The organism is Burkholderia sp. PU8-34 (assembly GCF_053427725.1).
Genome location: NZ_JBSAXC010000027.1, coordinates 1 through 57671, shown reverse-complemented (window position 1 = coordinate 57671; position 57671 = coordinate 1). Strand labels below are relative to the sequence as shown.

Genomic DNA, 57671 nt, shown 5'->3' with positions numbered 1-57671 from the left:
ACGACGGCGTTCATGCAATGCCTTGCTTCCGATCTATTCAAGGATTTTCCAACGCTGAGGTTTGTGATTCCGCACGGCGGCGGCGCGGTGCCTTACCACTGGGGGAGATTCCGTGGGCTCGCGCAGGAGTTGAAGAAGCCGCTACTGGAAGAGCATCTTCTGCAGAACATCTTTTTCGATACGTGTGTCTATCATCAGCCAGGCATTGACTTGCTAACCAAGGTCATTCCGGTGGAGAACGTTTTGTTCGCGTCCGAGATGATTGGAGCCGTTCGTGGAATTGATCCAGAAACTGGCTTCAATTACGACGATACGAAGCGATACATCGAATCGTCAACGATTCTTTCTGACGAAGACCGCCACAAAATCTATGAAGGCAACGCACGTCGCGTTTATCCGCGCCTTGACGCAGCCTTGAAAGCGAAAGGACTTTGAATATGAGTATGAACGAGTTGGGAATCGTCAAGCGGAACATCAATCGTGCAGATCCGGCGGCGGTCGAAAAATTGTCTCGCTTTGGTGTAGCGACCATCCACGAGGCGATGGGTAGAGTTGGCTTGATGAAGCCATACATGCGTCCAATCTACCCGGGCGCACGGCTCTGTGGCACAGCAGTGACGGTGCTGCTGCATCCCGGAGATAATTGGATGATGCATGTGGCGGCAGAGCAAGTGCGTCCAGGCGATGTTGTTGTCGCTGCATGCAGTGCCGACTGCGAAGACGGATTTTTTGGGGACTTGCTCGCGACTTCGTTTAGAGCGCGAGGAGCAGTTGGCCTTGTTATAGATGGCGGCGTGCGCGACGTGGTGGACCTAACTGCAATGGAGTTCCCTGTATTCTCGCGAGCAATCAGCGCTAAGGGCACAATCAAGGCGACTCTGGGGTCGGTGAATGTTCCCATTGTGTGCGCGGGAGCGGTGGTGAATGCCGGCGACGTTGTGATCGCAGATGCGGACGGTGTGGTGGTGGTGCCGGCATGGCTAGCACAAAAAGCGGCCGACGCCGCCGAGGCGCGCGAGAGCAATGAAGAAATGAAACGGACAAAGCTCGGTGCCGGCGTGTTGGGACTGGATTTGTACAACATGCGAGAAACGCTAGAAAAGGCGGGGCTTAGGTACGTCGATTGAGGGGGACCGAATTGGACAAGTCAGATGACCCCCTGCGATGGCACGTTGGCCTGATCGGTTATGGCGAAGTCGGACGGATCCTTGCTGAGGATTTGGCAGCACGCGGCGTTGCGCGCATCAGTACGTATGACGTGAAGGTAGGTAAGGACGATGCAAGACTACGCGAACACGCGGAGCAGTATGGTGTTCATGTAGTCGACTCTCACGAGAATCTCGCCGCGAGCGCTGACCTCATCATTTCCGCCGTCACGGCGAGCCAGACAATTTCGTCAGCCGAAGCGTGTGCTTCAGCCGTTCGACCAGCGGCTTGGTACCTGGATTTCAATTCTGCGTCGCCGGAGGCGAAAATTCGGGCTGCGAGTGCAATCACTTCCGCAGGCGGCCAATATGTAGAAGGCGCCGTAATGACGTCTGTTCCACCCTACCGGATTCGAGTACCGATTCGTTTGGGGGGCGGGGCCGCATCGCAGCTTGAGCCACATCTCACAACGTTGGGATTCGATGTAACGGTTGCATCGACAACTCTCGGTGTGGCGTCGGCCACAAAAATGTGCCGGAGCGTAATGATCAAAGGTCTTGAGGCGCTGGTGATCGAAAGCTTCACTGCGGCACGCGCATACGGAGTAGAGGATGACGTCATAAAGTCACTCACCGAAACATTTCCCGAAATCGATTGGGAAAAGCATGCAACGTATTTCTTTCAGCGAGTTATCGAACACGGCCGCCGACGAGCCGAGGAGATGCTTGAGGCGGCCGAAACGGTACGAAACACCGGCCTGACTCCATGGGCGGCTAGTGCGACGGCGGAGCGTCAGTCGTGGGTCGCCCAACTCGCGGATAAGGAAACGTTCAGCTATTCGAGCGAAGCCGAGCTTACTTTCCGACAAAACTGGCGTGCTGATGCTGACAAGATTCTCAAAGATTTGAGGGACTCGTAAAGTGAAATTCGAAAAAACCCCAGGCTGGCTGGATTGGTATGAAAATCCTTCGGTGCCGAAGTTTAAGCTGCCCCTTGGCAGCGTTGACGCTCATTGCCACGTCTTTGGACCTGGCGATCAGTTTCCGTATGCACCGCAACGGAAGTACACGCCCTGCGACGCATCAAAGGATCAGTTGTTTGCACTTCGTGAACATCTCGGATTTTCCCGCAATGTGATTGTGCAGGCCACGTGCCATGGTTCCGATAATAGTGCGCTGGTCGACGCGTTGTTGCATTCCGACGGGAAAGCAAGAGGTGTAGCAACTGTACGACGCGATGTGACGGATGAACAACTGGCAGAAATGCACCGCGCCGGTATCCGTGGCGTTCGGTTTAATTTCGTAAAGCGTCTGGTGGACTTCACTCCTAAAGACGAATTAATGGAAATTGCGAGACGTATCGCGCCGCTTGGCTGGCACATCGTCGTCTATTTCGAGGCAGCGGACCTTCCAGAGTTGTGGGATTTCTTTACTGAATTGCCGACGATCGTTGTAGTCGATCACATGGGGCGCCCTGACGTGACGAAGTCCATTGATGGCGACGAGTTCCAACGCTTCATACAGCTGATGGCAGAGCATCAGAACATCTGGTCCAAAGTAAGTTGCCCGGAACGCCTCTCCGACAGCGGGCCAGCTGCGCTTGATGGTGAGGCAGCGGCCTATCGAGATGTGGTGCCGTTCGCCAAGAAGTTGGTAGAGACGTTTCCCGACCGTGTTCTTTGGGGAACAGACTGGCCCCATCCAAACCTTAAGAGCCATATGCCAGACGACGGCCTTCTTGTCGACTTTATTCCGCATATAGCTACGACCGGTGAGCTGCAGCGCAAGCTGCTTGTTGAGAATCCGATGCGCCTATATTGGCCGGACGAGGCTTGACGATCGAGGAATTTGGAGTTCGGTTATTGACGGGTCGTTGGAAATGGGAGATGCGCAGACTGTATTGTTTGTGTATCTCTCGAAAGTTTTGATGCGAAGCAATTTTATTGGCGAGATCATCGAAATTGGACCTTAAACTACCATTGTCAGACTACGATTGGCATCGTGTCTCCCATCTGTTCGAAAATCACTCGCTTCGATGGTTTGGTCGACGCCATTACAGTGCGCGTGAAATGCTTAACGCGATTCTGTGGGTAATTCTGCATAACGAAAGGTGGAGCAGGTTGCCGCGTCCCTATGGTCGGTGGCTACTATGCTATGCGACGTGGCTACGATGGAGGCGCCACGGCATTATGAGTGCCATCGTGATCATATATGACTTGGAAGAGATCGTGCGCGTCCGTCAAACAATGCGAATCAGATTCTAGGAGGAAATATGAGTATTAAAACCGCTCTGGTTGGAGCCGGTGCCTTTGGCGTAAAGCATCTCGATGCCATCCGTGAGATCGATGACGTCGACGTGGTATCTCTGGTCGGTCGGGATCTGGAAAAGACGAAGAAAGTTGCTCAGCGATACGAAATCAATCACGTTACGACGGATCTGGATGAAGTTCTGAGTCGCAGGGATGTGGACGCAGTGATTCTTTGTACGCCCACGCAGATGCATGCGAAGCAAGCAATTGCATGCCTGAGCGCGGGGAAGCATGTGCAAGTGGAGATACCTTTGGCCGACAGTCTTTCCGATGCGCGGAAAGTCGTGGACTTACAAAAGAAGACCGGTCTTGTGGCAATGTGTGGCCACACACGTCGGTTCAATCCGAGTCACCAATGGGTTCGCCACCGAATCAGCACGGGCGAACTCGTGATCCAGCAGATGGACGTGCAGACATACTTTTTTAGGCGGAAGAATATCAACGCATTGGGCGAACCCCGTAGTTGGACTGATCATTTGCTCTGGCATCACGCAGCCCATACAGTCGATCTGTTTTCGTACCAGACAGGCGGTTCAATCGTAAAGGCCAACGCTGTCCAGGGCCCCATTCACCCGGACCTTGGAATCGCGATGGATATGAGTGTCCAACTCAAGAGCAGCACGGGCGCAATCTGCACGCTGTCTCTCAGCTTCAACAACGACGGCCCCTTAGGCACGTTCTTCCGCTACATCGGCGACACGGGTACATACATCGCACGGTATGACGATCTTGTCACGGGAAATGGGGAAGTAATTGACTTGAGCGACGTAGACGTTTCGATGAATGGGATCGAACTGCAGGATCGCGAGTTCTTTTCGGCAATTCGAGAGGGACGCGAGCCCAATGCCAGCGTGGGCCAAGTCCTGCCGTGCTACGAGGTGTTGCAGTCGCTGGCTGATACATTAATCTGAATCCGTCTGCACCAGACAGAATCTGCCGCCTGCTGACATGCAGGCGGCGACGCATCACGTGGCGAGAGTCACCTTGCGGATGCGGTCAGCGAGTTCCGATGCTTCGATTGCTTCGGGAAAGTGTGCAAGGTAGTCGCCGTTGACGTCTAGTAGATAGGTAAGGGCCGTGTGAGGAACCGTGTAGCCATCCGGTTCGTCCGGAGCCTTCGCCTTCTGCGCGTAGACCCGAAAAGCTTTTTTTATGGCATTTACTTGCTCGATGTCCCCCGTTAAGCCGGTAAAGCGAGGGAATCGGTCGGCGAGGAACGCTTTCATAACTTCTGGTGTATCTCGCTCGGGATCGACGCTAACGTACAACGGTTGAATGCTGTTCGCGAGATCGCCCAGTGAATCCAAAGCAGACGAGATCCGGGTGAGTGCGCGTGGGCAGACCACGCGACAATTTGTAAAGCCGAAGAAGAATAAGGTGAATTTCCCTATGTACGTGGATTGAGAGACACATTGACCGTTGTGGTCGATTAAGTCGAAATTTCCACCAACTGGCTGATTCGAGAGTGCTTGAGAATTCATGTGAGGCGATACAAAGAAGTCGTGGGTGTGGAGCCGCCAAAAAGTGGAAGCGCAATTAAGGTGGTTGCGTCCTATTTTTTTGATAACCAGTCGACGGTTAGCGTCATAAGCCTATTCACCGGCATCTCGATCATCAGGGAGTGATCCGCCCGATAGAGCTTCACATCGTGCCCGCCATAGCTGGAAACTGCGTCGTCTGTTCCAGCTGCGAGCGGATGTCCGTCGACCTTCAATGTCCAATCGCCACGCCCCCAGCAGTTTCCGACCGCCAATTGGGGCGTCACTGACTTCCCTCGAATGGGGCCAATCGTCAAGGTAAGCCGTTGGCGCTCTCGATCGAACCAGGCCTGCCGGACATCAATTTCTGCTGTCATGCCAACAAGAGCCGGCGAGCTGAAGTGCTCGTCGTCGAGAGGTGATTCGTAGAGTGTTTTCAGGCCGTTCGGTACGTTAAGTCGAGCGTAACCTATGAGAACGTTGCCGGTATGAGGATCCATCGCAACTGGATTGCCATCGGAATCGAATGCATCGTCACGTCTCGGATAGTAACGCCCCCCCTTGTCCCAGTGGGGGTCTAGGAAGCGATCGGCATACGCAAGCAATCGCTCGAGCGTTGACGTGTCGCCAATCTCGGAGGCACATACTGCCGCCCAACCAAGGTCACGCGCGGATGCGGGGGCGAGTGCGTCGCCTGAAAGCGCCTTTGCGGGTCGAATCGCGAGCGTACCGCCCGGTCCGTCTACAGCCCAACGAGCGAGGTGCTTCGGGTAATGTTGCTTAACGAAGTCGGAGTTCCACGCGTGCATAAGGGCGGCCACCCAAAAATCGGTCCACGGTGCGCCGTCGGGCGTGATCACGCGCCGCTCGTGCTCTTGAACCATCATGTTGTAATGCCCAAATTCATTGAGCACGCCAAAGTCAGACCACGCGGTAAGATAGCCTTTCGTAACTTCATCGGCCAAATCGCCACCGTAAACCAAGTCGTGAAATCGAAACCCGAGAATCGGAATTTGGTTGCAAATCTGAAATACGCAATTTGGCTCACATGCAATACCTAGATAGCCGCGTTCGACCATGCTCCAGTAGATATGCTGGTTCAGAGATTTCTCATTATATTTAAAGTGTTTTCCGCCCAAGCTCCAGAAAAGCGGATTGATGGAGAATGTCAACGCATCAGGCTGTGCGTATCTCGAGTCGCGGAAGAGATAGTGGTAAAGCAGGGCCATCGATTGAACGTAGCCACTATACATAATATTGTCTGTCTCGACCGGATCCCATAGTGCCGGCCGCTCGCCCAGCGAGCGATTGAAGGGGCCATTGCCGGTACTAACGTAGTGCCAATACACCCAAACATCCGGCGACAACATTTTTTGCATTAAAGCTTCGTATGGTGCACGGAAAACCACCGGTGCAGCCGGTAAACGATGCACGTGGGTCAACGCAAGCGCGTACGCCATGTATGCGAGTTGGAAGCGCAATGAGCCGAAGTCTTCCTGAAGCGTTGTACGGCCCATCATGCCGGACCAATCGTCAGGTAAGCGGGCGGCCAGATTCAGCATGTGGCGGAGATGCCCGGCTTGAATATCGTCGAGGATGGGCGCTTCTGTCACCGCCGCTCCATTGCCCGCCGCTCTGCCACGTGCGCTATTTTTTGCTTGCATTGTCTCCGGATTCCTTGTGTGCGATCGCACCCTCGACTTGACGGGGGCGCGCCAATCGTGAGATTCTTTAAGTAAACGCGTTTATTTACTATAGATTGCCGGGTCACGTCGCGTCAAGTGCTGTGAGGCGCCGACGGCGTTTGCGCTTGCGGGCGCTGCCGATGTGGGGGGAATGGAACGTCGGCCACCCTAGTGACAGCGACCGCCGGGGGCTCTGCGCCCCCTATGCACGGCGCTCGGGGAAGAAACGGGCCCTGATCGGCAACCGATGATGCTTGCCGCGTAGCCCCGGGGCTGCATGCGATGGATGTGGAGATCGATGCGGTATCCGCGACGACCGTGGTTGCCTTGTCAAGAGTTGCGATTGCTTATCTGACGACGACCCACGTGTCGTTCTGTGGGAACCAGGAGCGTCTCGCCTCAGTCGATTCGGAGCGTGAACGATCGCGCTTGCTCATTCGGGCTGCGGCGTCCCGTCGCTCACGCAAAGCTGTGTCGAACGCCGCGCAGTTCACATGTGGAGCAGTGGGGATTTGGGGGAGGGGGGCGCATCGGATGCTCGTCTGCGCCACTTGGGCAGGGTGGCCTCCGGAGAGGTACCGTGAGAATCATGCCGTTGTTGGGCGCAATTCACATTCTTGCTAGATAGGGATGTTGGCAAGCCAGCGAATTGACGATTGACTACTGCGCGCCAAGCCAACTGTCCACGAGTGCGTCGATGGCATTCTCAGCCATCTGGTACGGCTCCGACCAAGCCATGGTAGGAGTGCCGCGCGGAAAGGACACAATGCCGTAAGTCGTGGCAATCAACGTGTCAGCAGCGAGGCGGCTTGCAATCGGCGGATGCGCGCCCGCTTCGAATAGTGCGTCCACGGCATTGTAATAGACGTTCAGCGCGCGATTCACCGTTGGTGACTGTCCGTACGGCTCTTCGTCCGACGCGTTACCAAGCTTGCTCATCCGCGAAAACAGCACATCGAATTCATCTAAATGTGCGAGCCAGTGCTTGACCGACCACTTTGCAAGCTTGCGTACACGCTCTTCTGGGTCTCTAGTGCGGCTAGCTACTTGCTCAAGCTTCTCGGCGAACTCGTTGAGATCGAGCTCACGAATGGCAAGCATGAGCGCCTGGTAGTCAGGGAAGTACTGATAAATCGACGCGGGCGAATATCCGGCCTCCTGCGCAATGCGCCTTAACGAAACCTTTGAGGGTTGTTCGTTGGCAAAGAGCCGCCGCCCGGCGTCGATGAACGCCTGTCGTACCAGAGCCTTGCCCTCAGGCGTTTTTGCTCTGCTCAGGTCACCGGGAGAAGTGCGTTTGCTCAAGGTCGTGATATGTCGTCGCGGGGGATCGAAGTATACCGCCTCATCGGACGCTACGTCGCTCCTCGATGTGGACCAAAAGGCCGCCCGGGGAATACCCTCATGCCGCGTTCCTTGACACCAAAACTCGCTACCCCTACGCTAAGTGAACGTGTTTAATTACATGATTTCGTGGTGCAAGGGTTGGTGGATGCGCAGCGTTGAATTCGATGCGCATTCAGAACGCATCCCTGTCTGGACGTGTTGACGGACCGCCGGCGCGTGCTCGTTAGGATGCGACAAAGGCCACGAATCTTAGAGGCAAAAGTGCGGACTGGACAGGTGCGTTGATACAGGAGGGGGGATGACTTGCTGTGCGCTGGCTTTGCTATTACTCGAGGCACGTCGCATGGACGTCTCTACGGCGTCGCCGACGCTGGATCCGGGAGCGGGAGAGGTTGGCGCCGGCGAGGCCTCCGATGGGTCGCAGCATCTCGGTCAACGGCGATGGGATGGTGGTGACATGCCACAGAGCGGCTGGCTCGAATATGAGCGTTGAATCGATCGCCCTGTTGCCATTGTGAACGAGCGGCTGATTCGAGTCGCGAGCAAATAATCCCCCTCTGAGAATTTCACTATCGTTTCGATGCGACTCGCGCGTCTCGCTTGACGACGTATCGGAATTCAATATTTGCGAGAACAGGAGACGGCAAGATGAAGGCATTAACGATGACGATCGACGGCGCGGCGGTCACAGCTGTTGATTCGAAGGGTGTGATCAATCCCGCCACTGAGGGCGAAATCTGCCGCGTGCCGATTGCCTCGCGCCTGCATCTGGAGGAAGCTGTAGCGGCGGCCAAACATGCCTTCCCCGATTGGTCCGCGACCTCCGTTGATGTTCGCGCTGCACTTGTAAACGAACTCGGAAAGAAAATTCAGGAAAACTTCGACGATTTCGTTACGCTGCTTTGCACTGAACAAGGGAAGAGCCGCGACGCGGCTGAATGGGAAATCAACGGGTGCGTCTACTGGTGCCACGAGATCGCGAAACAGCGGCTCGATGAAGAGATTCGTGAATCCGAAAACGGCGAGCAGATTCTGACGCGTCATACGCCGATCGGCGTCGTGGGTGCAATCACTCCATGGAATTTTCCGCTTCTGCTCGCGATCTGGAAGGTGGCGCCGGCTCTGGTTGCTGGAAACACGATGGTTCTCAAGCCTTCTCCCTACACGCCGCTCTGTACGCTCTGGTTCGGCGAACTTGCCCGCGACGTGCTTCCCCGTGGCGTATTGAATGTGCTCTCGGGAGACAACGATCTTGGGCAATGGATGACTGAGCATCCGGACATTGGAAAGATCTCGTTTACTGGGTCGACGGCGACGGGAAAGCAGGTAATGCGCAGCGCGGCGAGTAACCTCAAACGCTTGACGCTCGAACTCGGCGGTAACGATCCAGCAATCGTGCTTCCTGACGTCGACCCGAAGCAAATCGCGAAGGATCTCTTTTGGACCTGCTTTGCCAACAGTGCGCAATTCTGTGTTGCGTGCAAACGGCTCTACGTGCATGAAGAAATTTATGATTCCGTGGCCGCCGAACTGGTGGCTTATGCGAAGACTGTCAAGGTCGGCGATGCGTCTGAAGAGGGGGTGAAACTCGGACCGCTGCAAAATAAGATGCAATACGACAAGGTTCGCAATCTTTTGGAAGATTCAGCGTCTCAAGGGCATTCATTCTTGCTTGGCGGGGCCGTCGAACGTACCCCTGGCTATTTCATCCCTGTCACGATTATCGACAACCCGCCTGAGGACGCCCGTTGTGTATCGGAAGAAGCATTCGGACCGATTCTGCCGATGATGAAGTGGCGCGATGCCGATGATGTTGTCGAGCGCGCGAACCGCACGAGCTACGGTCTTGCAGCATCGGTGTGGGGGCGTGATCTGCATACGGCGCAAACAATTGCGGACCGTCTCGAGGCTGGCACCGTCTGGATCAATCAATCCCACGTTTTCTCCCCGCATATTCCCTTTGGCGGACATAAGCAATCCGGACTTGGAATTGAGAATTCGCTTCATGGTCTCGCGGAATACACGAACATGCAAACCATTCGACGAGTTTCTTCGAAAGTGTAAGGTCATTGTCCGTTGAGGGAGAAGTGCCGTGGTTTTGACGGTAGCAGAGTTTATTTCGGAATCCGCAAAGAAGTACGGAGAGAAAACGGCACTGATCTTTGAGGATCAGAGCTATTCGTTCGAACGGCTGGATGCCCTTTCGACAGTGCTGGCTAGTCGTCTTGAGCGATTCGGGTTATGCAAGGGTGATCGAGTCTCAATCTATGCCCCAAATTGTGCGGAATGGGTGATTTCGTACTACGCAATAGCGAAGGTTGGCGGAGTTGTTAATCCTCTGAACCTTATGCTTACACCGGCTGAGGCGGCGTTTGCGGTGGAGGACTGCGGTGCACGCTTCGTCATTGGCACCGGCGACCGTATTGCGGGCCTCTATGCGGCCCTTCCCGAAGACAGCAAGGTGGAACTTGCCATCGCATTCGGGGAAGACATCCCATTCTGGGCACAAGATTTTGATTCGATCCTTCTTGAGGACGTCGATAGAAATTATCGTCCCGCATATGTTGATGCAAGCGATAGCTGGGCCATCTGCTATACATCGGGGACTACCGGTCATCCGAAAGGTGCGGTACTCACGCACGAATCGGTAGTTGCCAATACAGGTATGACGGCCACAATGCACATGCGGTCCGCACTCGATACCGTCGTGAGCGCGCTGCCGTGTTCGCATGTCTATGGAAACATCGTGTTGAATTCGGCCGTTGCTTGCGGAATGACGTTGGTGCTCCACAAGACATTCGACGCAACAGCAATACTGGAAAGCATTCAGCGTTATCGGGCCACCCTCTTCGAGGGTGTGCCGACGATGTACATGTATTTGCTGAATTATCCGGACCTGGACAAGTTTGACGTGTCGTCGCTAACGCGTTGTACGGTGGGTGGCCAGACAATGCCGGCGGTAAAGCTTCAAGAAGTCGAGCGGCGATTCGGTTGTCCTCTTATCGAGCTATGGGGAATGACAGAAATTGGTGGTCTCGGAGCTACGCATACCGTGTACGGGCCGCGTCGAATCGGTTCAATCGGGATCCCGCTTCCGCATGTTCTTGTGCGTATCGCATCGCAGACGGACCCAGAGATCATGCTTTCATCAGGCGAAGTGGGCGAACTACAGATTCGCGGCCCGATCGTGATGAAGGAATATCTCGGAAAGCCAGAAGCAACCACTCAGACGATCCTTGAAGGGGGGTGGTTGCGGACTGGTGACGTAGCATACATTGATGACGACGGCTTCATTTTCGTTGTTGATCGTCTGAAGGACATGATTATTACTGCAGGCTTCAATATCTACCCAGCCGAACTGGAACGCGTGATTGCTGCTTATGAAGGCGTGGCGATGGTGGCGGTAGGCAGCGTGCCGGATGTGGAAAAAGGTGAACTTGCGAAAGCCTATATCGTGCCAAAGCAAGGCGTAGCCCTTGATCTGAGCGATATTGAAAAACACTGCCGTGAGAACTTGGCTGCATACAAGGTCCCAAGGGCATTCCAGATTGTCGACGATCTTCCAAAGACCAGCACCGGGAAGGTAATGCGAAGGATGTTACGAGCGGCTTTTGAAGCCTCTTGAATACGACAGTGCGCTAGGCCGATGGCCAACACGAATCGTAACTTGTTACTTTGGAGAAGGACATGCGGACAATCAAGGCAGCAGTGGTGAGGGAAAAGTCGGCACCGTTTCGCGTCGAAAACATCGAATTGGACGACCCGCGAGAAAACGAGGTCTTAGTAAAGATCTTGGGCGCGGGTGTGTGCCACACAGACATCGTTGTGCGTGACCAGTACTTTCCGACGCCCCTTCCGGCAGTGCTCGGTCATGAGGGGGCAGGCATTGTCGAAAAGGTAGGCAAGAGCGTCACAAAGGTCGCACCAGGTGATCATGTTGTATTGACATACGCCAGTTGCGGTACTTGCACCAATTGCCGGAAGGGGATGTATGGATACTGTTCCGAACTGTATGCGCGGAACTTCTCAGGCACTAGACCAGACGGATCTTCGCCCTGCTGCCTCGCGCACGGTGGCAAACTGAGCGGGTTTTTCTTTGCGCAATCTTCCTTCGCCGAGTACGCGCTCGCCACCGAGCACAACGTTGTCAAGGTTCGAAACGATGTGCCGATTGAGATCATGGGTCCGCTGGGATGTGGTATCCAGACCGGCGCCGGCGCAGTGATCAACGCATTGAAACCTGGGGCGGGAAGCAGCATCGTAATTTTTGGAGCCGGATCCGTCGGCCTCGCAGCCGTAATGGCCGCTCGCGTGGTCGGATGTACAACTATTATCGCGGTCGATCTTAATCCGGACCGGCTCGCTTTGGCAGAAAAGTTTGGCGCTACGCATCTGATCGATGGCGCACAAGGCGACACCGTTTCGCAGATAACTGCGATTACTCAGGGCGAGGGAGTCCAGTATTCTCTCGAATGCACGGGAATTCCAAAGGTTCTTCGTCAAGCGGTCGACTGCCTACGTCTTACAGGCGTGTGCGGTGTCGTTGGCGTCGCGCCGCTAGGTACTGAAGTCTCGCTTGACATCAATAGCATTCTCTTTGGGCGGTCGGTCAGAGGAATTATCGAAGGCGACAGTGTGCCGGACGTTTTTATTCCTCAATTGATTGAGCTCTGGCGTCAAGGAAGGTTCCCGTTCGACCAACTCATCACCAAATATTCACTGGACCAGATTAACGAGGCTGTCATCGCCTCGGAGCGTGGAGAGGTCTTGAAGGCCATCGTCACACCCTAGGTGTCTGAAGGAGTAAGTGGACCGGAAGTAAATATAACAATCATCTCGTAGGAGCAATGTAATAATGATGTTGGTTAGGAGAACTGTAGGAGGCACGTTTGCTCACCCTGTAAAGGTTGGGGCTGCAGCTCTTCTGCTCGGAATCGCCAATATGTCGTTTGCACAGTCAAGTGTCACCCTGTACGGTGTCGTCGATACGGGAATCGAGTTCATTAACCACGTTGGCGCTACTGGCCAGAAGGTTTGGCGAATGCCAACCCTAACCGGCAGTTTCCCATCACGCTGGGGTCTTTTGGGTGCAGAAGACATCGGCGGTGGAAACAAAGTGGTGTTTACCCTCGAAAGTGGCTTCGCACCTTCTCAAGGGTCATTGAACCAGGGCGGGAGACTATTTGGCAGACAGGCGTTCGTCGGTCTATCGTCTAACCGTTGGGGTACGCTGACTCTTGGTCGCCAGTACACGATGTCATATTGGGTGTTCGCAGGCGCCGATGTCATGGGGCCTAGCGCGTACACGGTTGGCGTGTTTGATCCCTATCTTGCAAACGCGCGAGTGGATAACGCAGTTGCTTATCGTGTGAAATTTAGCGGATTTGATTTCGGTGCCACATACAGCTTCGGGCGGGACAGTGTGGCGCCGCCTGGCGGGGCCAATTGCGGTGGTCGTGCTCCCACTGATAGTAACGCTTGCCGAGACTACTCGTTTATGCTGCGCTACGACACGGATACCTGGGGCGTCTCTACCTCGTACGAGCGAATTTTTGGCGGCCCTACCGCGACCGCCGGTCTGTCTTCAAGCCATTTGCACGATTCCCGTGCAACTTTGAACGCATATGGATCGATTGGGAATCTTACAATCGGTGGCGGCGCCGTCCGTCGAATCAATGACGGTAATCCTGTTAATCGTCAAAGTGACTTGCTGTACATCGGAGCAAGTTATTTGATAACGCCCGCTGTGCGTTTCGTAGTACAAGGCGGAAAGCTTTCATACAAAAGCAGCGACGACACTTCGGAAGTGGTTGCGGCACGTATTAGTTACTCTATTTCGAAACTCACGTCGGTTTATCTTATGGGCGGTCACGTCTGGAATCATGGATTGGCGAAGGTGCCTGTGAGCGGTAGTAGCCCGATAGGAGCGGATCCGGCGCCGGGTGAGGGGCAGAGTGGTTTCATGGTCGGAATTAGGCATAACTTTTAACTGCATCACATAATAGAGGTGCATAAATTCGAGTCGCGATGTATTTCGTTGCGGCTCGATGCGGATTAAAGATTAATTTTAGATTCGTAGTCGTTTGATTTAAGATTTCAAATGGGTTGAGGTTGAAGTGGCGATATGTCGATTGCTATCATATTCTGAATCATATCCATTGTAGGGGCCGGTACACCAAATGATGATTTTTCCGTGGGATTTCTTGGGAGCGGAGCTGATGGGTGAGTCTCATCTGATTGGCATTGCATTGTTGATCTACAAATTTTTTTCCGAAAAACGAAAGTAACACAATAGTCAAATAACACGCTATGGAATTCGACGACATCCGAGTCTTTGTTGCGATAGTGGATGCAGGCAGCTTCACTTTAGCTGCAGATCAACTCAAGATGTCGAAGCAATATGTCAGTCGAAGAACGGTGGCGCTTGAGGCTGCACTTGGCGTGCGCCTACTCCATCGTAACACCCGCAAGCTTGCCGTGACGGAATCGGGCCGTGAGTTCTACTCGCGTGCACAGCGCATTCTTACGGAGGTCGAAGACGCTGAACTGGCTATGTCCATTCGTCGGACAGAGCTTCATGGGTCGTTGAGGATAAGTGTGCCACTTTCGGTCGGCATCACATATCTCTCACCGTTAGTTTCGGCATTTCTCTCGATACATCCCGGCGTTCGGATTCAGATTGATTTCAGCGACAGACGCGTAGACCCGATTGGTGAGGGATTCGATCTTATGTTACGCCTAGGGGCGCTGGAGGACTCAACGCTAGTGGCGCGTAACCTTGGGCATTCGCGCATGATTGCATGTTGCAGTCCAACATATATACGTGAGAGAGGGACCCCATCAACGCCATTAGATCTGCACGATCACGTATGTTTGCTCGACGGTCAGGAGTGGCGTGGTAATTGGAAGTTTGAGATCGATGGCGTGTGTCAAACAATAGTTGTACATGGTCCGCTCGTGGCGAATCATGGTGAGGTCGTGCGAGATGCAGCAGTTGCCGGTCTTGGCGTAGCGTTGCTACCAGATTTTGTTGTGATGCCGGCAATTGAAAGCGGGTTACTTGTTCCCGTTCTTGAAACATTTGCTCCACCGCCGATAGGCCTCAGTGCAATATTTCCTAGGCATCGTGAGGCATTTGTAACATTGCGCACATTCATCAATTTCATCGCAGACAGGCTTATTCAGGATGTCACGGTGCCAATCCACTTGACTAAATCGTAATCTTCGGTGGATGGTATTCGTAATAAAAATATACTGTTTTTTTGCGGAATGCGAGGCGCTCCAGATTAAGCTAGCTAATGTTGAGTGCCTCAATATGGGCTAAGTGCGCAAGTCGGAAAGTGGTCGTGGATTTGGCATGTATTCCAATCCATGTATGTCCCCAAGATAATGCGAAGCACCCCCTAAAAGATGGAACTTTGGCAACTCAAATGTTTTGTTACCGTCGCTGATGAGCTCCATTTTGCACGAGCAGGAAGTCGTCTCGGAGTCGCGCAGGCGACCGTTTCACGTGCAATCCAAGCGCTGGAAGCGGAAATTTGTGCGCTATTGTTTGTTCGCGATACCCGAAATGTCGAGCTAACTCGCGCCGGACGCGCATTCGTCGAGGAAGCGAAAGCAATCTTAGTGAGGACAGAAGCAAGTGTGCGCATTGTCCAACGTGCAGCGGAAGGAAGAATTGGTTCGATAAATGTTGGTTTCGATGGAGCATCAGCGTTGGCGTTCTTCCCCGACGCCGCAGGCCAGTTTCAACGTCTATACCCGGAAATGGATATCGACCTTATAGAACTTCCAACCAGCAAACAGATTGACGGGCTTAAGACGGGTCGGATTGATGTTGGGCTCTTGATCGGTGCCGTCGAGGATGTGGACCTGGACACGCGAGTTATATGCAGTGAGACGCTGCATGTAGCCATGTCGCATCACCATAAGCTCGCGAACCAAGCAGCGGTGACTGTTGAGGACATCGCCAACGAGCGACTCCTCGGCGCAGCTATGGGCGGCGCAGGCGAAATTGATCTAAAGGTTTCGGAGCTGCTGAGTCGGCATCGCACAGATTCCGCTATTCACGTGAGTGACTCGTACTTGAGAATCGAGTTCGCTCGGGCGGGGCTGGGACTTTGCATCGTACCGCGTTCGTTTGTCGATAGGGCATGCGATCGCGTTGTATATCGACCTTTGCAGCCTCAAAGTTCTATTGACATCTCTATCGCCATAGACAAAAGGAGTTCACGGGACACGGTCGTTTCGCGCTTCGTCGACCTTGTGTGGCGGAATGGTCAGGGTGACATAACTACATTGGCAGATTGATGCGGTACCGCGTTAGACCACGTCTCGAGCGCTCGCTGCAAACGTGACTTGTGCGATCGGCACGGTTGTGCATCGATGCTACTGGTATAGAGGGCGCCGACATGTCTTGGCGCAGTGCTGAAAACGATTGATGCCACAAGCAGAAGTTGCGCGCATTGGCATGACTCGCGTGGAAAGGATCGGAGAGCCTTGCCGGCACCATGAGAGCTTACGGATGATGGCCTCAGGTCATGTTATAGAGCTTGGGGATAGAAACGTACTCGAATAAAATCGGGCGGTTGGTTGGCATTGTCAACCGCAGTGAGACATTAAATAATGATTGTAAATATTGGCGCTTCGCAGAAGATGGGTAGACTGTAATCATTTGACACAGTGATTGATGAAGGTAACAAGAAATCTTCGCTGAGAGCCATAGACAAAAAGGATGGGGCGAAGCTGAAATTGCAATTCTACTGCCATTTGACGATGCCGATAATAAAGTGTATGAATATAGAGCAGTATAAAGATGGAATTTTACTCGTCGTGCGTTTTTTGCTGATGATCCTGTTTGTACTGTTTGGTTGGCAAAAAGCGGTGGGTCTTCCAGAGACAGTGCAGTACATGGCGTCGACAGGTGTCCCGCTCCCGCCGCTTTTTGCGGTTGTCGCTGTGCTCGGTGAACTTTTTGGCGGCGTCCTCATTGTTCTGGGATTCTATACGCGTCCGGTAGCGTTCATCTTTGCAGTTTATGTCCTCTTGGCTGCATTGATTGGGCACCGTTACTGGTCACTTACTGGGATGGCTCGGTATATGGCTATGGTTAATTTTTATAAAAATTTGAGCATCTCCGGTGGAATGATGTTGCTTGTAGTAATCGGGCCGGGAAAATTTTCTCTTGATAAAGAGTAAACAACGAACGAGTTTCTGATGACCTTAAGATGAATTGCTTGGAGTGAAAATCAAGGTGTTGCTTTGACGTGGAGGTGGGTGCTGGTCGAATGCAAATGCTACGATGCAGATTTTGTGTATCCAGGCGAATGCGCTCCAATGGCTATTTAAGTACGATTTGTGGTAATTTGATCGGGGGCGGTATGATTGGTGCTGTGATTGTTGAATTTTGGATGGTGATGTGTGAGATTGCTTTTTCGTTTTTTTGTGTGTGTGATGAATTGGGATGATGGGTGATCATATTATATGAGGGGGCCGTGAATTTATAATGCAGATGGCCATGACAAAATTGAATGGTCTGATTGTTAGGCCATTCAGGCCTTTGCCCACGCTTATCGCCCTGTAGCGTGGGATTTTTTTCAATTGAAGGCGTTGTAAGTTGGTCGGAAATGAGTTGCAGATCACGTGCCTTAGCACGCTCACGACTGGCATATGTCGCTTCGATTTTCAGACTTTGCGGCGAGTCAGCGCAATGTTGTTCGATGAAATCGAACATTTTGCTTTGCTGCGTCGAACAGCATTGGCATCGGAGGGGGGCATAATACTATTCATCGTCCCAGACCGTAACGTCAACGCGGAGTAGATTATGTCGAAATTTCTTGAGAGTTGCCGGCATGATCCTTACTGTGGCGCTACCGTCGAATCGAACACGGACGAAGGCGCCAGCATAACGCCGCTGAGCGCCGGCCAGCGAACCGCAAAATTTCTCGGGGCCGTATCGCCGAAGTTGCCTCGCAACTTGCTCCGAGCATCTCGATTGTCGGACGCTATCCTGACCACGGCGTAACGTGCGCATGTCCAAACACAGGAGCCACGCCATGAGCGATACCATTTCCTTCATTGTTCACCTCCCGGGTAAGCCTGAGGCGCGTGAGGAGCTTTACTCAAGCCTCGTGAAGGTGCTTGACGAAATGTCGAAGGAACCGGATTTCGTGAACACGTATCTTCATCGGTCTGCCGACGATCCCGACACGCTGGTCCTTTACGAAACGTGGGAATGCAGTGCGCAGTACTTCATGGACTATCATCTGACAAGATCCTACCGCGTCGACTATGAGGGCAAGCTCAATAGCCTGTTGAAGGCTGACCGCAAGTTCGAATGGCTCGAGCCGATTCGAGGTTTCGAGCGTAGGGCTAAGTAGGTCGATCGAGCTTCGATACTATGAAAATGTATCTTCTTTCAGTGGCAACGGGCGTACTCGTTGGCGTGATATATGGCCTTTTCGGCGTACGTTCGCCGGCACCACCGGTGGTCGCGTTAATTGGATTGCTCGGGATACTTCTGGGTGAACAAAGCGTGCCGATTGCAAGGCGAGTGATTTCAGGCGAGCTTGTTACTAATTTTGTGTTTCGAACGCAGAATACGAGCGGGCCGGACGAACGTATCGTCAGGAATCCGAAATTTGAAACTCGATGGGTGCAGGTGGCTAGATATAGCGGTGAGGACAATCGCACCAGCGAAGATAAATAAACGTAGTTGGCGGGACACAGTCATTCAGAAATTTTATGTAACGCTTGCGTGGTGCGTGGTGCGTGGTGCGTGGTGCCATCGCTAGTTTTCAGCATCGGGTCGACGTGAATGACAGATTTGGTCTGCACGTCGCGACTTGTGGCGCCGTAGGGGCCGGGGTGTGGCGTGGCACCAAGAGTGGTGCTGTTCGTTCGTCACTACCGTACTTTGTAGCCATCTTTATCACGGGAGTTCATCATGGAATCACGTCTTTCGGGAAAGATTGCGTTCATCACTGGTGGCGCACGCGGTATCGGATCCGCTGTTGTCCGCCGTCTGGCCAGTGAGGGTGCCGCCGTGGCCTTCACCTATCAGAGCTCGGGTGTGGAGGCAAGGGAACTAGCGGATAGCATTGAGAAAAGCGGTGGCCGGGCGCTTGCACTGCAAGCGGATGTTGCTGATGCGTCTGCGCTTACTGCTGCAATCAGTGAAGCAGCGCGCGTTCTGGGCAAGATCGATATCCTGATCAACAACGCAGGTGTGCTACTGATGGGTACCGTCGATAGCTTTTCGCTGGAAGATTTTGACAAGACTCTGGCGGTGAATGTCCGCTCAGTCTTTGTTGGCGCAAAAGCGGTATTGCCTTACATGGGGCAGGGCGGCCGAATCATCAACATAGGCAGTTGTAACGCCGAACGTATGCCATTTCCGGGCGGTAGCGCATATGCAATGAGCAAGTCGGCTCTGCAGGGCCTGGTTCAAGGCCTCGCCCGTGACTTGGGGCCCAAGGGCATCACTGTGAACAATGTTCAGCCCGGCCCGGTCAACACTGACATGAATCCGGAAACGGGCGAGTTCGCGGACGCCCTGCACAACCTCATGGCTGTGCAGCGCCACGCGACGGCCGATGAGATTGCAGGTATGGTCGCCTATGTGGCCAGCCCTGAGGCCGCGTTCGTAACGGGCGCGAGTTTGACTATTGACGGCGGATTCACCGCTTGAGAATGTTGCGTCGTCGAAGTTGTCCCAATTGGGGTGGCGACTGGTGTCGCAAGGGTAGTGTCGATTCCTTGTCGAAGGCCGTGTCGCCACCCTCATCACTGTCGCCATCTGCTTTAGCCATCTCATCCTGAATAATCCGGTTGTCGGATCATTCAGCGACGAGGCTCGAAAACTGCGCTAGCCCGATGGCACTGTCTATTCCGCGCGGCCTGAGGTCCTTGGCCTTCCGGTCAGCGCGGGATAGAGAGCGCGAAAGCGATGAAAGCCACCATGCGATGATATGTTGGTCGCCCAACGTCGCTGCGCGATCGTGCTTACCTATTTGGATACGCATCGAGCACCAGGTGCGGCTACAATTCGGGCGTATTCTTCTCGCCGCAAGCCATGATTATGAGCGATCTTCCGTATCTCGATCACGCCGCGCTATTGGAATTGACGGTCCTGTCGCCGACTGCATCACAGTCGTGTACCTGCACGAAGACGTCGCTTGAGGGCTGGATGAGTCTGCCGCTATCACTTCCATTGACTCAATTGGAGGATCTTGCGACTCTTGTAGCGCCAGGCGAACATGAACCCACCTTCAGCGAATATCATCCGGCCGGTACGCGTTACTGGTCAGTCGACGCGCCGATTGCAGCTCGCTATTTTCCGTATAACCGGTGCGTCGTGAGCAGATGTCGCCTATGTGGCCGGATGTATCTCCGCTATCAGGAAGGTGGCGGGTACTTCGTCGATCAGCGGATCCGATTGTTGAATCCGGAGCTCATCGTAGAATCCGGCGACTAAATTTGTATTCTTTGTCGGTGATGTTCGGTCAGAAAGCCCCCAATTGAGAATCCGGTAAATGTGTGGCAACCGATTGCCACCTTGTGCGTTATATCGACAGGCATCATGTCGAGGGGAACCGCATGGGAACGAAGCGGGATCTGCAGGCTTTGGAAAGGCGACGCATCGAGGGCGCACGGCTGCTCAAGCGCGGTGTGCCACAGGCCGAGGTGGCGCGGCGCTTGGGTGTGTCGAGGCAATCGGTCAACATATGGGCAAAGCAATTGGCCGAACTCGATGGAGCGGTCGGTAAGCTCAAGGCCAAACCGCTGGGTCGGCCGAAGTGGCTGGATGCCGCACAGTCCCGAGTGCTTTGCGCGATGCTCGCCAAGGGTGCACTGGCGGCGGGCTTTCCCACGGAGCTCTGGACTGTCAAACGCGTGCGCGTCCTGATCGAGCGGGAATTCGGCGTCACGTACAGCAATAGCGGTGGCTGGGAGTTATTGCACAAGCTCGGCTTCACGCCGCAAAAGCTGGAGAAATGCGCGCTGCAACGCGACGAGCAGGCCATCGTGACATGGAAGCGAGAGAGCTGGCCTGCACTCAAAAATAAGCTCGCTGCGAAGGATGTCTGATCGTCTTGATCGACGAAACCGGGCTGTCCGAGAAATGCCCAGTTACCCGCACCAGCGAGCACAGAGGACAGACGCCGGTGACCCAGCAAAGCTTTACGTGGAAGCAGATGTCGGAATCGCCAGCCAGCGCCTGCGCTGCCGGCTTGTTCTCTTCGGATACTTCGAGTTCGACATCAAAATCCATGGCTTGCCCCATATGTGAGCGGCCAGTATAGCGATGTCAACCACGGCATCGGTCGGACGCTTACGGATTGTCTTGGTGGTACTTCTATTTCCGCTTCTTCACCGGCGCCGTCAGGAGCGAACAGAACATTGGATTCCTGTCAGTGTGCTCAGACAACAGATGGGCCAGCCGCTGCTGATCACTGGGATGGCGCGGGTATCCATAAGAGCAGGCTCGTGCGTTCCTGGCTCGACGTGCAGGAAGGTCGGGTCGCCATCGCATTTCTGCCTCCCTATGCGCCGGAACTGAATTCGGTCGAAGCCATCTGGGGCTGCCTGAAGAAGCATGAGACTGCCAACCGGTGCCCCACGCATCTGGCCGAGGTAAGCGAGCTCGCGCGCCGACGGCTGAGGTCGATACAGCATCGCATGAAACTAATTCGAGCTTTCTGGCAGCAGGCTGAACCGGATCTCTAACATGTCAGTTATTTACCGAATTCTCAATAAGCCGAGGCTTGCCTCCGCCCGACTTGGAGGCAGTCAGGAGTGCTGGTCGTGAGCGTCCATCGTGGTTGAATCAAATGAGCCGTAGGCCCCTGGGGCGGAGCGGGCTAGTGATAGAGCAGTTCAGCCCCGAACGCTCGGTCAGAATCTGGTGCCTTTCTAGAAGCGACAGCCCCCCAATCCAGATGTTCAGCGGCACTCGCGAAACTGGATGGTGAGGGTGGCGCTGCGTCGAGGGCTATTCCAGTTTTATCACAGCACCATGCTCAGCATCACCGTCGCAGCGTACAAGTGACGCCGACGTATGATTCTTGAACCAGTCGTTAATATGCTCGATGTTAGGGTAATTAAACCAAATCTTGCTCGCCCTGGAGGTTTCGCAGTCGAGCATTCTATCGAGGCTGCTAACGTGCGGATGGTCGTGCTTGGTACCGTTGGATGACGCCAGGTAGTTGTTTGCTGGCGCAGACTCTAGGAACCGCTTGCTTACATTTGAAGAACTTCCGTGGTGTGGGAGCTGAACTAGGTCGAAGACGCCGGATGCTGGCGCGGCGATGCGCTTCAGGCTACTCACGAGTACGCCAGGATGGGCATCAGCGCAAAGGACCACGGTATTCGTGCCGAACTGAAGATGCAGTGCGATAGAGCTACCGTTTGTCGGTGAGCGGTCGTATTGCGTAGTCGAAGCGGGGGAGGGCCGCCGACCAAAGACTTCGCGCCTGGGCTTAGATGCTTCCTCTGCGGCACTCCTTTCCTTCTCACGTTCTGCTTCGACTGCAGCGTCCCACTCACGACACAAGACTTCACATTTTTTCGGGTTGGGAGATAGTATGGTCACAGTCAAGCCATCAATCGTGACCGATGGCAGTGCGCCGGTGTCATCAACCGAAACGACTTCGCCGGCAAATGACTTGTTCCAGCCAGGATGCGTTGCCAATCGCTCTTGTAGGGCTATTCCTTCCTTGAAGCCAAACTTCTCAGTCGGCGGTTTCGCAAGCTGATCGCGTCCGTTGAACCAAATTTCTTCAAAGAGGTCGAGCGAAACACGCTCCGATTCGACGAGTTCATGTAACCCGCCGATATGGTCAAGGTCAATGTGAGAAATAACGAGGAGTTTGACCTTTCGGCCAGCTTCTCGCAGCAGGTCGAGTCTTCTGCAAAGAGCGTCCGTTGAACCTGGGGGGCCAGTATCAACGACCGCGACTGACGGGGAAGATTCGTCACCCCACTCGATCCAAAGGGAGTCGCCGTAGAGCGCCGGTAGCGCGGTAACACTAAACATGTTGCCTCGAAATGTGAGCGGTGTTGAACCTTGGGTAGCATCTAGCTCGCACAGTGCATGCACGCTAGCTGCAATTCAATTTGTACGTCGACGATGCGCTCAATCGCAACGTTGGGCAAGGACGTATGCATGCAACCAGGTACGTCCTTGCCAGTGCAGTGCGGCGACACGTCGAATGTAGCGACGTTGAACCGTCGCATATGTCGTTGACGAGCAGCAGCGCATGTGTAGTCACCACAATTCTATCGATGTAAAAGCTTGAGTGATATCAACGCGGCCGCTCAACCATGAGAAGAGCTTTTCTGCTTGAGTCAACTGTTGATATGTTTTCTCATCCTTGTGCACTACGTCGTCGTCTATTGACGCGACTAGCCGCGCGAACACCTCGGACAACAGTGGGAGACCGAAACGCATGGCGGGCCAGCCTTTGTGCAGACTGCCGGACACGATTTCTAGCGCCTGTTCTTCCCGCTTCACTCGGTCGCGGAGGGGTGCATTGGCATCCAGTCCAGTCCATGCGCGACGAACCAAAATTGCCGCTTTGATGATGGACGGGTCTGGCAAGTCTGGTAACGCATTCTGAAGTTCGTCTAGCCAATCCAACGCACCGAGAAATCGCTCGTCGGTTTCGTTCCAGCGTGGCATCAGGTAAGCGCAGGCGAGCGAAAACAATGGTGCTCTCGCCAGATTGTTCAAACGCTTGCGGCTGTTTGACGCAATCTGCTTGGCTGCACGAATGTCCCCCGAGCATTGGTAACGCAGCAGGGCGTCTAAGGCCTCATCCTCTGGGGACAGCAATGGTCGTGCGAGATTCCCCTTTTTGGATATACCATATAGATGAACCTTCTCAGGGCTTTTGACATCCCTGTCCACCCGATAGCTCAATCTCGAGAGCTTGTCGCCCTCCACTAGAAGCAGGTAGCTTCGTCGGATATTCGATGCCACAAACGTTGCAGGCAGCTCTCCACTTGTGAGAGCAACAGCGGCGTGTGGCCGGGATTTATAAGGGCCAATGCTAATCCCTGCAACAGTTCCACAGTATGCGGTCGCCAGTTCGTGAACTGTCATGTCGGTGCGCGACAAGCTTGCCAGCAGATTGCAGTCGCTTGCGAGCGCAATGTTAATCGCGCGTCCTGCCGTGGCAACGGGCGACAAGAGTTCTGATGCCGGTTCACTGACAAACGGCCGAAAATGGAGAAATTCACCCACTTCAGTGTTGACGCTTTTTGTCGGTACCTTTTGCTTCTCAAGCGAGTGAATCTGGACTTTGGGCAGCCTTGCTTCGACCTTCACATTGGAAAGAATGGGGGACGCAACGCCGCGCTTTTCATCGACGCGAACTTGCGCCCGCCCATACAAACCGTACCCCAAACGCATTACTACTTCGTACTGCCCGGGAGTCAGGCTAAGTCGAGACGGCACCGAGCCATCAGGAGACAGGTTGATGACCAAGTTTTGCCCGGAAATTGGCTTACCGTCGACGTCGACGCCTCGGACGTCGGCAATTACTTGGCGCTTTCGGGACCCCGTGCGAAATCCAAAGGGTGATTTATATTTGAATGAGACGTTTACTGGCATTCTACGTTCACCTCGGTGTGCGGTGGTTGAACATTCGCCCAGTTTGTACCTTTGCTCCGTCGTAGGTCCATCGCAGGCGAAACCTTAAACGTATAGCCACCAATTGGCAGCACTATAGCCAAGTCCCGCCCATTGAACGTTTCTGTCGCCTTCAAATGGCCTCGTGGCCCCTTGAGTTGTGGGCTTTGCCACACTCTCAGGATCGAATTGTCCGCCTTCTCGGCCGGCCGGCAGCGCACGTGGACATGAACCTCTGGCGTTTCCGGTTCATGAATCGAGAAGTTTTCTGCCATTTTTTGGCCTGCTGGGCGTTGGTCCTCGTCCGGCGCCATCAGCCTCATGGCGCGAGCGATGCCATTCAGCAGGGAAATTGCCCCAACGTGCCATTTGCCATTGTCGTAGTGACATGCCAGTCCCTTAACTGCCGTGAGAAAACACTGCATGAACAGGCTCGGTTGCCCTGGATCGCCGCCGGCCTGTTGGCCGAGACGCGTAGCAAAAAGTTGTGCCTGTTCAGGAGTGTTGTCGGTTGGCTTTAGCTTGAGAATTGGCCGCCCCTTGTCGAGGTGACCGCGTAAGGTTTCATCCTGTGGCGTGCGGCATGTATCGATAAGAAAAAGTTGGGATTGCGCCTTACAGCTCTCGAGACCTCGAACGATACCTTCGAAATCGACGAGGTCCACTTCTGGCGTTTCCTCATCACTGCCGTAGTCTGACGCGAGGAGCTTAGCTTTGTCGCCCTCCGCAAAGCCGTGCCCGCAAAAATAGAGAATCAGTTGATTGCCCTCGTGGCTGTCACCGCGATCACGCCATCTTCTGACGGCATCCGTGATGTTTTCGAGCGTGGGAACGCGCGAGACGTCGTCGTTATGGATGAACGGGTCACCAGAGATCAAGACCTCTAGCGAATGCAGGTGGGTAACTGAAGAGCGGTGGTTATTGAGCAACCAGGTTGACATCGCTTTCGCGGACTCAACGGGCGATGTAAGCGAATTGAAGTCTTTGGTGTGCGTGTATTCGCCGACGCCAATGACCAGTGCGTGAAGACCCGGCCCCCCGACTCTTGCGGCTTCAGTTGTGATGACGCCCATATTTTTTACTATCCCGATTGTGGTGGCTACCTCGCATGCAGCGCGACGCCATGTGCCCTTCGTGTGGTGGCAGATCGTTTTGTTACGGACTGTTTCGATAGAAGGTGTGATTTTAACCTAGGTTCCAATACCTTGAGCCGCGTACTGCCTTGTTGCGCCATCGTCAAGAAGGCTGTGAGCGAGTGGCTCCTATCGTCGAGATTTCATGCTGCCCGTGTGGCGAAACGGGCGAATTCTCCATTCGAAGGGCCGGCCCGGGTTCGAGCGGAGGAAAATTGAGAAAGGATAATTTCGCACTACTAGTGACATGATCTGCTGCTGCCAGCCTTCCTTTCGTGGGAGAGGAGGAAATCGTTATGGATTACGGTTGTAACGGACTTCAGTCGGCGCACCAACGCAACCAGGAGGATCGTATGGAGACGCCCGGCATGCATTCAGGGGGGGCATTCGAAAAGACAACCTCTTGTGCTGATGCGGCGTCTCTTTTCTGCATTACGTTACCCGTTAAACGAATTTAGGCGCATAATTTGTGTATTCGCTAGGGTCCGGATTGGTCGGACGCGCGAGAACTTGTCGTAGCTTTTTTCAGCTGCGTCACCAGAAGAATATCCAGGAGGTCTCAATGGCAACATTGGAAGCAATTCAGACGAAGATCGCAAAGCTGCAAAAACAAGCTGAGGCAATGGTCCAGACGCAATCGGTGACTGGCCTCACGAAGATCCGGGAGTTGATGGAAAAGCACGGACTGACCGTTGCTGACATTGAAGGGTTCGTCAGCCGCAAGCGTGGTCGGAAGTCGGGCGGGGCGGCGGGTGTGGTAGGGCAAAAAGCGAAACGTCCCGTGCAGGCCAAGTATCAAGATCCGAAGAGCGGTGCCACGTGGAGTGGTCGAGGGCGTGCTCCGGCGTGGATTAAAGACGTCAAAGACCGCTCCAAATTCGTGATTGGCGGGGCTGCCGCTGCGGATGCCGCGACCGCCGAAGGCGGTATCAAGACGCAGTCTGCAAAGCGTGGTACTGCAAAGAAAGTGGCGACGAAGACCACGAAATCTAGTGCGCCAGCCAAGAAGGCCGCAACGAAGCGAGCATCAACGGCTGCGAAAACGACAACTCGCGGGGCGGCTAAGGCATCAAGGAAAGTTGCGATGAAAAAGGTAGCGAGTCGTAAGTCTTCGGCAGGCCGGAAAACTGCCGCGAAGGTTGACGCAATTGCGACGCCAGAGGTCCAGAACTCTCCGAGCCAGTAACGGAATAGGCGGCATCTGTCGGCGAGCGATAGCGCCGACCTTCTCGATAGTGGGGGTATCGCGGCTCTAGCTGAGCGGTGGTCGTCAGATCGGGACGCCCCGTTTGCGTCCGACGGACAGTATTCGGGTGCGCGCGGACCTCACTACGGGTTGTCCGCTATCGAGCCGTGGGTAGTAAAACAAGCGAGGAAAAAGTGCTGACAGAAGATGCGAAGCTGAAAATTGCGTACGCAGATCATCCGAATATGATCTTGCGGCTATGTGAATTCTCGGAGACCTATTCGCTGCTTAACCGGCCCGCGCTCGTCGTCCAGGCTCGTCCGATCGATCAAGATTTCGAAATCGACGTGATGGACGACGCGGTACGGAACGCGCTGCAGCGTGGAAACGGGGGGCAGAACGGGTGGTGGAGTAGTTTCCATTCGAATTACGTGCCCGATCCGACGTTTCGCGGTGTGGCCGCTGTGAGTCAGCGAGGCGACCCGGATTGGTCATACGAACTCCACCGGGACGGGCACCTCATCGCAGGCCTTTGGAAATTTCCTGAACTCTCAAACAATGGCACGGAGAATGTGTCGTGTGTCGCTGATTTTCATGTCGAGTTTTTTTGCGATTTTGTTGAAGCAGCGCTGCGCGTGCTTAAACAAGCAGCTTGCGAGGTCCCGTATAGCCTGACGGCTACCCTGTTGGGTGCGTCGGACCTCTACTTTGCAGCGAAGTCGGATTTCGGAAGCGGCCATAAGCTGCTTCCGCCTTGCAAGCAAGCGCGGCTCTATTGGAGGGTGCGTACGGTTGATAGCCCGGATACCTGGCGATCCGCAGCCCGTATGATGGGCGGTGAGCTGGTTGGGGCGTATGGGCGTGCTGTACGTGAAGAATCGTGAGCTGGATGATCGGTTGAGCCGCGCGCGACCTTGAATCGAGCAGGAGTTCGGCCGCTGTAAGCACCGAGCCAGTATGAAAAATTTCTCTTTTGGCAAAGCAGAGCCAAGTCCGGATCGCTTAGCCATGTGAAGCAGGAAGTTCTGTTTATCGGGAGGAATTTCTTTGAGGGCTTCTGGGTGCCGATCACCTTTGTCGTCTAGGTCCTTGTGACTCGCTCATACCGAGCGGTGAGGGTGTTCAGATGGAATCGGTAGGGACGTCGGTTCCAGCATCGGGCATCGTTGTATAGTCGAATTCGAGGTTGTGGGCTCGCCCGTTGCGCGGGCAAACGAGTCGTGGATACATTGGTCCCTTGAGCGGACCAAGAAAGGTGTATCGCATCACTTCATCACACTGCGGGCAGCGAGCGAAGATGCGAGTTATATAAACGTCGCCGCTGTTGCCGCTCTCGAGTAGTAGGCTCCGGTGCACTGGAGTGGCCATAATCGGGAGTCTGCGAAGCAGATGTGTGCAGATGAGGGCGAACATCATGGCAAGCATTGTTGGGAGCATGCACAAAAGAAACCATGATCCCGTCAATGAAAAGTGTGAAGAGAACATCTCAAATTGCAAGCCGACCCAGAAGAGGAGGCCCGTAGCAGAAATGGCGATAAAATAGACGCGTGCCTTGCGTGCATTACCGATGGGGCGACGAACGACATACTGGCGCCAGGCGTTAATGAGCTTCCTGCCATGTTCGTCCACCGTTGTGTGTGGTGAAACCTTCTCGGATTGCTTCTCCAGCAGCGATGCAATAAGCTTCTCGATTCTCATAGCGCGGTCATCGCTGGCAGACTGGGCGTCCCTGACCTCGTATAGGATACCTCCGGGAGCTTGAGGTACGTATTGATGTTGGAGCGCAGGATACGCGAATACGTGGTTGCAGATATCTTGCCAAAATTCAATATGAATGGCGAATTTTCCTTCACTTAAACGCTGTTTGGAGACCTGCACGGCCCATCGTATCAGATTCGTATCGCGAAGTGCGGTCGTGGCAAAGATGAGCGCGCTTATACCCCACTCGCCGCGATCTGCCTTCTTAATATCCTCGTCGAGAATGTCGACCGTCAGCTTAGTCAGCATAAATCGTTTGCATTGAATGCCGATTCGGGTGGCGTCCGGTCGGGTTATGAGAACGTCCAATCCATATTGGCTCTGGCCCGAGCGTCCATTTACCGATGGTAGTAGATCATCGAACCGAGCGCTGTACACATTGGCGCACAGTTGCTCGAATGCATCTGGACTGTGCGGCATTGGCACGTCGTGGAACATCTGTTGCATGTCTGATTTTTACCGATTGTTGGCTGAATTTGGCAAACCATGTGTGTTCGTGGTCACCTGCGATCATATATCGACCTATCGGCAAAAATTCTAAAATCTTAACGGCCGTGAGTGACCGAGGTGGCTGCTCTGCATTGTATGGGCGCTGGGCTACTCCGTTTTGTGAGCATAGGGCGGCGCGATGGAATTCCGCAAGGTTTCTATGGATGATCAGAGCAAGGGGGCTTTGGGGCCACCTTATGAGCGAGTCTGAGCGCATACTTGCGATGATTAGGTGAGTCTGAGTGCTGGACAGGCTGAGCAATGCCAATGTCGGCCGGGGCAACAAGTGGGCCGGGAAAACGAAGGCGTTCTGGGCCACGTGGGTCAGCAATCCGATGGCAGTGCCGGCGCCAACTTCCGTCGGTCGCGGGACTCGTGATCAGCGGCGAGTAGGGCTTGTGAGTTGCAGATTGCGATGATTAAAGTGGGTCGTTGAGCTACTATTGGTCGGGACAGTCAACACTGGCAACATGAGGGGGAGATATGGCGTGGTATCGCGATGCGGACCGAGTAAGAAAGGCTGCCCATAAAGAGCACTGGGACTTGGAGCACAAGCCGGGCAATGAAGTGGAGATGTCGGGTATCTACCGCTGCACTGGATGTGATAAGGAGGTTGCTGCGAATAAAGGCGATCCATTCCCACCGCAAAATCATCATCAGCACAGCTCCGATAAGCCGCCAATTCGCTGGAAACTGCTGGTTCGCGCCGAGACCGACTGAGACACAAAGGCCTATGCGCACCAAGGCATGGTTTCTGGAAGACAACATGTACTCGCTAGACGTGCCAGGTATGTTTCCGGCAACGAGATATGTGTCGTCGAAAAAATAATTGGTGTTTGATTGCGATCAGCGTACATGGGCTACAACACAGGCGGTGTTCTACGATGACCATGCCGGCAGCGGGAAAGTTGTCTGGTCCTGGACTGTAGGGCCAGCCCGCTTGCAATATGTCGAAATTGTTCCTGACTCAACGGGCGAAGCCATGCTGAATATTGCCTGTTTGTACCATCATAAAGGCAAATCTTCGAGAACAGCCCCGACACCATCAATGTGACGCCTTTTGTCTGGTCGACTGGGCAATGCGCGTGTTTCGCCCCGTACCTTCTGTACACGGGGGAGCAAATCGGTCTGTTTAGCAGACTAGGTCAATTACTTCGGCTGTGCGCTTTCGCCCTGTCGACGCCAATTTGAAAGGCCGTGGTTGGTCAGATTTTTCCGAGACAGGCCGTGCTTGGGCCAATACGTAGGGCGTTCACGAGAATATCGTCGAGCGCACACATCCGCGAATGGACATCGGCCGCTTCAACGCATAGGTGATGTGCGAATCGCGACTGTTGCAGCGATGCATAACTGCGTTGCCTCTCTGAAACATTAAAAGACTGATGTTCCTCGTCGACTCTCACAGAACACGCAGGCATAAGGCTTTGGCTTTATGTCAGACAAATCGATGGTGACGCGACCGCGTGAAAGGACCGGGCACGTTGAGGTGTGACGCACCTTGAGTCGTTGACAGTATCATCATGGGCGGCCTAACATCACCTAGAATCAAAAATGTCAAATAGATAGCGGAAAGTTAAGCGTCGTTCATGAAGATTCGGCGCAATCCTTGCGCAGCTGGAAGTACACGCTCCACGATGTAGTTGCTGACATGCATATCGAGCGTATTTGTGAAGGCATCGCTTCGTAGATGCTATGGTTAATTGTAAGAACTACTTAGTGTCATGGATGACTCCAACGATGCTAGAACGCTAGTAGCCGGGCGATTGAAATTGTAAGATCGGCTGCGTGGGAAATATCATGCAACACGATCTTGGAAAGGTAGGGCATCCGCTCACGACAGCCGACCTGTTTTCCGCTGAGTACAACGCACATCTCTGGATTCTCGAGTCCGAGGACCAATCGGTCGTCGTGCGCTGGGTGCAACCGGGACGCTGCCATTATGGGGAACAGAAGTGGCGGCGAGGAGGTGCTAGGCGAGTCGGTCATTGCGCAATCACGGGGCGCCCGATTAATAGGGGCGACGCAGTATATCGACCAGATAGTAAGTACGTTGCGTGCACTAACGCACAGGCCATGATTCACGAGGATGCAATGCGAGAGGCTGCACGCTAACGGCCAGAGCATTCGGAAGGTGCCCCGGGTTCAGTTGACGCGGAAGCACTGCCATAAAATTGGTTGCATGCTCGAGTGTCGCGAGGGGCGATTACTGATTTTGCTACCCTCGCGAGAACGATAGAGCTCGGCACTTCCGTCGCCTGCACGAGCCCAATGCTGCATTGTCACCCGACAAACGCGTCTCACGATTATGCTGCCGTCCGATCCCGGTTCTAAGGCAAGAGTTCGTCCAGGCGAGTGGCCTCTATCACGTATGGCGGACGCTCTGTTAGTGAGAGCGTCCTTGCGTGCAACTACAGCAGGACGCGGGGACCAGGGGCGATTCGGACGATGTGCTCAGTGCGGCGCACGGTGACCCCATCTTTTACGATCTCACAAACCATTCTGTGGCGCCCCTTGAAGGCCGTCGATGTCCAAAACGGTTCGCTGGCGCCATTTATATGGTCGTGTGATAGTTGCCCTTCTTCGGTCGCTTCATGTCCCTCGTTGCGAACTGACCAGCGTACATTATAGGGTAATGCAATTCCGTCCGGCTTCGCGGTGAAGCGAAGGTGGAGGCCCTTCGGCAACGCTGAAGAATTGCTGCGGTGCTGCTTATAGACGGGCCCCTGTTTTTTCTTGGCCAGCCAACACTCGATAGTCAGACCGGAGCTGGCTGCGGATTCCACGATCTCCTTCTTGGCATCGGACCAATAGCCGTGCCAGAAAACGGCATCCCACGCACCCATTGCTTGCTTTCGCGTGCAGGCAGCATGGTGCAGGATATCAAGGCTCGGCAGCTTTTCTTTCAAAGCATCCCGAAGCCGCTCGACTTCCCGGCGCCGACGGTCAGACGACGTGAAGCGAACGCCCGATTGCACCGGGTTTTCCACTTCGACGTTAGCCATCAGTCGGGCAAGAAGGGCCTTGAGCGTATCGACCAGCGCGACGTCATCACGCGACGGATGCGGTTTGTACACTTCGCATACGAGGCTTGTAATGACAATCCCGCCTGGCAGTGCCCAGGCGGACCTAGACCTGGCAAATGCTTTCACGAAGCGCACTATACGTCGCAACTGCCCCTGCGGAACGGATACAGACGTATTCAACAATGTATGCACGAGTGTCGGTGGACTCTTGGTGCTCACCTGCTTAGTGAACCAGTCGGTGTAGGCCATTGGGTCGCGTGGTGACCATTCGTCTCCACCGGCATGTTCGATTATCGTATTCCCCCACCAGTCCGTCCGGCGCCGGTAGATAGCGAAATCGATGTGATAGCCGTCGACGTACCAGACCGTCACAGCATTTTTCCTTGCCTCCGGTTCCTTGGTGAAATTACTGCACTTCTCGAGGAGTGCGTCTCGCACTCGGATTCGAGCGTCTGCGGCGTTTTCCGGAAGGTCGTCCTTCTCAAAAATCACTGCCACGTCGATGTCGTAGTCGACGTGCTCGCACTGATTCAGGGTGTGCATGGCGTAGCTCCCCTGGTTCTTACTGTCAGCATACGTCTTGTAGACAACTCCCTTGTTATCGCCAAGTGCCTTCAAGCCGTCGGTTAGCCGTTGCAAATTCAGATCGCGATAACCGCCCAAGTCATTGCGCAGCTTCGTCCCGAGCCGAACATGGTTCTCGTAGAAAGTGTTTAGTTCTTTCGATGCATCAAACACGACTTTTGTCTCCCGAAATCCAAAGTTGCCCGGAATCGCCGTCTGCGGCAACCAAATCAACGGCCCAAAAGTAGGGTGGAGCACTTCGCTGCGAATAGTTGTAGGCAAGCACCGAGCGATGCATTGTGTGGCTCACCATCTGGCCGAGGCGGAAAGAAACCGACATTGGCGTCGCAGCAAAGACATGGTGGGTTGTCGATGGGCTCTCGTTGTGAATACGGTCCAGTGCTTGCCGAAATGCATTTGCGATGGCCCGAGCCTGGTCGTGGTGTGTGATGACGCCTCGCCTGGGCTCAGCGATGCGCACCACAAAATGCCGGTAAGGCCTGTCGATGGTCTGGTCGATGTCGGACTTGGCTACCTGGGCGCTGACATCTACCTGGATGACGGCATCTGGGCCGCCAACTGGTCCGCCCAAATCGACCAACTCCACGCCCAAGTCGAGACCGTCGCCATCCAGCAGCGGATTCCAAATGCCGGTAGCGGATGCCCCGTCGAGCTCATATAGCCGGACTGGTTGCCTGGTTGACACCGCAGAGCCAGCGTGCATTGCCAGCGGGATGTGTGCAATTCCGAAATAGGCAACAGTTGCCTTAGGGTGGGTGCGCAACTGTGAGGAGACGTCGCGATACAAATTGCGCTGAAGTGCAAGGGCGCTGCGGGCATCCAGCACGCCGTGCTCGAAGTGCGGGGACGCATCCATGAGCACTGGATGGAACCCTTCGGCCGCAGCGACAGGGTCCACACTATCGAAGAGCCCAGCGTGCTGGAAGGACTGGTGGCAGATTGCGATGAGTTCCGCTGGCGCGTTCACTTCTGAAAGCGCTAAATGCAGTGCACGAAAATGCTCACGGGCCACCTTCTTGTGATTCTTCAGGATGGCCAATAGCTGGTCCCAGCCGAAGACTTGGACCGGGAACTTGCCGACCTTCGCATGCTCCTCAGAGATGAGCCGCGCCTCCGCCTGCACTGCGACATCGGCAACTCCACTTGTGACCAGGAAGTAGCGGCTAAGGGCCGGCTTGAACTTCAATGCCTTGGCGACTTCGTCGCGAAGCTCATCCTTAGTCACCGAATGTCCGTAGCGCCCGTCCTTACCCTTGCATTGAACGCCCTCCATCTTCCCAGTCGTAGCGTTTGTGCCATAAACGTCGACGCCAGCCTGGGGTTGACCCGAGCGTCCGTTCATTTCTGCCGTGGGGTCCGTCCAGTGCGATGCAAACAAATCACGGGCGAAGCGCTCAAATGCCTGCCAGTCGGCTGGCGGCGGGAGTTGATATGCACCGAAGGTCAAGAGGGCTTCTCCCTGGTTAGTGGTGCGGCCGGCGTTCCGTAAGCGGGAACGGGGCAACTGGACTGCAGCGAAGCTTTCCGTAACTATATCTGGTGTCTATGATGCCATCAACCGCCTATATCTTGTGGTGTGGCTTGGCGACATCGTTTCATATCAGCACATGTGGCCTGCATCCCGGGTGGAGGGGGCCGACAAGTTGTCGAGAATCCTTCCCGTCGCTTCTGCTTGCAGCCTAGCCTCTCAATTGCCTACGCGGAATCAATTGCCTACGCTGAATCGATAGCGTATGTGTATCCAGTTGTCAGTAGCAACGCGGCTTTGCGAGGAGGGCATGTACGACAGCAAGATGGCTTTTCAACTTTGAGAAGCGGTTTGGCACAGCTTAATGGGGGATTCTGTCCCCTTATATCCTAACAGGGAGGAGGGCTGGGAGATGCTGCAGCCGGAAATGGGCTGCGGCTCGGGTACCGCCTGCTGGCGACGGCTGGTTGCATGGCGGGAAGCTGGCGTCTGGTAACGCATCCACGAGGCGCTGCTGGCCGAGCTACGTCGTCGCGGCTAACTAGACCTGACACGCGCCATCGTCGACAGCTCATCCGTTCGCGCGATGCTTGTGGAAAAAAACGGCCCTAACCCGACTGACCGGCGCTACCTCGCAGCAAGCACCACTTCATCGTCGATGCGCAAGACGTCCCGCTCGCGGTCATTCTGACCGGTGCGAACGCATTCTGGTGAGAACCAGATTGCCGCCTATGGCCTTTCATGAACAAACGGTGCTGGGGCAACGCTTACACCGAAGGTTCGGTAGCACGAGCAGTACTCTGTCGCTAGGTACTCGCAGTCTTGGAATAAGAAAGGCGGACCGATGGTCCGCCGTGAATTGCTACTGCATATGCGCCGGAAGTTGCGCTTTCCAGTCTACGCTTAGCTGATTGTCCCTTGCGTTGACGTGGAGATGAGGTTACTGCGCTGGCACTTTGGCTGGCACGATGTACTCAAGGTACTCTAGGACATCAAGACCCTCCGGCTCGTCCTTGTCCCATTCGACTGGGTGATAACTTTGGGCAACCATCGACGTGGCCCAGAGGTCCTCGTATAGTCGAGCATCGAATCGATATTCCGAAAGCGTCGATTTGTCGTCGAAGACCCACAGTACCCAAATACGGCCGAAGGTGCTTGACTGAGCAATGTCGATAGCAGGTCCCGACACAGCTACACGGCCATTCGCCAGAAGCAAGCATTCGATACCCGTTCCGTCGGCGCGACGGCGGACTTGCGTAGCGACACTCTTGTCCTCGTAATCAATCTCCGTGGCGGTCGTACCGGGCATCGGGATAACGATGCACTTTTCGTCCGTAAGCTGCGGTTGCTCCCACAACTCCGACAGCGGCACGACATAAGCTGTTCGCACAGAATTGGAGGCAAAGTGCGTCTGGATTGTAGCGAGCAGTTCAGCTTTTGTTTCGTGTTCCGACCAGCAATACATTTCTTTCGTGTCCTTTGGTTGATGGCTGCAAGACTAATATCCGATTCCTCGTGCTCTACAGGACAGCGTCTTCCGTCAGGTCGACGAGGTCGAAAACGCCGATGTGACTTGCCTCGCGCGCGACCTTCTGCCATGCGGCGGTTTCCTCCGGCGTCAGGTGTACGTGGTCTTCCGCCGACCTTGCAGCGATGTCGAATTCATCGAGGAGGTCTTCGTCCAGGCGGTACCGGCACAGAGCTCCACCGTCGTCGAACATCCACAACACAAGCAACTGCTGCGACTGCATGGCCCCCGAGAGTCGAACGGCCGTCCGGGCGAGGGCAACGGACCCCTTCGCTAGCATGAGGCACGCGATTCGAGACCCATCGAGTTCAGTTTCGACCGATGGCCAGGTGTGTTCGTCTGCGTAGTCGATGGCACTTGATACGACGCCCGGCAAAGCAGCTACCACGACGGCGCAGTTCTCACCGTCGCTATCATCAAATAGCAAATCTTCAACAGGCACAAGGTACGACACAGCGGCACCACGCTGAGTAGCTTGCTGACGAATCTCGGCAAGCAGTTCCAAATTCAGGTCGGTGTCGTCAAAGGAGATATTGGCGGTTCCGTAATCAAATTCAATCGTCATGGCTATGGCTCTAAATAGTGTGTCCTACACGCGTCGAAAATCGACGCGCTATCCGTATAGCGACTCCGCTCTTGCGTGCTGCTTAAAACTATGTCTCGTGTCGCGATTTGGGGGGAGAATAAAGAAGTCGATGTTTGTTTTCAATACGTATTGAAAAATATCCAATTATTTATACGGGACAGATCCTTGCCGTTGTTGTGATATGGCGTTGCAAGTGAGGTTGAGAAATGAAATCATGAAGTTGCTAAAAGTGACAGCGAACGTATAAATTCTTATGCAGCCTTATCTTCGAACAGATGAGAACGTACGACGGTACGTCTGGGCGTAGAGGCGTCAGGGGTCCAGCAGGTAGCCGTTGGTTTTATCCGGGCGAGGGGCGGGGAGTGCCGAGTAGGCCATTGCGTTGATGCTCAGCTGCGAGTGCTTCACTTGGCCCTGTCCGTGGCCTCGGTCCTTCACGGAATCGAAGCCGCTGGCCATGCACGGTTACGAAGCCGCCCGCGCATGCGTCGTGAGATTCACGACAGTCGTCAGAATTGACGGTTTGACCTGCGTTTCGTCAAGCAGCGCCGACGTGTAGCTCTGGGATGCGTACCGCCAGTCCCCGGTATCCAGCGTTATCGAAGGCCAGTGACGGAAGGGCGTGTTGGCGATTCGTTTCAGGTCGACGAAATGGTTGAGCTGGTACAGTGCAAGAATGGAGACGGCGTCGAATACGTAGACGACCGGAACTTCGTTTCGAAATGCGCGCATGAGGGGCCACAACTGCTCGTAGGGCGCCCAGAACGAGCGATTCACAATTAAGCTGGCAAGGGATTGGCCTCCCGTGCTCATCCGGCTGAAAAGGCTATCCAGTCCAGTGTCGGCGGTCAGCTCGTTGGTCAGCTGGAGCCAAGTCTCGGGCAGCCGGACCACAAGGCACTGACGCGCTGCAATACGCTCTTCGAATGGGCTCGGAAGCGCTTCTGTGTCCACGAGGTAGCATGTTTTCCATGAGGCCGAGTCCTGTCTGACTCTCTCAATGAGTGAGTTACTTGCTGGTGACCTAAAGAGGTTACAGGACTGCGCCGTCCGCTGCGGATTGAGACGCCGGCAGAACATAGCGTAGACCTGGCGCGCTATCGACATCCGTTGGTCTTTCTGATGTGCATGGATATCTATCGCGGACGCGATGATGGCGATTGCATCGTCTGCGCTAGCGGTTCGGGCAGATATGAGTGCGCGCAGTGGACCGCTGAGGCGGTGCCAGCGATGCTCGATGTCGCGCATACTCCCGACGTACGAGGTCGCGGCATCGTGGAAAGCAGACATAAGGCCGCTGTCCTCGACGATTTTCGCGATATACGGTGAAGTGGTGCAGAACCACTCGCCCAGCACAGACGGGTCTACGGTCGACCAGAAATGCGAATGACGACCGTTGTCCATATCTTCCAGTGTCGACGTCAGCCACCGTTTTGCAAGCTCGAGCGGCGCAGTCGAATCGGCGAAAGGGTCGCGCAACCTTTTCGCTTCCACATAATAGTAGTGGTGATCGAAGAGCAACCCCGTGGACTGCGGATGTGGCCATCGTTTCCAGCAGTCCTCGATGTCTTCGTCTCCCCACGGGATTGAGTCAACGGCTTGCAGCGCCTCTTCAATGTCCGCATAGATGGAATCAAAAATTTCCAGAAAAGTGGAAGCTGGCGAGCTGCGCTCTGTCGGCAATGCGTTCAGCAGGTCGTCGACGTCGATGCGCGTGTACTCAATGGGGCTGTCGTTGGGCTCTCGACCGATGTAGGGAAGATGCTTCGATTCCTGCGCCTTCCCTCTAAGAGCGGCGTACTCGCAGATGAGGAGAATCAGGCTCTCCCGCAGGCCGCCGTTTTCAATCTCGATAACCAGTTCGGGCGCGGTCTGCTCAAAAATCCAGAACAGAACCTCTAGGACAACCGGCACAACGCCGTCCGCTGTGGGTACAGAACGGTCCATGTCTGCGACTACTCGGACGACAGCGGTGAGGGCGGTTCGGAGGATTCGTTCGTGCTGGCTGCTGTGATTCATGTTTATCGTCTGGCTGCGGCATGAATGCCGGCGTGAGGTTGCGATAGGGCGTGAAGCCGCGAGTTTTATTCCTGCAGGCTGCGGGCCATCGCGCGCATCGCGATGGGATAAAACCGATGCAGATACTGATGACAATTACCTGGAGACTTTTATGTATCCCGTGAACTCACAATCTGAAGTGGCTACGTTTCATCTCGACCACGATGACATCTACGAGACGTTGGCAAAGACAGTCGTCGACGATTGTCTGCAATCAGGCGAGGCTTCGTCATACAGGACCTTGGCGAGCGATATATTTGTACGCCCAGGCCTGATGAGCGAAGAACCGTGTGTCGTCGTCCCGCTTCCGGGCATTTCCTCGACGCGCATCCCCTCGACAACTGCGTTACCGAGAGCGTGCGTCATTCGGGAGTGGACATCCGACTGGGAGAAAGGGCGAGCGTATCTTGAACTGCGTGGAGGGCAGGTCTTGGTATCGACCGAGCAATTCAATCGTGCGGGCGCACCGATATTCGTGCTTTTCTTGTTTGATGACGGGCCCGTTCTCGACATTATCCCAGCAACGGAGGGCGTGATGACGGACATCTGGGCACACGAAATGAGTGCGCAGAATTATCATCCACGACCGCACGACTCCGGGTCCGATTCGCCGAAGGACACCAAGAATGAAGCGTTTCAGCTCCCCATCGTGGCCCGAAGAGCGATAGTGGTGAGCGCGTGTGATGCTGAGTCCGAAGACGGGTCCGTCCGGGCTGTGGAACCCGAGCACGAGGCTACGGATTTTGACGCAGCGAAACAAGCGAAGAGTGCGTGTCGGGACAATTGGCAGGATGCTTGGACAGACGTCATCCCATTCCCGAGGTTCTGATGCCCGCTATCGCTGGCACTGCAGGGGGCCAACGAATTGGCCGTTAGTCCCGTTCGCATGCGTCTGGATTCGAGAGCGTCACGTGGGGTTCGCGTTTGTGTGAGTCACGGACATGTTCGCGACGTCCATGAACCTTGGCGCGATTGCCGCCACCGGTATTGGTAGTCGCTGTCGATAAGGTATTTGACTTGGAGATGCCTCTGCCACGTTGCTTGAGTCGTCCAGTAGCTGACGTCGTTTCCATGGAAGCATGCTGATGTATAGCGGACGTGTCATCTCAAGTGATGTAAGTCTTTGATTTAAAACGATTGGCCGCATAAAACTCAAATTCTGTTTTTACGCGGCCAATCGGGCGGCCGCGCCCTGCATACGTGAGCAGTCGATGCTCGGCTGCAAGAGGCGGACAGTGCCAGTCACGGGACTTCACAGTTCTGTCACGGCGAAATAGTCGCCAGTTCGCGCATGCTCGGCGATGTGCGAAGTTTCGCTAGTAACTGCCACGGACACAGATTTTGAAGAACTCTCAGGTATGGTGCTTCATGACAGCGTCGCGATAGGGCCGCACGCCGGCGGTCCCGGGCGGGTCATAAAGTCTTCCGGCATTCGCCTGTCCGAGTCATGCCACGACCAACAGCGCTCCCTCGCCGCAGCGAATCGACTCGCCTCAGATAGCGAGCGAGCTGACCGAGAACAGAAAAAGCTAACAAAGAGTTGCATGAAACACGCCTTTCCGTACACATATTTGTTATGCTGAAGACACCTATTGCCCGTCAGCAAATGCCTCCCGTTGCTGTGGCGGTTCTCGAGCGACTCGGTGCCGACCCCGCTGCTGCTCGTCTGTGGAGGTAGGAATCCCTCGTGTCATGGTCTCTGTCTCATGGATGCATGCACCCAGTCTATTGACGACATCTCTACCTGTTAAGGTACAGTTCGGTCTATTACCACTTTTTTATTCGAGACGAGGAGGATTTCCGCATGAATAAACAAGAACTCATTGACGCAGTCGCGTCAGCGACCGGTGACAGCAAGGTCGCTACGGGCGAGATGATTGACGCGTTTATCAGTACGGTAACGACGGCAGTTGCGAATGGAGAAGGTGTTCAGCTTATTGGATTCGGCTCGTTTGCCACGGGCTCCCGAGCCGCTCGAACTGGTCGCAATCCCGCGACGGGAGAAGAAATGCAGATACGGGCCGCGAAGACGGTGAAGTTCACGGCCGGAAAGGCGTTCAAGGACGCTGTCAACGCGTAGGTTGCCACCTGTCGCGGCGAATTACCAAAGTGCAAATATCCAGAAAGCACCGGCAGCTGGCGTCGTCGCCGCCGATAGGTGAACGTCGGTCATCGCACTTAGAATGCAATGGCCGATCTAGATGGCATTCCACGCACAATCTCTCCCTATGAATTGAGTGCGGTATTCAAAAAGATCTCATATTGGTCAAGTGTCTCCAGGTTCTTGCGGATGAGCATGTAAAGCGCGACATAGGCATTTATCACGTTACTCGGTAAAAACTTCGGCTCTCCTTGCCATTCTTCAATCATCTTCTCGATTGTACCCTTCATGGAGTTAGGTCCAGTTGCTACGCTTTCAAGCTTAAGAATTGCCTCCCTCCAGTCAAGCTCAATCGAAGTCTCAATTAACTCACGGCAGACGTGCGCCAATTCCGGCCATTTGCTCAGATCTACTCCAAGCATGAGATTGCGTACTGCCGACAGTAGATTATCTTGAGCGCTAAAATAATAGAAAGCGGTCGAGCGGGAATAGTCATCCGAAAGGCGTAGGCTGGGCTTAAATAAATCCTTCAAATCATTAAATATAAAATTCTTTTTCTGTGGTATTTCAAATTGACCAGCCGCCTCAAATTTTGGCAGCTCTATTTGAACTGTTTCGCCGTCTTTAGGTGATACAACCTGAACTCCGGGGCGAAGCGTCAATGGCGTGGTTACCAAATAAGCGTACAATCGATATCTTGATAGATAGATCGACACGATACTTGCGAAGCTTCTGAGTCGAGCAACCTCATCAAGGTGTCGGGCGCGCTCTTGACTAGCCGCTTCCAATTCTTGCGCGGCGCTACCAATTGAATAAGAGAGAGAATTGAGAAATAGGCCAATCGTAACGATCCCAAGAAGTGCCTCCAATCCCGCAACTAATTGACCGCCTGCTCCTTTGGGCGTAATGTCTCCATAACCCAAAGTTGTAATCGTCGCCGTGCTGAAATATAGTTTCTGAAAGAAACCGCAGGGATCGTTATCTTGGCACTTCAGTGCGACATCTGGCGCGTAACTAAAAATTAACGCAAAAAATGGAATAAGAAAAAAATACAAAACTGCGTAGAAGGATGGGTGCCGCCGACCCAGTATGGCGATCCATGTGTTATTTTTCATGGCCTGTTTTGGAAAGCTGATTTGTTCAAATATCGTGTCATCGGTTATGTGACGGGGGCTGCAGTGCGCCGAGGTGGCCGACCGCCGCTAGTCTAACGTCAAACATCCTGAATGGGGCTACTGGGTCTGGCGTCTTGGACGCGTTTCCTTATACTTTCTCGCAATGCGACTCGGAGGAACGGACGGGCATGGAGCTTCAGTGGATCGAGTATCTGAAGCAGAGCGGCTGGATGGATCTGCTGAGGGTCGGAGGGGTAGCTGGCGTCGTCAGTTCGGTCGTTACGTTGGGATGGAGTGAGCTATAGGGCGGTAGGGCACGCAAACGCGAGGCACGACACGCGGCTCTGACGGCAGCGCTTGCGCTGGAGGGCTATGCTCGGGACGCTAGGTTGATGATGCACCGCGCCGACTGGGCCGCTCAGGAGGCGGCTCGTACGCAAAGCTGTGAGCCGCTTAAGAACCTTACGTTGCCCGAGTTCACGTACCCAGAGTCGATAGATTGGAAGTCGTTGAAGCACAGAGTCACTTCGCAGCTTCGTGAGTTTCCAGCTTTGCTTCACTCCACTCGGCAATCCCTGTCTGCGGTGTGGGAGTATTGCGACCCGCTCGAGTATTGTGCGGAGGTGGAGTTCGAGTCCGCGAAGGCCGCGAAGCAGGCGCTCGGCCTGTCCCGCATCACCCGCGCGAAGCATAGCGTCGCGCCTTGGATGCCGGGCAAGCAGGATTCCGACCTCGAAAAGGATCTCTCGCAGTTCATCGCGGAACAGAGCGCAAAACGTGAGGCTTTCAAGGCGAAGCAGCGCAAGGCAATGGTCGACCTGATGGCTGAAGAGGCGCTTCTTTCCAAAGAGAGACCGGACTAGTGGAGGTAGAACGGCTCCGCAACCATAGGCCACCAATCGTTCGAAATTAGATGTTGTAGATTTTTTGAAGAGTGTGACGGACGGAATCCTTTATCTCTAGTCGGTACTTGGCATTCTCGTTGAGTGACCTGGTTTGCTCGGCGTCCCATTTGTTACTTTTGCAGTAATCCATCCATTGAGCCGCTCCACACATAGCCAATCTGATTCTTGAATCATAGTCGAACTGTTGCAAAAAGTCGGGGGGGGCTTTGTGCATCGGGTCAACTATTCTGATTTTCAGCTCTTTGTGCCGAACCATGGCGTTCGATATTCTGAAATTCACGTGGCGATCCCCAAACCCGTAGCCAATGATAGTCAGTTCGTCTAGTTGGATTAGCGCGTCGTCTAAGACCTTCAATTTCTCTTCGCCGTCTTTTACGTTAGACGTCGTGCTGTATTTTTTCCACCGGTAAGCATTGACTTGCAAATTATGTCTAGCTGGCCTTGCGCGTTGGTTATCGCTCGATCTCTACCAGATGGTACTTTGCGATTCTGGACGTAATAACCCATGCGCTCGATCCTCTCAAAATCACTCATCAATTCCCGCGAGGTGCTTCTTGTCAAAATTGGGTTGCAGATCAAGGTGCTGTCCTGATACTCCAACTCACTCAAGCTCCCATGGAGCTTAACGAGATTAATGCCTTGTTGAGCATTAAAGAATTTCGGATTTCGTATGTTGTATTCCTTTCTCGCCGTGTAGCTCAGCGGGATGATATTTGCCATCTCCCTGTTGCTTACTGGAAAATCTATTTTTCCGCTATCGCCATACGTCACGGGGATGCCGAGATCAATGCAAAGGAATTCAAGAAACAGGTCGTGGTTTAGCGAAAAGACCCAAGTCTCCTCGTCGGATAGTAGATTTGGGAGCGATGAGAACCATTTCCTGTTCCTTGTGTACAGGATCTCATATGACGCGGTTTGATAAACCGACAGTGCGACATGAATGATTTCGTAAAATACGCTGAAAATAAAATGATACGAATCCTTATCGGATTGAGGTCTTGCTGGCTCCGAGGCGCGGGCCTGAATGTTCGCAATTAGTTCCTCGTAATTGCTGCCATTTCTCGACTTGTAATCAAGTAGAAGATCAAACGCCTCGGCAACTGCCGCTTTACTTATGGGACGGTCGCTGGAGTAGGGTTGGTGAGATCCTAGGCTCGCTACAATGAGGGCCGCTTTCCGTTTGTCAAACAGATCGAGAAATGTTTCAGTCAATTCTCTAGCCGTCGGCATCCCCAAGTCATACGAGAACCCGGCTCCCAGCAATAGACCCTTTTTCATGGCTCCTCGATATTTTTCAGTGGTTTGAGTATGCTTCGTCGCTCTACCGAAGCGGAAAAGCGTTTACGAGTTTGACGACCACGAGCATCACCGGCACCTCCCGAGCATAGGTTGACGATGGGCGTAAGCCCGGAGTTAATCGACCACGCAGTGCCCAGCGGATTCGGCCACGGCGGCCCGGAGGAGCGAGCCAAGCGTCGCGTGACGACTGAGACGCGTACAAGATGAATTCGCAGCGACGATATCATTGGTTCGCTCCGACTTCGACTGCGTCAGAGTAGGCTAGCTCGATAAAGCAGGCAAGTCTTCAGCAATCAGTTGGCACGACTTTTCTCGCGCATTTCTTTGACCATACTCGCGTGGTGATTGACGTCCTCCCCGCACTCAGCCTGCGGCTGCCGCGCACAGCGCGGGAAGGACGGGGATTCCTTCTGCAAGGCGGCGACGTCCCGCCGCGAGAATGTTGTCGGCCGCATTGATGTCGCGGTGGTGATACGCGCCACACTCCGGGCAAGCCCACTCTCTTATTCCAAGACCTTCCAGGCCCGTCGGGCCCGTGCGCCTTTTACAGCAACTACAAGTCTGGGTTGAATACGCCTCATCGACCTCCTCGAACCACACGCCCGCGTCATCGCTCTTGTATTGCAGCATGGTCCGGAACAGGCTCCAGCCCGCGTCGAGCACGGACTTCGCCATCCGTGTCCTCGCGAGTGCCGAAGCGTTCACGTTTCCGACCCGGCTGGCCAAACGCGACCGGCACCATGCATCGCTGATGCCGGGAGGTCTGGCTTGCGCTCAGAGATCGAACTCGCCAATGTCCCGAGCAACTGCTCAACAGATGGTACCGTCATCGCAGTCAGGGTTGCGTCGCGCAGCGCTACATCTAACGCGTCTGAAACTGCTTCATGTAGAGAAGTAAGCCGGACTCTCGCAGGCGGAATTTGCAGCGTCGGCCGGTATTGCGCTGCGAACCTACAAGCGCTTTGAGACGCACGGCCAAGGAACGTTGGAGACCTTCCTTCGGGCACTGAAAACCCTGGGGCACGCGAGGAACTTGTATCTACTATTCCCGCAGCCCCTTCCTGCAAGGAAGCCGACGCTGGAACAGAGAATCGAAGCGATGGCTCAACGACAGAAATCGTCCGCACAAAGTTGATTATCTTTCAGAATTCTTTCAAGCTCTCGTGCGGCGCGAAATACCTTCAGGTTCACGTCATCGCTCATCTGCGATATGAAGTAGCGCTGCGCAAACCGTGAGCGACTACAAGCCTATGTCGCCTTGTCAAAGCGAAGACTTGCTTCACGGACCACCCAGGTCGCTGTGTCTTTATCCATAAACGGCCTGAAGACCTCGGCCTTCAGGCGCCTTCAGGCCGGGGATGAAAGGCGGGTGTAGACAGCGCAGCCGGAATCTCGTGATTTTCGAAGGGTAGGGGTCCGTGCCGTCCTTGACCGGGGCCGTGGCTGGTGCTCCAATCCGCTCGTTCGCAAGAAGACATATATTGCCCATCGGTGGCTGCGAGGCAGACTGCCTACGGCGGCCGGTGGTCTACCGGGCTGGTTCGTTAACAGGTATTGGCATGCCAATCGATCTGCCAGTGTGGTTGAAGGCCGGCTTGGGCTGGGCGTGGCCAAAGTTAAAGCAATGGGGAGTCGACCGGTTCGCCCGAGCTTGTGTGAGCCGCAGGGCGATGGAAGGGGGAAACTTTGCCAGCGAGGGCAGCCTTCCGTACCTCGTCAAGATGGAGTTAGAACGGCTTGCCTCAGACCCGTTCGCTCTACCGGAGATTCGGTCAGCTTCGTTTCGAAGCTGGTTGCGTTCAACCTCGAATCTCGAGCTTTTTGTCTCGGTTCTCGTTGCGAAAGCCGGTGGCGGAGATGATGTCGTAGACGCCCAGGAGTCGCTTGCCGAGAAATTCCAGGAAGCGACGGGAGAAACTTCAAGGCTCGCCGCAGGCTGGGTAAACCTCACCATCTCCTACGTTCATGGCCAGTTAAATGCAACCGAAGATGGGCGCAATGCATTGCAAGCGGCTCTGGGATTTCGGAATTCCGCCCAACTGGGACGTATCGAGAGCCTTGTGACGCCGCCGTCCACCTTCGAAGTTGTAGCGAAAGTGAGGCAAGTTGCGGCAGGTTTGCTGGAAGCTGGGCGTCGAAGCTGGAAGATGCCCCGGTCCGTCGCGCCACTCACGCTGGAGGAACGCGAATCGTACCCAAGCGGCGAGTCGCACCGGGTCACAATTGCTGAGGTGGCTTCCGCCATCGGCGATGGTAGAAATCTGATTCTGTTTGGTTCTGGAGGAATCGGCAAGACGACCTTACTACTCGAACTGTGCGGGTGGTGTTCGACCACCGGGGACCGCATTCCGCTATTCGTCGATGCTGCCGTCTGGGCGCGCAGCAATTTGTCTGTTCTGGAATACGTTGCGAGGTCGGCCGCCGCGCAGCTCAATCAGGTAACGGCGAATGAGCTGGCAGATCTCGCGAAATCAGGCAATCTGGTCATCATGTTGAATGGCTGGAATGAGATTTCGGCGCTGTCAAAGCTCTCCTGCCGTGAACATCTTCTGCAACTGGGTTCTATAGCCCCGAAGCTAGTGGTGGTGGTTGTCTCGCGAACGGCGAGCGACGTCCCATCGCTTGACCGTGCGAAGCACCTCGAAGTGCTGGGATTGACGTGGCGAGGGCAGGTCGACGTGATTCGGGGCGAACTGGATGGAAATCAAGCGGACGGGCTACTTGACCTACTCGTACGGGATACACGTCTTCGGCACGCCGGGCGAAGCCCTCTGATTTTGCGTGGCCTCATCGCTCAAGCGAAAGAAGGTCTCGTTGCAGGCTCGAGCGTTTTTGGCTTGCTCGGGGCCGCTGTGCGTGCGTTTGAGGGCGACGACCAGCGCAATCTGGTGCTTTCGGAGTCGCCGGTTGATGGGCATCATCGCGTTTATCTCGAAGAGCTTGCCTGCGACCTTACGCAACGCGTTCTCACGGCGTGCTCACGGGAGGAAGCGTTACGGTGTATGCGGAGCGCCGGTAAAAGGCTGATGGAGCGTGGAATCAGTGGCGAGCCTAATCCGAGCGCGGTCCTTGCAATCCTGGTCAGCCATCATCTACTTCACTTCGACGGTGACACGGTGAGGTTTGCACATCAACGATTCCAGGAATACTTTGCTGCGACACGCCTAGTGCGCGCCTTTGACGGAGACGATACTTTGTTATCGACTCTGCGGCCTACCTTAAATTTATCGGCGTGGGAAGAATCACTATTGCTTTCGGCTGGTGAGCTAAAAAGCCGGCCAACCCCAAGCGAGGCGCGGGCAAGACTTGTCAAAGTTCTCAGTGAGATCGACTTGGGGCTGGCATGCGATGCTGCCGGAGTGTGTCGGTTTTCGGACGCGGATGATCATCTTCGCAACTCACTTATCGAACGGATCAATCAGATTGCCAGTTCGAATCTGGAGGAGGTTCGATATCTCGGCATCGCCTATCAGCTCGCATCCCGTTTTCCTGAGTTCTCCGAGAATCTGTGGACGCTACTTGAAACCGATGACATGCAGGCGAGACTCCATGTATACCGCCTAGGCGGGATTGCCATGTCTCTCTCGCAGCTAGGTGTGGGCGCAAAAGAGCGCGTCGCTGCGTGGCCGCCAGAACGTAGAGCCGAATTTGTTCACGAAATTGCGAGCGACGCGGACAACTATGAGTTTTTGGTACAGCTGGCGACGGCGGAGCCGGATCTTGAAGTTCGAGTAGCTGCCATCAGCGCGTTGTTCTGGCGGTTTCCGGCTTCAGACGCGGCCCTTACGGCGTGGCTGAACGCGCCAGTCGAGGTGCAAGTAGACGACCGCTTGATGAGCGAAGTGGGATACGCCCTCGAAGAGGGGATCGCCGGCGATGAGGTCCGAGATCGGATTCGCGGTCTGGTAAATGACTCCAATTCCCCGGACAAGCAGTTGAGATTGGCACTGTTTTTTCCGGAGGAGATCGATGCACGCGGAGTTGATCTTGTCTTCGAGGAGTTGCGCGGAAGTGAGCGCCACGCGAACTATGCCACCTGTGTCGCAGTTGCCCGAAAGAAAGATCCGGGGCGGCTTGAAAGTCTCGTGCAGGAACTCGCGCTCGCTCCAGGGCTTCTGCCGCAATGGGTGCGTGAATACCTCGCGGCTGCGCCCGACGATGTCGGGACCGGGTTGTTTGCAAAGGCGTGGCTCAACTGGCAGAAGGACAATACGTCGAGTGGGACAGTCGAGCAATTGGGCTTCCTGGCGAATCAAGCGCAGATTGAGCAAATCGTCACCCAACTCATGTCGCTTTCCGGCAAGAGCCGCCCGTTGTCAAATCAGGATGGCGAGAACCGCCGGACGTTGGAGCGTCTTCTCGCGAACGCGGCGGGTGATGATCTGCTGGCGGTGGTGATGGCACGGGCCGAGGGGGCGGATTATGAGATAGCGTGCCGCCTTGTCGAGCTCGTATATCGACGTACCGGTGCTGACACAGGAATTGGTCGTGACGGCGCATGGTTACCAGCCGCTCCCCAGATCCGACAACTCTTCGAGGCCTTTGGGGAAAAGCAGGAAAACGCGGAAATTCCGCAGAATGAGTTAAAGGTGCTTCTGTGCTGCATCGCCAGTCTTGTTGTCCCGACGGAAATGGAGACACTTCTCCTGGACGCGACCCGCAGCTATCTCGATTCCTGGCTGACATTTAGGGAAGTCGTCGAAAAGTGGTCGAAAAATCCGTCTTCGCCGCGCCCGCAGAACCCTTATTGGGGCACCTCTCTAGGATCCGCATGGGTAAGAACAGGGTTCTCTTACCTGCAGCACCTTCTTGAGCTCATGGAGCATCCCGAAGCGAAGGAATTCGTTCCTGAGCTCGTCTCTCGTATCGTCAATATTCCTTGGGAAGCGCAGCTCGAGCGCGGGGTGTTCAGGAATATTACATCGGACATCGAGGATGGTAAGAGGCGCCGGGCAATGGGCCGGGTTCTCATGCAGCCTGACGACGCCCAGCAGCCTGTGACTGACGAAGCAGCCAGGGCGATTGGGAAAATGCTCGAGGACCTGGTTAGCGATTGCATGAGAGCGAAAGCTGAAGATGCCGAATGGAACACGAAGCCGGCAGCGCATTGGGTGAGACGGTTGGCGGTTGCCCTGGCCAATATTCCGAGCCTCCTTGTCGTTCGGGCAGTTAGCGGGGCGTTGACGAGCGGACTGATGGATGTATTTGGAACGGTTGCCTCGATTAGAGCGTTGGTGCGCCAAGGTATGGTGATATCGGATGCGTCGGTTGTGCGTGCAATCGAAGTAACCTACGATCGGGAGGGGCAGGCGCAGTGGCTCGACGACTCGACACGTCACGCTATGTCGGAACTCACCCAGCTCGTCTTCTGTGTTTCGCCGGCAACTTTGCTGAGTCGTCCACTGGAGCACTACGCAAAGCAGTGGCCCCGGTTCGAGCATGTCATCCAGTACATTCGTTTGCTCAGCGCTACGCCGCCAGAGAACGCCTGGCCCGCGCTTCTCCAAATCGGACTCGACCCGCAAGGTTCCCCAAATCTCGATGAACAATTCGCCTCCGCTCTTCTTTCTGCGGTGACGATCGAAACCCTCCCCGAACTTCTCGCACTCATCGAGGATGGGACGTTGTTTCGCTGGTACGGCAACGAGTGGTCATTACGCCATCCGCCGCCCGGACTTGCTCGCATTCTTGAACGGGCGGGGCAGGTCCCAGCGTTCGCAAGGGCTTGCCATGCGGCTCGGTCAAGTCTTTCGGACATGCTTGCTGGCCGTGTCCTGGCTCAAATTGGGTGTGAAGACGACCTCAGCACATACCTACTTGAGGCTGTTGATGCCGGAAGGGCCATTGCTCCGAGCTCCCCCGGCTATCGCCTATTAAAGGAAATGTTTGTATCACGCACAGACATCGGTGACGGGCAACGTGAGATTAGCCCGAAGGCGCAAAACGAGCTTCGGGCAGCGCTCTATTTGCGAGCAAAGGGCACCGGCGACGTCGCGAATGGGTGCATACGTCTGTTAGCGGAACTGGAATGTGAGCGCCGGGAGGCAGGACGACCGGAAGATGAGTTGCGGCACCCTATGCTTGACGACGGACGGGCATGGACCGAGATTTTTGGGGGCGTGTGAGCGAGTCGAGCCGAAAACCGCATTGGCCAACGGAGGATGTTGACGGCAGAGGCTGCTCATACAGAGCAATTCGATCGAGTACGTCGAGCCGCGTTGAACTACCGGTCGCCGGCCAAAAATGCGGCGGACCAAGGGGACCAAGGGGGGGAAAGGCGGTCGCTCCTGCCGCGTAACAGGAGCTTGTCTAACGAGCTTTGCAAGAAGCCAGTTGGCCCTATCGAAGGGGCAGCCATGTCTGTGACGGGGTCATCGATGAACTGCACGCGGTGTTCGGAATTCGATTGCTATGTGTATTGGGGCACGCGCTGCGCAACCTGCAACGATTGCGACAAACAGAAGAAGCACGGTTGAATGCACGAGCGCTCAAACTCGCAACCGCGTTCCGAAGAAAAACAAATGCCGCGCGGGCGTACCCTCCGAGAACTGGTGGCGCCCTTCGAAGTCACCGATTCAGAACGCGCCTCAATGGCTGATTGACTGCCGCGAGTGCCTTGATAACCCCATCGAATACAAAGTCGAGTGCCAGTCCGTATCCGCGATGAAGGCTCGCGGTATCGAAACCCAAGTCCTGGAGCCGCTGGAGATTCTGTCCTACGTCGTGCGCGTCTGCGATACGCAAATCGTTGCAGACAAAGAGCGCGGCTAGATTCGCATTTCGTGAATCCCAGCCATCAGGCGCCACGCCGCCCCTGTAAGCACCGATTTCTTCGTCGTTTCGGTCCAAGCGGTCGATGATATTTAGCAGCGACTGGACGAGTTTCAGGCTTCCCCAACCGGCAACTGCTTCCCGGGGAACGCCCGCAGCTTCGACGAGCCTTCTCAGGAAACCGGTTGGGATGCATTGCCACAACTCATGAATCGATTTGCATCTCGCGAGGAACGCCTGTTGACTCATATCAAGTGGAGCGACTTGCGCCAGGCGGCAAAGCTGCGGATAGTGCATCCACCCGTTTGCCGCAATCTCTTCCCGGGAGAGGTTGACAAGGTCGAACGCCGACCGCTCAATGGCTATGGTTCGACCAAGGGATGACAGGTTGTCACCTAGGTCTAACAATTGCATCGCCAGTCGTTCAGTCTTTGACACGATGTGCTCTTCGTCGAGACTAACCCGCGCAAGTGTGGCGGGGTCAACTGCGTGGGCGTGAGCATGAAGGATTTCGCGGTCTGGTTTCGCCTCGTAGAGATCTCGCATGGAGACTTTAATCAGATTCCTCCCTATTCGCTGGCAACCGGTGAAGCTCCATTGCCCCAGATAGGAGGGGCTGCAATGCCACGTTTGGCCGTAGACCTTGACCGGAGTGCTGTTATAGAACCTGTTCTGCTCGTATCTCTCCAGGAACCTGTCGTCGAGATACACGATTGTCCCATCTATCATGGCGTGAGCATTGGCGTGAGTCACGACCTCCGGAACTCCGGGCCATGCGAGGCCCTCCGCAGTCTGCTCCGGACACAGTTCACAGGTAACGGCCTCGACTGTGGCCCACACTTGGATCAGCAAACCGCCGTTATGCTCCTGTATGCTCAAGAGGAACCATCCGTCCTCGCTGTTGATATCCAGATGCCGCTCGCCGTGCATTAAGTCACGAAGCTCGGGCAGGTCCGGCAGCAGCGCTTCGTAGAAGAAGACCCGGACGCCGCGTGCGCCCCGCATCCAGAGGTATTTGCGCAGATATTCGTTGGATATTACCCAGCTTATATTGCGCGAAGCTTGCCAGTAGTACTGCCCTGACACTTCGCCCTCTGCAACGCCGAACTCAGGCAGTCTCAGGTCATCGTAGACCAGTCGTTGCTCCTCGTTACCGATGCAGCGGGGCGTCAGGCCCAAGGCCATCCAGATTTTTTCGGCAAGGTTATACGTGTAGAACGAGCCACTACCCCATGAGGCCACGATGTAATCGTGACCATCAATGCCTGGTGAAAACGCCTTTGATGCTCCCTTGTCGCCCAACTCCGGAACGGAATACGCTACAACGCCATGACTGTCATTGAGAGCTGGAGGCAGGTCGCTTCCGTCGTCGTCAACAACAGCCATCAGCATGTGCGTATACTCACGCCCCGGACCGTGTGGATCAATCTCAATCATGCTGCTCACCTCGACCCGCAGTGCGGGATCAAGGCCGACGGGTTCAAGAAGCATCCGTAGCCGCTCCGGCAGCAGGCCGGCAGGAATAGGAAACGCGCGCAAGTAATCAAACATTTGCAGACCCTTTGCTTCGATAGGAACTCGCAGGTGGGCAGGCTGCATGGTAACGCCTGCTGTACTGGCAGAAGATTCCAGACAATCATATCCCGGACGTTTGGCGTCGGCGTCTGAAAGCACAAGATGAAAGAAGGCATGTCCTTGACTTCTCGCCGATGATTCCGCCAGCGTCAACCGGGAACCGATAGAATGATTGCTCCGTCGCAGCGTTTGCTGCGATGAAGATAGCGGGCAGGGACCAACAGAAGAACCAGAGCTAGAAATTGCGGGTATTCCAATACCTGCGGGGAACGGGATACAAATGGAGATGCATCTGCGCGCGCCTGCATCACCTCAATGGGCTGGCTCCGCTGAACGGCGCGGACTTGACCCACTGGGGATGCAAAGCGAAAGCATTGGCCTTTACCAGTCGCTGGTGCCCGGGCTTGGCAACGTGACACTCCGGATGCGGTACTACGGGCTGTACGCCTGGCTCGCTTCAATGTACGCGCGCAAGATAGGTAGTGAGGATCCGGAGGAATGGCGTCACTTTCTGCGGCGAGGCGAAGCGCTTTATGCACTGGTCGCCGTTGAAGCGGAGGACTCAGCAGGCGTCGCGGGGTCCGAGTGGGCTAGGCGTGCGCTTGACGCGCCCGTCGACGGCGTTATCTCACTTGAGACTGAGTCGAGCCCATCACCTCCACATCTCCAGCAAGAATTTGGTGCGTTTGGTAACGCATACGGGTCACCGCTCTATGACCTGAAGATCCTTTTCGTGCGAACCAAGGGCCGTATTCCCGTCCCCAGCCCCGGTCTAGGGGAACGCCTCGCCGATTCGTTCGCGGCCGCAGCAGGCTCCGCCGCCGAGGCCTTCTACGAAGCGATTGAGAGTCGCCGCGTCACCGTCGGGATGCTCGCCTCGATGGCTTGCCTTGCACCCTCGCACATTGGTCCCGAGAGTCAAGAGCGCCAGTGCTATCAGGACGTCCTTTTCGAGGTAGGGGATTCGGAGCGCCATGCTGCCCGGCGCGACACACTCCTGCTGATTCTCGAAGTCGCGACCCAGTGTGCAGCACTCCCGGAAGTGCTCACGTTTCGCTGGGCAATGTTCGACGGGCATCTTCCGGACGGAAGGCAACTGTCTACAAACCAGGTCGGACTTCAGAAGCGCCGTGAAGATTGGTGGCTCTATCACGCCAACGACCTGATGCATGTGATCCTTGAAGCGCTTCTCGGTTACCTGCTGGAGCTGCTCGAGACGCGGTTCGCCGGTGGAGTCACCATTGATTCGCTCGTGCAGCATGCTCTCGACGACATCTTCAATGACATGCCCAACACGATCCGAACATGGCGGGAGTTTGCGGAACATACCGTCTCGATCGGGGACGTATCCAACGCTGTCCCAGTGCGGGAACGGACACTCGCTGGAACGCTTTTGCGGGGACGACAGGGCACAAAGGACGATTCGACCGCCGCATACGCCTTAGATGCGCTGCAGCTCATGGCGCTGTTGCAGCATCGAAGCAGCGCCCAGCGCGAGGTTGTGGCACGCCGATTTGGAAAGCTGAATCCGGCGGTCTCCCGAACTTTATTCTCGGAAATGGAGTTTCTCAAAGTCCATGCGGATGCGCCATTTCCCGAGATGCTCTCCACATTGCTTACCGAGCGGGTGCTGCGACGCCACCTGTGGGTCGCGGTGCAAAAGTTACGGTATCAGAACGCATATACGTTTCTGGTCGACCTTGACAACGGGCGCCTTCGATTGCGCAAGAAGGATGGTCCAGTGTTCACCAATCCGCGACTGTCGCCCGCCATCACGTTCCTCCGTGACATCCACTTGCTTTCAGATAAAGGAATCACATCGCGCGGTCACGCGGTGCTGAACACAGCCGAATGAAACAGCGAACCCCGCTTTACCAGCGCGTCAACGGCAAGAACTATCACACGGCACTGGCGTCCACTTTTGGAATCGATTTTGAAGCCTGGGAAAATGTTGCCTTGCCTCGTCTGCAGTCGACCGGATGCCGGAACGTGCTGCTGCTGGCCGATGCTGGAATGATGACGCACGCGATGAACGGCGCCTCGACGCTCCCGCGCAAGGGTGGACGCAGCTATACAGCGAATGCAATTTCAGCGTCGCGCGTTTTCCATCCCAAACTCACATTGCTGGTCGGGCGGGATTCGGCTCGCCTGATCGTCGCTTCTGCGAACATTACCTCACCGGGGCTTGCCGGCAATCTGGAGATAGCAGGAACTGTCGATGCAACACCAGATCTGCCGGGGGAAACGAAGCTTGTGGCCGGCGCACTCCGCTTTCTGCGCTCCCGTCTGGGCGACCACGGCAAGGTAGTAGAAGACCAGTTGGGGCGCATGGACAAGCGTGCCGCCTGGCTCGCCAGGACCGTCGATTCCGGTGATCTCGTTCTCCTGCACGACGGTAGCGCTGCCCAATTTCTTTGTAGTGGCAGTGAACAGGGTATCGGCGCCAGATTCACGCGGAACGTCGGGGGGCAGCAGGTCAAGAGACTCATTGTGCTCAGCCCTTACTGGGATTCAGACCTCTCAGGTTTGCAAGCGCTCGTTGAGGCGCTCAGGCCGGAAAGGACGGTTCTCCTCGTCGATGTACGACGCAGGCTTTTCCCAACCCAAGCCTTGGGGCAACTGACCAACGTGAGCGTTATCGACATCGGGACGGCGGCTGGCTCAAACTTCGTCCACGCCAAACTGTTCATCGCCGAGACGGACCAGGCGGATCATGTCCTATACGGAAGCGCGAACTGTACGACAGCAGCTCTCGGAACCAGCAAGTTTCGGGGCTTGAACGACGAAGCGTGCCTTTATAGACGGCTACCTCCGGCAAGCATTGTCCGGGAGCTCGAAATGACTGTAGTTATGGACAGCACGCCCGTTCCGTTCGACAAGCTCCCCGCTCAGTCCCTGATCGAGAAGCTGAAGTTCGATACGCTTCGGGCGGGCAACCCTGGCAGCTTTGAACTCAGGGACGATGTTTTGTATTGGCATGCTGGCAACAGGACGATTCTCGAGGGGACGAGCGTTGAACTTTTTCAGCTAGACAAGACGCCGTCCTTGACAACACTGGTCCCGCTCGATTCTGTCACCCCAAACGTCCGCCGCTTCAGGATTGCAGGGGATGCGCCTGCGTTTGCCCGCTTACGGTACCCAGATAACACACACTCGGCCATTGCGTGCGTGACAGTGGCCTACGACATCTACGCGCTGGCAAGGGAGATCAGGGGAAAGTCGGCCGAGCTCGCAGTAGATCGTCTGAACGCAAGCAACGAAGTCGATATCTACCTGCTTGAGGCCATTCAGGCGCTGGCACTGGCAGAGAGCGACGACAAAGCGGGTCAACACCCCGTCTCGGTCGGCGCTGGAAAGCGAGCATCGGAAGAGAGCGAAGCCTCGACAGTGTCCGAAGCCTACCGGATACTGTCCTATAGGGATTTCGTAGAGGGCGCGAGGGCACGCCCGCAGAAAGGCGTCGAAGCGCCTAGCCAGTTTGTCGACAGCGGGCTATGGCACGTTGAGCAGCTTCTGAACCGCTCAATCGGGATGGCTTCGCATCAGACCGTCGATGCCGGTGCGGAACCGGCCGAGGCAGATGTTCGACGCCTCTTCAATCGCGGTGACGAAACCGAAAACCCAGACCGCAAACTCAACGCAGGCGAAACATCACAACCGGGGACCGAGAGCGACGATATCGACGATGTTGACGACCCTAGCAAGGAGGCGGAACTCCGACAACGTTTTACGTCCGAACGCCTGGAGTCGATTGAGCGACACGTCAATTATCTCTGGACCCTCAAGCAGCGAAAGGAGGCGTCTGCAACAGATGTGCTCCGCCTGCGTGCCATCCTCATGCTCATCGCTACAGCGGCGACAGGCAGAACGCTCAAGGAAATGCTATCGGAACACGACATAAATCCTAAGTCGCGGCTTGTGCTGCCCGCTGCAGGCGAAAACTGTTGGCCTAAACTGATGCTCAACCAGTTAGGCCTGTTTTTCGGCACCGAAAATCCGGTAATCCAGTTTTTGCGAATCCAGTCCAAGGACAGCAGCATTCCGTCGGATATTCTCGAATGCTGGGCGACATGTGTGTGGTCGCTACACGCCAGTCAATCTGCGGTCAGACGTTACGGCGCAAGGGACGACATGCGAGCGCTTGGGCGCCGTTTGCGCACGCTTCCTCAGCAGATCTATCATATGCTTGGCATGAGTGTCGACCAGTTCAGGGCTGAAGCATTCACCCGGACGTTCAACTGTCTCGTGGGGCACTTTGCAGGTCGCATGGACATCGATCCGATCGAAACACGGTCTCTTCATGAGCGGATGCTTGCCGGTGCTTTCCGTGGTGCGACCGCTGTCCCATCCGACTCGATTCGCTACGTTTATCCGGCTGCCGACCCGGACTAGCCGTGTCTCCGGCAGCGCTTGCGGGTGTTCGGCCGCTGCTGCCCTTAATCCAACACTGAGACAGAACACCAAGCAGACTGAGCTAAGCTCGAATCTGGTGTACGGGGGAGGGGGAATTGAGGCGGGAGATTGAAGGCGGTGGAAGGTCAGTTTTACATCGGCGCTAACACACAGTGACTGACTGGAAACACAGAGCCCCGGCCCCGGGTCTGTTGGTCGCGGGCTCTGTGTGTTTGTTGCGCGGTCGGGAAGGGAAGTTATCGGCTGAGTGTTCTGGATGCTCTGCGACTAGGCCACATTTCCGTCTCCGGCAACCAACAGACTGCCAATTGAAACGCCGAGACTTGCAGCGATGTTCTCCATGACCGGCAGCGTGAGGTCAGGGTGTCGGCGCTCTATCTGACTGACGTATCCTTTCGGAAGTTGTGAACGCTTGCTAAGTTCATTTTGCGACCAGCCATGCTTCTGCCGTAGCGCCTTGATATTCGTGGACACAAGCAGAGTGAAGTCATCGGGCGAGCAACCATTCAAGCTTCTATCTCCGTCATCGAAGAAAGCAGACGGATGAACGTCCAGCGCAGAAGCGAGCTTGCGAATTGTTAACAGCCGGACGTTGGTCTTCCCTTCCTCAACCAGATACAAGGTGTTGCGGCTGATTGACGCCTTTTCCGCTAGCATCTCCCTGGACATGCTTTGCTCCGTTCGCATCTCGCGCAAACGCGCGGCGAACTTATCATTCGCAGTTGGCTCGTTACCCATGAATAGAAAACATCGTAAGCGAGCCAAATGATAACGCGATGGTCGCTGCGGTAGCTCCAAGAGATTTTTAGAGCGGGACCCGTCTGAACTCGAGCGCCGTACGACTGTGGCTCGAGCCGAATATGCGTTCGCCCATTCAGGGGTCTTGGCTGGTTTGTCCCGTGAGGCAGACTCAACTCAGAATCGAGCATCCTGAAGTGAGATCTTGCTGCATTTTTGAAAAAGTGAGGAATTTTCTGGTTCTCGAATTCCGCTGGTGAAGCTTGGTTTGAGAACAAATCAAATCAAGCTTCAGTCGGCACAACCAGCGCCCTGCCGCGAGCCGTCACACGAGGCCCGTCAC

Annotated in this window: 49 protein-coding genes and 1 pseudogene (1 of these 50 running past the window's edge); 31 read left to right on the top strand and 19 right to left on the bottom strand. The window is 55.1% G+C overall.

Going from position 1 to position 57671, the window contains the following annotated elements; genetic code table 11:
- From ACV22Z_RS34075 to ACV22Z_RS34050, 6 genes are all read left to right on the top strand, one after another.
- On the top strand, nt 1-435 hold the 3' portion of the coding sequence (locus tag ACV22Z_RS34075) for an amidohydrolase family protein (protein ID WP_448080646.1). 594 nt of this gene lie to the left of the window's left edge; the window shows 435 of its 1029 coding nt (coding positions 595-1029); its start codon lies beyond the left edge, outside the window; its stop codon occupies nt 433-435.
- A gap of 2 nt (nt 436-437) precedes the next feature.
- Entirely contained in the window at nt 438-1127 is a 690-nt protein-coding gene (ligK, locus tag ACV22Z_RS34070) for a 4-carboxy-4-hydroxy-2-oxoadipate aldolase/oxaloacetate decarboxylase (RefSeq protein ID WP_448080645.1), read from the top strand.
- Between the two features lie 11 nt (nt 1128-1138).
- Nucleotides 1139-2065: a DUF1932 domain-containing protein gene (locus tag ACV22Z_RS34065; RefSeq protein WP_448080644.1), complete on the top strand. Its 927-nt coding sequence runs from the start codon at nt 1139-1141 to the stop codon at nt 2063-2065.
- Nucleotide 2066: 1 nt separating this feature from the next.
- Complete coding sequence (locus ACV22Z_RS34060) at nt 2067-2981, top strand: amidohydrolase family protein (protein ID WP_448080643.1); 915 nt, start codon at nt 2067-2069, stop codon at nt 2979-2981.
- A 107-nt stretch (nt 2982-3088) separates the two neighbouring features.
- Nucleotides 3089-3409, top strand: coding sequence for a transposase (locus ACV22Z_RS34055; RefSeq protein WP_448080642.1), 321 nt, complete (start codon nt 3089-3091; stop codon nt 3407-3409).
- Nucleotides 3410-3417: 8 nt separating this feature from the next.
- A complete protein-coding gene (locus ACV22Z_RS34050; protein WP_448080641.1) occupies nt 3418-4365 on the top strand; it encodes a Gfo/Idh/MocA family oxidoreductase in 948 nt (315 codons plus the stop codon).
- Nucleotides 4366-4419: 54 nt separating this feature from the next.
- On the opposite strand, the gene ACV22Z_RS34045 is transcribed toward ACV22Z_RS34050, so the two are convergent.
- The 3 genes from ACV22Z_RS34045 to ACV22Z_RS34035 all read right to left on the bottom strand — a co-directional run bounded on the left by ACV22Z_RS34045 (nt 4420) and on the right by ACV22Z_RS34035 (nt 7922).
- The gene (locus ACV22Z_RS34045) at nt 4420-4935 is read right to left on the bottom strand and encodes an SCO family protein (RefSeq protein WP_448080640.1); all 516 of its coding nucleotides are present in this window, start codon (nt 4933-4935) and stop codon (nt 4420-4422) included.
- Between the two features lie 71 nt (nt 4936-5006).
- A complete protein-coding gene (locus tag ACV22Z_RS34040) occupies nt 5007-6596 on the bottom strand; it encodes a linalool dehydratase/isomerase domain-containing protein (RefSeq protein ID WP_448080639.1) in 1590 nt (529 codons plus the stop codon).
- A 681-nt stretch (nt 6597-7277) separates the two neighbouring features.
- On the bottom strand, nt 7278-7922 hold the full coding sequence (locus tag ACV22Z_RS34035; RefSeq protein ID WP_448080638.1) for a TetR/AcrR family transcriptional regulator: 645 nt from the start codon (nt 7920-7922) through the stop codon (nt 7278-7280).
- Nucleotides 7923-8612: 690 nt separating this feature from the next.
- On the opposite strand from ACV22Z_RS34035, the gene ACV22Z_RS34030 reads away from it, so the two are divergent.
- The 7 genes from ACV22Z_RS34030 (at nt 8613) to ACV22Z_RS34000 (ending at nt 17162) form a co-directional block, all read left to right on the top strand.
- Nucleotides 8613-10028, top strand: coding sequence for an aldehyde dehydrogenase family protein (locus ACV22Z_RS34030; protein WP_448080637.1), 1416 nt, complete (start codon nt 8613-8615; stop codon nt 10026-10028).
- A gap of 28 nt (nt 10029-10056) precedes the next feature.
- Nucleotides 10057-11589, top strand: coding sequence for a class I adenylate-forming enzyme family protein (locus tag ACV22Z_RS34025; protein ID WP_448080636.1), 1533 nt, complete (start codon nt 10057-10059; stop codon nt 11587-11589).
- Nucleotides 11590-11651: 62 nt separating this feature from the next.
- Nucleotides 11652-12755, top strand: coding sequence for an NAD(P)-dependent alcohol dehydrogenase (locus ACV22Z_RS34020; RefSeq protein ID WP_448080635.1), 1104 nt, complete (start codon nt 11652-11654; stop codon nt 12753-12755).
- A gap of 67 nt (nt 12756-12822) precedes the next feature.
- Complete coding sequence (locus ACV22Z_RS34015; RefSeq protein WP_448080657.1) at nt 12823-13953, top strand: porin; 1131 nt, start codon at nt 12823-12825, stop codon at nt 13951-13953.
- Nucleotides 13954-14273: 320 nt separating this feature from the next.
- Complete coding sequence (locus ACV22Z_RS34010; protein WP_448080634.1) at nt 14274-15185, top strand: LysR substrate-binding domain-containing protein; 912 nt, start codon at nt 14274-14276, stop codon at nt 15183-15185.
- A gap of 189 nt (nt 15186-15374) precedes the next feature.
- Complete coding sequence (locus tag ACV22Z_RS34005; RefSeq protein WP_448080633.1) at nt 15375-16274, top strand: LysR family transcriptional regulator; 900 nt, start codon at nt 15375-15377, stop codon at nt 16272-16274.
- A 483-nt stretch (nt 16275-16757) separates the two neighbouring features.
- Complete coding sequence (locus ACV22Z_RS34000) at nt 16758-17162, top strand: DoxX family protein (protein ID WP_448080632.1); 405 nt, start codon at nt 16758-16760, stop codon at nt 17160-17162.
- A gap of 142 nt (nt 17163-17304) precedes the next feature.
- On the opposite strand, the gene ACV22Z_RS33995 is transcribed toward ACV22Z_RS34000, so the two are convergent.
- A complete protein-coding gene (locus ACV22Z_RS33995; protein ID WP_448080631.1) occupies nt 17305-17697 on the bottom strand; it encodes a hypothetical protein in 393 nt (130 codons plus the stop codon).
- 322 nt (nt 17698-18019) lie between these two features.
- Between ACV22Z_RS33995 and ACV22Z_RS33990 the strand changes: the two genes are divergently transcribed.
- The 5 genes from ACV22Z_RS33990 to ACV22Z_RS33970 all read left to right on the top strand — a co-directional run bounded on the left by ACV22Z_RS33990 (nt 18020) and on the right by ACV22Z_RS33970 (nt 21053).
- The gene (locus tag ACV22Z_RS33990) at nt 18020-18343 is read left to right on the top strand and encodes a putative quinol monooxygenase (protein WP_448080630.1); all 324 of its coding nucleotides are present in this window, start codon (nt 18020-18022) and stop codon (nt 18341-18343) included.
- Nucleotides 18344-18363: 20 nt separating this feature from the next.
- Nucleotides 18364-18672, top strand: a complete 309-nt coding sequence (locus ACV22Z_RS33985) for a DUF1427 family protein (RefSeq protein ID WP_448080629.1) — start codon at nt 18364-18366, stop codon at nt 18670-18672.
- A 237-nt stretch (nt 18673-18909) separates the two neighbouring features.
- Nucleotides 18910-19653: an SDR family oxidoreductase gene (locus ACV22Z_RS33980; protein WP_448080628.1), complete on the top strand. Its 744-nt coding sequence runs from the start codon at nt 18910-18912 to the stop codon at nt 19651-19653.
- A gap of 390 nt (nt 19654-20043) precedes the next feature.
- Entirely contained in the window at nt 20044-20439 is a 396-nt protein-coding gene (locus tag ACV22Z_RS33975; RefSeq protein ID WP_448080656.1) for a hypothetical protein, read from the top strand.
- Nucleotides 20440-20561: 122 nt separating this feature from the next.
- Nucleotides 20562-21053 (top strand): winged helix-turn-helix domain-containing protein, encoded by a 492-nt coding sequence (locus ACV22Z_RS33970; RefSeq protein WP_448080627.1) that lies wholly within the window; start codon nt 20562-20564, stop codon nt 21051-21053.
- On the opposite strand, the gene ACV22Z_RS33965 is transcribed toward ACV22Z_RS33970, so the two are convergent.
- Complete coding sequence (locus ACV22Z_RS33965; protein WP_448080626.1) at nt 21022-21237, bottom strand: hypothetical protein; 216 nt, start codon at nt 21235-21237, stop codon at nt 21022-21024. The two genes, ACV22Z_RS33970 and ACV22Z_RS33965, sit on opposite strands and share 32 nt — an antisense overlap.
- Nucleotides 21238-21251: 14 nt before the next feature.
- Between ACV22Z_RS33965 and ACV22Z_RS33960 the strand changes: the two genes are divergently transcribed.
- A complete protein-coding gene (locus ACV22Z_RS33960; protein WP_448080625.1) occupies nt 21252-21692 on the top strand; it encodes a transposase in 441 nt (146 codons plus the stop codon).
- Between the two features lie 265 nt (nt 21693-21957).
- Here the strand turns inward: ACV22Z_RS33960 and ACV22Z_RS33955 are convergent, their stop codons facing one another.
- From ACV22Z_RS33955 to ACV22Z_RS33945, 3 genes are all read right to left on the bottom strand, one after another.
- A complete protein-coding gene (locus tag ACV22Z_RS33955) occupies nt 21958-23001 on the bottom strand; it encodes a ComEC/Rec2 family competence protein (RefSeq protein ID WP_448080624.1) in 1044 nt (347 codons plus the stop codon).
- A 231-nt stretch (nt 23002-23232) separates the two neighbouring features.
- Nucleotides 23233-24579, bottom strand: a complete 1347-nt coding sequence (locus ACV22Z_RS33950) for a hypothetical protein (protein ID WP_448080623.1) — start codon at nt 24577-24579, stop codon at nt 23233-23235.
- Nucleotides 24570-25670, bottom strand: a complete 1101-nt coding sequence (locus ACV22Z_RS33945; protein ID WP_448080622.1) for a caspase family protein — start codon at nt 25668-25670, stop codon at nt 24570-24572. Before ACV22Z_RS33945 ends, ACV22Z_RS33950 begins: the two co-directional genes overlap by 10 nt.
- A 622-nt stretch (nt 25671-26292) precedes the next feature.
- On the opposite strand from ACV22Z_RS33945, the gene ACV22Z_RS33940 reads away from it, so the two are divergent.
- Together ACV22Z_RS33940 and ACV22Z_RS33935 are read left to right on the top strand one after the other, a co-directional pair.
- Entirely contained in the window at nt 26293-26916 is a 624-nt protein-coding gene (locus ACV22Z_RS33940) for an H-NS family nucleoid-associated regulatory protein (RefSeq protein WP_448080621.1), read from the top strand.
- Nucleotides 26917-27083: 167 nt separating this feature from the next.
- Nucleotides 27084-27800 (top strand): hypothetical protein, encoded by a 717-nt coding sequence (locus ACV22Z_RS33935; RefSeq protein ID WP_448080620.1) that lies wholly within the window; start codon nt 27084-27086, stop codon nt 27798-27800.
- Nucleotides 27801-28038: 238 nt separating this feature from the next.
- Here the strand turns inward: ACV22Z_RS33935 and ACV22Z_RS33930 are convergent, their stop codons facing one another.
- Nucleotides 28039-29121: a hypothetical protein gene (locus ACV22Z_RS33930; RefSeq protein WP_448080619.1), complete on the bottom strand. Its 1083-nt coding sequence runs from the start codon at nt 29119-29121 to the stop codon at nt 28039-28041.
- Nucleotides 29122-29646: 525 nt separating this feature from the next.
- On the opposite strand from ACV22Z_RS33930, the gene ACV22Z_RS33925 reads away from it, so the two are divergent.
- The 3 genes from ACV22Z_RS33925 (at nt 29647) to ACV22Z_RS33915 (ending at nt 31275) form a co-directional block, all read left to right on the top strand.
- Nucleotides 29647-29883, top strand: coding sequence for a protein L (locus ACV22Z_RS33925; protein ID WP_448080618.1), 237 nt, complete (start codon nt 29647-29649; stop codon nt 29881-29883).
- Nucleotides 29884-29995: 112 nt separating this feature from the next.
- Nucleotides 29996-30217, top strand: coding sequence for a surface-adhesin E family protein (locus ACV22Z_RS33920; protein WP_448080655.1), 222 nt, complete (start codon nt 29996-29998; stop codon nt 30215-30217).
- Nucleotides 30218-31008: 791 nt separating this feature from the next.
- Entirely contained in the window at nt 31009-31275 is a 267-nt protein-coding gene (locus tag ACV22Z_RS33915) for a DUF3331 domain-containing protein (RefSeq protein ID WP_448080654.1), read from the top strand.
- 296 nt (nt 31276-31571) lie between these two features.
- Here the strand turns inward: ACV22Z_RS33915 and ACV22Z_RS33910 are convergent, their stop codons facing one another.
- Together ACV22Z_RS33910 and ACV22Z_RS33905 are read right to left on the bottom strand one after the other, a co-directional pair.
- Nucleotides 31572-32924, bottom strand: a complete 1353-nt coding sequence (locus tag ACV22Z_RS33910; RefSeq protein ID WP_448080617.1) for a nucleotide-binding domain-containing protein — start codon at nt 32922-32924, stop codon at nt 31572-31574.
- The gene (locus tag ACV22Z_RS33905) at nt 32917-34218 is read right to left on the bottom strand and encodes an SAVED domain-containing protein (RefSeq protein WP_448080616.1); all 1302 of its coding nucleotides are present in this window, start codon (nt 34216-34218) and stop codon (nt 32917-32919) included. The genes ACV22Z_RS33910 and ACV22Z_RS33905 overlap by 8 nt, the downstream gene beginning before the upstream one ends.
- Before the next feature lie 427 nt (nt 34219-34645).
- On the opposite strand from ACV22Z_RS33905, the pseudogene ACV22Z_RS33900 reads away from it, so the two are divergent.
- Nucleotides 34646-34941 (top strand): annotated as a pseudogene (locus ACV22Z_RS33900) (IS5/IS1182 family transposase); the annotation flags it as partial.
- Nucleotides 34942-35179: 238 nt separating this feature from the next.
- On the opposite strand, the gene ACV22Z_RS33895 reads toward ACV22Z_RS33900, so the two are convergent.
- The 3 genes from ACV22Z_RS33895 to ACV22Z_RS33885 form a co-directional block, all read right to left on the bottom strand.
- Entirely contained in the window at nt 35180-35704 is a 525-nt protein-coding gene (locus tag ACV22Z_RS33895; protein ID WP_448080615.1) for a hypothetical protein, read from the bottom strand.
- A gap of 55 nt (nt 35705-35759) precedes the next feature.
- Nucleotides 35760-36332: a hypothetical protein gene (locus tag ACV22Z_RS33890; RefSeq protein ID WP_448080614.1), complete on the bottom strand. Its 573-nt coding sequence runs from the start codon at nt 36330-36332 to the stop codon at nt 35760-35762.
- A gap of 486 nt (nt 36333-36818) precedes the next feature.
- Nucleotides 36819-38300 (bottom strand): hypothetical protein, encoded by a 1482-nt coding sequence (locus tag ACV22Z_RS33885; protein WP_448080613.1) that lies wholly within the window; start codon nt 38298-38300, stop codon nt 36819-36821.
- A 70-nt stretch (nt 38301-38370) separates the two neighbouring features.
- Between ACV22Z_RS33885 and ACV22Z_RS33880 the strand changes: the two genes are divergently transcribed.
- Nucleotides 38371-39240: a hypothetical protein gene (locus ACV22Z_RS33880; protein ID WP_448080612.1), complete on the top strand. Its 870-nt coding sequence runs from the start codon at nt 38371-38373 to the stop codon at nt 39238-39240.
- 975 nt (nt 39241-40215) lie between these two features.
- Nucleotides 40216-40491, top strand: coding sequence for an HU family DNA-binding protein (locus ACV22Z_RS33875; protein ID WP_448080611.1), 276 nt, complete (start codon nt 40216-40218; stop codon nt 40489-40491).
- Between the two features lie 146 nt (nt 40492-40637).
- Here the strand turns inward: ACV22Z_RS33875 and ACV22Z_RS33870 are convergent, their stop codons facing one another.
- Nucleotides 40638-41627 carry a potassium channel family protein gene (locus tag ACV22Z_RS33870; protein ID WP_448080610.1) on the bottom strand — a complete coding sequence of 330 codons (990 nt, stop codon included), beginning with the start codon at nt 41625-41627 and terminating at the stop codon, nt 40638-40640.
- 392 nt (nt 41628-42019) lie between these two features.
- On the opposite strand from ACV22Z_RS33870, the gene ACV22Z_RS33865 reads away from it, so the two are divergent.
- Nucleotides 42020-42490: a hypothetical protein gene (locus ACV22Z_RS33865; protein WP_448080609.1), complete on the top strand. Its 471-nt coding sequence runs from the start codon at nt 42020-42022 to the stop codon at nt 42488-42490.
- A gap of 414 nt (nt 42491-42904) precedes the next feature.
- Here the strand turns inward: ACV22Z_RS33865 and ACV22Z_RS33860 are convergent, their stop codons facing one another.
- Both ACV22Z_RS33860 and ACV22Z_RS33855 read right to left on the bottom strand, forming a co-directional pair.
- On the bottom strand, nt 42905-43810 hold the full coding sequence (locus tag ACV22Z_RS33860; protein ID WP_448080608.1) for a hypothetical protein: 906 nt from the start codon (nt 43808-43810) through the stop codon (nt 42905-42907).
- A 384-nt stretch (nt 43811-44194) separates the two neighbouring features.
- Nucleotides 44195-44506 carry an RNA-guided endonuclease InsQ/TnpB family protein gene (locus tag ACV22Z_RS33855; protein ID WP_448080607.1) on the bottom strand — a complete coding sequence of 104 codons (312 nt, stop codon included), beginning with the start codon at nt 44504-44506 and terminating at the stop codon, nt 44195-44197.
- A gap of 884 nt (nt 44507-45390) precedes the next feature.
- Here ACV22Z_RS33855 and ACV22Z_RS33850 point away from each other — a divergent pair.
- Nucleotides 45391-49956 (top strand): NACHT domain-containing protein, encoded by a 4566-nt coding sequence (locus tag ACV22Z_RS33850; protein WP_448080606.1) that lies wholly within the window; start codon nt 45391-45393, stop codon nt 49954-49956.
- Nucleotides 49957-50398: 442 nt separating this feature from the next.
- Here the strand turns inward: ACV22Z_RS33850 and ACV22Z_RS33845 are convergent, their stop codons facing one another.
- The gene (locus ACV22Z_RS33845) at nt 50399-52201 is read right to left on the bottom strand and encodes a hypothetical protein (RefSeq protein WP_448080605.1); all 1803 of its coding nucleotides are present in this window, start codon (nt 52199-52201) and stop codon (nt 50399-50401) included.
- A 256-nt stretch (nt 52202-52457) separates the two neighbouring features.
- Between ACV22Z_RS33845 and ACV22Z_RS33840 the strand changes: the two genes are divergently transcribed.
- Entirely contained in the window at nt 52458-54032 is a 1575-nt protein-coding gene (locus ACV22Z_RS33840) for a hypothetical protein (protein WP_448080604.1), read from the top strand.
- Complete coding sequence (locus ACV22Z_RS33835; protein ID WP_448080603.1) at nt 54029-56569, top strand: hypothetical protein; 2541 nt, start codon at nt 54029-54031, stop codon at nt 56567-56569. The genes ACV22Z_RS33840 and ACV22Z_RS33835 overlap by 4 nt, the downstream gene beginning before the upstream one ends.
- Nucleotides 56570-56857: 288 nt before the next feature.
- On the opposite strand, the gene ACV22Z_RS33830 is transcribed toward ACV22Z_RS33835, so the two are convergent.
- Nucleotides 56858-57328, bottom strand: coding sequence for a helix-turn-helix domain-containing protein (locus tag ACV22Z_RS33830; RefSeq protein WP_448080602.1), 471 nt, complete (start codon nt 57326-57328; stop codon nt 56858-56860).
- Nucleotides 57329-57671: the final 343 nt, after the last annotated feature.

Excerpts from the sequence above, each read along its gene's own strand:
- ligK (WP_448080645.1), top strand. The coding sequence starts at position 438 with ATGAGTATGAACGAGTTGGGAATCGTCAAGCGGAACATCAATCGTGCA.
- ACV22Z_RS34050 (WP_448080641.1), top strand. The coding sequence starts at position 3,418 with ATGAGTATTAAAACCGCTCTGGTTGGAGCCGGTGCCTTTGGCGTAAAG.
- ACV22Z_RS34045 (WP_448080640.1), bottom strand. The coding sequence starts at position 4,935 with ATGAATTCTCAAGCACTCTCGAATCAGCCAGTTGGTGGAAATTTCGAC.
- ACV22Z_RS34040 (WP_448080639.1), bottom strand. The coding sequence starts at position 6,596 with ATGCAAGCAAAAAATAGCGCACGTGGCAGAGCGGCGGGCAATGGAGCG.
- ACV22Z_RS34030 (WP_448080637.1), top strand. The coding sequence starts at position 8,613 with ATGAAGGCATTAACGATGACGATCGACGGCGCGGCGGTCACAGCTGTT.
- ACV22Z_RS34020 (WP_448080635.1), top strand. The coding sequence starts at position 11,652 with ATGCGGACAATCAAGGCAGCAGTGGTGAGGGAAAAGTCGGCACCGTTT.
- ACV22Z_RS34015 (WP_448080657.1), top strand. The coding sequence starts at position 12,823 with ATGTTGGTTAGGAGAACTGTAGGAGGCACGTTTGCTCACCCTGTAAAG.
- ACV22Z_RS34010 (WP_448080634.1), top strand. The coding sequence starts at position 14,274 with ATGGAATTCGACGACATCCGAGTCTTTGTTGCGATAGTGGATGCAGGC.
- ACV22Z_RS34005 (WP_448080633.1), top strand. The coding sequence starts at position 15,375 with ATGGAACTTTGGCAACTCAAATGTTTTGTTACCGTCGCTGATGAGCTC.
- ACV22Z_RS34000 (WP_448080632.1), top strand. The coding sequence starts at position 16,758 with ATGAATATAGAGCAGTATAAAGATGGAATTTTACTCGTCGTGCGTTTT.
- ACV22Z_RS33995 (WP_448080631.1), bottom strand. The coding sequence starts at position 17,697 with ATGTTCGATTTCATCGAACAACATTGCGCTGACTCGCCGCAAAGTCTG.
- ACV22Z_RS33990 (WP_448080630.1), top strand. The coding sequence starts at position 18,020 with ATGAGCGATACCATTTCCTTCATTGTTCACCTCCCGGGTAAGCCTGAG.
- ACV22Z_RS33985 (WP_448080629.1), top strand. The coding sequence starts at position 18,364 with ATGAAAATGTATCTTCTTTCAGTGGCAACGGGCGTACTCGTTGGCGTG.
- ACV22Z_RS33980 (WP_448080628.1), top strand. The coding sequence starts at position 18,910 with ATGGAATCACGTCTTTCGGGAAAGATTGCGTTCATCACTGGTGGCGCA.
- ACV22Z_RS33975 (WP_448080656.1), top strand. The coding sequence starts at position 20,044 with ATGAGCGATCTTCCGTATCTCGATCACGCCGCGCTATTGGAATTGACG.
- ACV22Z_RS33970 (WP_448080627.1), top strand. The coding sequence starts at position 20,562 with ATGGGAACGAAGCGGGATCTGCAGGCTTTGGAAAGGCGACGCATCGAG.
- ACV22Z_RS33965 (WP_448080626.1), bottom strand. The coding sequence starts at position 21,237 with ATGGATTTTGATGTCGAACTCGAAGTATCCGAAGAGAACAAGCCGGCA.
- ACV22Z_RS33955 (WP_448080624.1), bottom strand. The coding sequence starts at position 23,001 with ATGTTTAGTGTTACCGCGCTACCGGCGCTCTACGGCGACTCCCTTTGG.
- ACV22Z_RS33950 (WP_448080623.1), bottom strand. The coding sequence starts at position 24,579 with ATGCCAGTAAACGTCTCATTCAAATATAAATCACCCTTTGGATTTCGC.
- ACV22Z_RS33945 (WP_448080622.1), bottom strand. The coding sequence starts at position 25,670 with ATGGGCGTCATCACAACTGAAGCCGCAAGAGTCGGGGGGCCGGGTCTT.
- ACV22Z_RS33940 (WP_448080621.1), top strand. The coding sequence starts at position 26,293 with ATGGCAACATTGGAAGCAATTCAGACGAAGATCGCAAAGCTGCAAAAA.
- ACV22Z_RS33930 (WP_448080619.1), bottom strand. The coding sequence starts at position 29,121 with ATGCAACAGATGTTCCACGACGTGCCAATGCCGCACAGTCCAGATGCA.
- ACV22Z_RS33925 (WP_448080618.1), top strand. The coding sequence starts at position 29,647 with ATGGCGTGGTATCGCGATGCGGACCGAGTAAGAAAGGCTGCCCATAAA.
- ACV22Z_RS33895 (WP_448080615.1), bottom strand. The coding sequence starts at position 35,704 with ATGTATTGCTGGTCGGAACACGAAACAAAAGCTGAACTGCTCGCTACA.
- ACV22Z_RS33890 (WP_448080614.1), bottom strand. The coding sequence starts at position 36,332 with ATGACGATTGAATTTGATTACGGAACCGCCAATATCTCCTTTGACGAC.
- ACV22Z_RS33885 (WP_448080613.1), bottom strand. The coding sequence starts at position 38,300 with ATGGACCGTTCTGTACCCACAGCGGACGGCGTTGTGCCGGTTGTCCTA.
- ACV22Z_RS33880 (WP_448080612.1), top strand. The coding sequence starts at position 38,371 with ATGTTTATCGTCTGGCTGCGGCATGAATGCCGGCGTGAGGTTGCGATA.
- ACV22Z_RS33875 (WP_448080611.1), top strand. The coding sequence starts at position 40,216 with ATGAATAAACAAGAACTCATTGACGCAGTCGCGTCAGCGACCGGTGAC.
- ACV22Z_RS33870 (WP_448080610.1), bottom strand. The coding sequence starts at position 41,627 with ATGAAAAATAACACATGGATCGCCATACTGGGTCGGCGGCACCCATCC.
- ACV22Z_RS33865 (WP_448080609.1), top strand. The coding sequence starts at position 42,020 with ATGATGCACCGCGCCGACTGGGCCGCTCAGGAGGCGGCTCGTACGCAA.
- ACV22Z_RS33860 (WP_448080608.1), bottom strand. The coding sequence starts at position 43,810 with ATGAAAAAGGGTCTATTGCTGGGAGCCGGGTTCTCGTATGACTTGGGG.
- ACV22Z_RS33855 (WP_448080607.1), bottom strand. The coding sequence starts at position 44,506 with ATGGCGAAGTCCGTGCTCGACGCGGGCTGGAGCCTGTTCCGGACCATG.
- ACV22Z_RS33850 (WP_448080606.1), top strand. The coding sequence starts at position 45,391 with ATGCCAATCGATCTGCCAGTGTGGTTGAAGGCCGGCTTGGGCTGGGCG.
- ACV22Z_RS33845 (WP_448080605.1), bottom strand. The coding sequence starts at position 52,201 with ATGCAGCCTGCCCACCTGCGAGTTCCTATCGAAGCAAAGGGTCTGCAA.
- ACV22Z_RS33840 (WP_448080604.1), top strand. The coding sequence starts at position 52,458 with ATGGAGATGCATCTGCGCGCGCCTGCATCACCTCAATGGGCTGGCTCC.
- ACV22Z_RS33835 (WP_448080603.1), top strand. The coding sequence starts at position 54,029 with ATGAAACAGCGAACCCCGCTTTACCAGCGCGTCAACGGCAAGAACTAT.
- ACV22Z_RS33830 (WP_448080602.1), bottom strand. The coding sequence starts at position 57,328 with ATGGGTAACGAGCCAACTGCGAATGATAAGTTCGCCGCGCGTTTGCGC.